The 56415-nt window shown below is 67.6% G+C and carries 52 protein-coding genes (2 of these 52 cut by a window edge); 26 read left to right on the top strand and 26 right to left on the bottom strand.

Going from position 1 to position 56415, the window contains the following annotated elements; translation table 11 throughout:
• On the bottom strand, positions 1 to 202 hold the 5' portion of the coding sequence (locus IIE29_RS05875) for a hypothetical protein (RefSeq protein WP_209324303.1). It extends 44 nt beyond the left edge of the window; the window shows 202 of its 246 coding nt (coding positions 1–202); its start codon is at positions 200 to 202; its stop codon lies off the left edge, out of view.
• Positions 203 to 536: 334 nt separating this feature from the next.
• Between IIE29_RS05875 and purB the strand changes: the two genes are divergently transcribed.
• Positions 537 to 1970, top strand: a complete 1434-nt coding sequence (gene purB, locus IIE29_RS05880; RefSeq protein WP_209324304.1) for an adenylosuccinate lyase — start codon at positions 537 to 539, stop codon at positions 1968 to 1970.
• A gap of 13 nt (positions 1971 to 1983) precedes the next feature.
• On the opposite strand, the gene IIE29_RS05885 is transcribed toward purB, so the two are convergent.
• From IIE29_RS05885 to IIE29_RS05900, 4 genes are all read right to left on the bottom strand, one after another.
• Entirely contained in the window at positions 1984 to 2784 is an 801-nt protein-coding gene (locus tag IIE29_RS05885; RefSeq protein ID WP_209324305.1) for a transcriptional regulator, read from the bottom strand.
• 122 nt (positions 2785 to 2906) lie between these two features.
• Positions 2907 to 4322, bottom strand: a complete 1416-nt coding sequence (locus IIE29_RS05890) for an MFS transporter (protein ID WP_209324306.1) — start codon at positions 4320 to 4322, stop codon at positions 2907 to 2909.
• A gap of 125 nt (positions 4323 to 4447) precedes the next feature.
• The gene (locus tag IIE29_RS05895) at positions 4448 to 5854 is read right to left on the bottom strand and encodes a D-arabinono-1,4-lactone oxidase (RefSeq protein WP_209324598.1); all 1407 of its coding nucleotides are present in this window, start codon (positions 5852 to 5854) and stop codon (positions 4448 to 4450) included.
• A 5-nt stretch (positions 5855 to 5859) separates the two neighbouring features.
• A complete protein-coding gene (locus IIE29_RS05900) occupies positions 5860 to 7119 on the bottom strand; it encodes an amino acid deaminase/aldolase (RefSeq protein ID WP_209324307.1) in 1260 nt (419 codons plus the stop codon).
• 49 nt (positions 7120 to 7168) lie between these two features.
• On the opposite strand from IIE29_RS05900, the gene IIE29_RS05905 reads away from it, so the two are divergent.
• Positions 7169 to 8746, top strand: coding sequence for a succinic semialdehyde dehydrogenase (locus IIE29_RS05905; RefSeq protein WP_246475767.1), 1578 nt, complete (start codon positions 7169 to 7171; stop codon positions 8744 to 8746).
• A gap of 217 nt (positions 8747 to 8963) precedes the next feature.
• Here IIE29_RS05905 and IIE29_RS05910 read toward each other — a convergent pair whose 3' ends face one another.
• The 4 genes from IIE29_RS05910 to IIE29_RS05925 form a co-directional block, all read right to left on the bottom strand.
• Positions 8964 to 9698: a response regulator gene (locus IIE29_RS05910; protein ID WP_209324309.1), complete on the bottom strand. Its 735-nt coding sequence runs from the start codon at positions 9696 to 9698 to the stop codon at positions 8964 to 8966.
• A 107-nt stretch (positions 9699 to 9805) separates the two neighbouring features.
• Complete coding sequence (locus IIE29_RS05915) at positions 9806 to 11023, bottom strand: acetyl-CoA C-acetyltransferase (protein ID WP_209324310.1); 1218 nt, start codon at positions 11021 to 11023, stop codon at positions 9806 to 9808.
• Positions 11024 to 11116: 93 nt separating this feature from the next.
• Entirely contained in the window at positions 11117 to 13024 is a 1908-nt protein-coding gene (locus tag IIE29_RS05920; protein ID WP_209324311.1) for a sensor histidine kinase, read from the bottom strand.
• Positions 13025 to 13155: 131 nt separating this feature from the next.
• Complete coding sequence (locus IIE29_RS05925) at positions 13156 to 14994, bottom strand: MOSC domain-containing protein (protein ID WP_209324312.1); 1839 nt, start codon at positions 14992 to 14994, stop codon at positions 13156 to 13158.
• Positions 14995 to 15107: 113 nt separating this feature from the next.
• Between IIE29_RS05925 and IIE29_RS05930 the strand changes: the two genes are divergently transcribed.
• The 3 genes from IIE29_RS05930 (at position 15108) to IIE29_RS05940 (ending at position 17999) form a co-directional block, all read left to right on the top strand.
• Positions 15108 to 15401, top strand: coding sequence for a metal-sensitive transcriptional regulator (locus IIE29_RS05930; protein WP_209324313.1), 294 nt, complete (start codon positions 15108 to 15110; stop codon positions 15399 to 15401).
• An 85-nt stretch (positions 15402 to 15486) separates the two neighbouring features.
• Complete coding sequence (locus IIE29_RS05935; protein WP_209324314.1) at positions 15487 to 15699, top strand: heavy-metal-associated domain-containing protein; 213 nt, start codon at positions 15487 to 15489, stop codon at positions 15697 to 15699.
• Positions 15699 to 17999, top strand: a complete 2301-nt coding sequence (locus IIE29_RS05940) for a heavy metal translocating P-type ATPase (RefSeq protein ID WP_209324315.1) — start codon at positions 15699 to 15701, stop codon at positions 17997 to 17999. The genes IIE29_RS05935 and IIE29_RS05940 overlap by 1 nt, the downstream gene beginning before the upstream one ends.
• Before the next feature lie 201 nt (positions 18000 to 18200).
• On the opposite strand, the gene IIE29_RS05945 is transcribed toward IIE29_RS05940, so the two are convergent.
• A complete protein-coding gene (locus IIE29_RS05945; protein WP_209324316.1) occupies positions 18201 to 18482 on the bottom strand; it encodes a hypothetical protein in 282 nt (93 codons plus the stop codon).
• Positions 18483 to 18801: 319 nt separating this feature from the next.
• Here IIE29_RS05945 and IIE29_RS05950 point away from each other — a divergent pair, with 319 nt between their 5' ends.
• The 5 genes from IIE29_RS05950 (at position 18802) to IIE29_RS05970 (ending at position 23811) form a co-directional block, all read left to right on the top strand.
• The gene (locus IIE29_RS05950; protein ID WP_343071811.1) at positions 18802 to 19557 is read left to right on the top strand and encodes a hypothetical protein; all 756 of its coding nucleotides are present in this window, start codon (positions 18802 to 18804) and stop codon (positions 19555 to 19557) included.
• Positions 19557 to 20525, top strand: a complete 969-nt coding sequence (locus tag IIE29_RS05955; protein ID WP_209324317.1) for a response regulator transcription factor — start codon at positions 19557 to 19559, stop codon at positions 20523 to 20525. The genes IIE29_RS05950 and IIE29_RS05955 overlap by 1 nt, the downstream gene beginning before the upstream one ends.
• 4 nt (positions 20526 to 20529) lie before the next feature.
• Positions 20530 to 21816 (top strand): sensor histidine kinase, encoded by a 1287-nt coding sequence (locus tag IIE29_RS05960; protein ID WP_209324318.1) that lies wholly within the window; start codon positions 20530 to 20532, stop codon positions 21814 to 21816.
• Between the two features lie 216 nt (positions 21817 to 22032).
• A complete protein-coding gene (locus IIE29_RS05965; protein WP_209324319.1) occupies positions 22033 to 23136 on the top strand; it encodes a M15 family metallopeptidase in 1104 nt (367 codons plus the stop codon).
• A 222-nt stretch (positions 23137 to 23358) separates the two neighbouring features.
• Positions 23359 to 23811, top strand: a complete 453-nt coding sequence (locus IIE29_RS05970) for a MaoC family dehydratase (RefSeq protein WP_209324320.1) — start codon at positions 23359 to 23361, stop codon at positions 23809 to 23811.
• A 131-nt stretch (positions 23812 to 23942) separates the two neighbouring features.
• Here the strand turns inward: IIE29_RS05970 and otsB are convergent, their stop codons facing one another.
• The 3 genes from otsB to IIE29_RS05985 form a co-directional block, all read right to left on the bottom strand.
• Positions 23943 to 26588: a trehalose-phosphatase gene (otsB, locus tag IIE29_RS05975; RefSeq protein ID WP_209324321.1), complete on the bottom strand. Its 2646-nt coding sequence runs from the start codon at positions 26586 to 26588 to the stop codon at positions 23943 to 23945.
• Between the two features lie 35 nt (positions 26589 to 26623).
• A complete protein-coding gene (locus IIE29_RS05980; protein WP_209324322.1) occupies positions 26624 to 27358 on the bottom strand; it encodes an HdeD family acid-resistance protein in 735 nt (244 codons plus the stop codon).
• A 128-nt stretch (positions 27359 to 27486) separates the two neighbouring features.
• Positions 27487 to 27942, bottom strand: a complete 456-nt coding sequence (locus IIE29_RS05985) for a Rieske (2Fe-2S) protein (RefSeq protein ID WP_209324323.1) — start codon at positions 27940 to 27942, stop codon at positions 27487 to 27489.
• 148 nt (positions 27943 to 28090) lie between these two features.
• Here IIE29_RS05985 and IIE29_RS05990 point away from each other — a divergent pair, with 148 nt between their 5' ends.
• Together IIE29_RS05990 and recQ are read left to right on the top strand one after the other, a co-directional pair.
• Entirely contained in the window at positions 28091 to 29302 is a 1212-nt protein-coding gene (locus tag IIE29_RS05990; protein ID WP_209324324.1) for an MFS transporter, read from the top strand.
• A 259-nt stretch (positions 29303 to 29561) separates the two neighbouring features.
• A complete protein-coding gene (gene recQ / locus IIE29_RS05995; RefSeq protein ID WP_209324325.1) occupies positions 29562 to 31397 on the top strand; it encodes a DNA helicase RecQ in 1836 nt (611 codons plus the stop codon).
• Between the two features lie 88 nt (positions 31398 to 31485).
• Here the strand turns inward: recQ and IIE29_RS06000 are convergent, their stop codons facing one another.
• Positions 31486 to 32043 (bottom strand): OsmC family protein, encoded by a 558-nt coding sequence (locus IIE29_RS06000; protein ID WP_209324326.1) that lies wholly within the window; start codon positions 32041 to 32043, stop codon positions 31486 to 31488.
• Between the two features lie 183 nt (positions 32044 to 32226).
• Positions 32227 to 32712, bottom strand: a complete 486-nt coding sequence (locus IIE29_RS06005; protein ID WP_343071812.1) for an Lrp/AsnC family transcriptional regulator — start codon at positions 32710 to 32712, stop codon at positions 32227 to 32229.
• A gap of 150 nt (positions 32713 to 32862) precedes the next feature.
• Here IIE29_RS06005 and IIE29_RS06010 point away from each other — a divergent pair, with 150 nt between their 5' ends.
• The gene (locus IIE29_RS06010) at positions 32863 to 34257 is read left to right on the top strand and encodes an APC family permease (protein WP_209324328.1); all 1395 of its coding nucleotides are present in this window, start codon (positions 32863 to 32865) and stop codon (positions 34255 to 34257) included.
• Complete coding sequence (gene kynU / locus IIE29_RS06015; RefSeq protein ID WP_209324329.1) at positions 34254 to 35603, top strand: kynureninase; 1350 nt, start codon at positions 34254 to 34256, stop codon at positions 35601 to 35603. The genes IIE29_RS06010 and kynU overlap by 4 nt, the downstream gene beginning before the upstream one ends.
• Here kynU and IIE29_RS06020 read toward each other — a convergent pair.
• Together IIE29_RS06020 and IIE29_RS06025 are read right to left on the bottom strand one after the other, a co-directional pair.
• A complete protein-coding gene (locus tag IIE29_RS06020) occupies positions 35596 to 36372 on the bottom strand; it encodes an MOSC domain-containing protein (protein WP_209324330.1) in 777 nt (258 codons plus the stop codon). The genes kynU and IIE29_RS06020 overlap by 8 nt on opposite strands.
• The gene (locus tag IIE29_RS06025) at positions 36369 to 37637 is read right to left on the bottom strand and encodes an MFS transporter (RefSeq protein WP_343071813.1); all 1269 of its coding nucleotides are present in this window, start codon (positions 37635 to 37637) and stop codon (positions 36369 to 36371) included. The genes IIE29_RS06020 and IIE29_RS06025 overlap by 4 nt, the downstream gene beginning before the upstream one ends.
• Before the next feature lie 66 nt (positions 37638 to 37703).
• Here IIE29_RS06025 and IIE29_RS06030 point away from each other — a divergent pair, with 66 nt between their 5' ends.
• The gene (locus tag IIE29_RS06030; RefSeq protein WP_209324331.1) at positions 37704 to 38126 is read left to right on the top strand and encodes an OsmC family protein; all 423 of its coding nucleotides are present in this window, start codon (positions 37704 to 37706) and stop codon (positions 38124 to 38126) included.
• Between the two features lie 30 nt (positions 38127 to 38156).
• Here IIE29_RS06030 and IIE29_RS06035 read toward each other — a convergent pair whose 3' ends face one another.
• From IIE29_RS06035 to IIE29_RS06045, 3 genes are read right to left on the bottom strand one after another with little or no spacing between them, the layout of a single operon-like run.
• The gene (locus IIE29_RS06035; protein ID WP_209324332.1) at positions 38157 to 39005 is read right to left on the bottom strand and encodes a hypothetical protein; all 849 of its coding nucleotides are present in this window, start codon (positions 39003 to 39005) and stop codon (positions 38157 to 38159) included.
• 19 nt (positions 39006 to 39024) lie between these two features.
• Positions 39025 to 39714 carry a trimeric intracellular cation channel family protein gene (locus IIE29_RS06040; RefSeq protein ID WP_209324333.1) on the bottom strand — a complete coding sequence of 230 codons (690 nt, stop codon included), beginning with the start codon at positions 39712 to 39714 and terminating at the stop codon, positions 39025 to 39027.
• Between the two features lie 46 nt (positions 39715 to 39760).
• The gene (locus IIE29_RS06045) at positions 39761 to 40264 is read right to left on the bottom strand and encodes an OsmC family protein (protein WP_209324334.1); all 504 of its coding nucleotides are present in this window, start codon (positions 40262 to 40264) and stop codon (positions 39761 to 39763) included.
• A 108-nt stretch (positions 40265 to 40372) separates the two neighbouring features.
• Between IIE29_RS06045 and IIE29_RS06050 the strand changes: the two genes are divergently transcribed.
• From IIE29_RS06050 to IIE29_RS06090, 9 genes are all read left to right on the top strand, one after another.
• Positions 40373 to 41962 carry a molybdopterin-dependent oxidoreductase gene (locus IIE29_RS06050; protein WP_209324335.1) on the top strand — a complete coding sequence of 530 codons (1590 nt, stop codon included), beginning with the start codon at positions 40373 to 40375 and terminating at the stop codon, positions 41960 to 41962.
• 156 nt (positions 41963 to 42118) lie between these two features.
• Complete coding sequence (locus IIE29_RS06055; protein WP_209324336.1) at positions 42119 to 42814, top strand: fasciclin domain-containing protein; 696 nt, start codon at positions 42119 to 42121, stop codon at positions 42812 to 42814.
• A gap of 228 nt (positions 42815 to 43042) precedes the next feature.
• Positions 43043 to 43618: a sigma-70 family RNA polymerase sigma factor gene (locus IIE29_RS06060; RefSeq protein WP_209324337.1), complete on the top strand. Its 576-nt coding sequence runs from the start codon at positions 43043 to 43045 to the stop codon at positions 43616 to 43618.
• Positions 43615 to 44430: an anti-sigma factor gene (locus IIE29_RS06065; protein ID WP_209324338.1), complete on the top strand. Its 816-nt coding sequence runs from the start codon at positions 43615 to 43617 to the stop codon at positions 44428 to 44430. Before IIE29_RS06060 ends, IIE29_RS06065 begins: the two co-directional genes overlap by 4 nt.
• A gap of 48 nt (positions 44431 to 44478) precedes the next feature.
• Positions 44479 to 45087 (top strand): class I SAM-dependent methyltransferase, encoded by a 609-nt coding sequence (locus IIE29_RS06070; RefSeq protein ID WP_209324339.1) that lies wholly within the window; start codon positions 44479 to 44481, stop codon positions 45085 to 45087.
• 141 nt (positions 45088 to 45228) lie between these two features.
• A complete protein-coding gene (locus tag IIE29_RS06075; protein ID WP_209324340.1) occupies positions 45229 to 46638 on the top strand; it encodes a sensor histidine kinase in 1410 nt (469 codons plus the stop codon).
• Positions 46635 to 47306, top strand: coding sequence for a response regulator (locus IIE29_RS06080; RefSeq protein WP_209324341.1), 672 nt, complete (start codon positions 46635 to 46637; stop codon positions 47304 to 47306). Before IIE29_RS06075 ends, IIE29_RS06080 begins: the two co-directional genes overlap by 4 nt.
• Positions 47307 to 47424: 118 nt before the next feature.
• A complete protein-coding gene (locus IIE29_RS06085; protein ID WP_209324342.1) occupies positions 47425 to 48312 on the top strand; it encodes an ABC transporter ATP-binding protein in 888 nt (295 codons plus the stop codon).
• On the top strand, positions 48309 to 49409 hold the full coding sequence (locus IIE29_RS06090; protein ID WP_209324343.1) for an ABC transporter permease: 1101 nt from the start codon (positions 48309 to 48311) through the stop codon (positions 49407 to 49409). Before IIE29_RS06085 ends, IIE29_RS06090 begins: the two co-directional genes overlap by 4 nt.
• 11 nt (positions 49410 to 49420) lie before the next feature.
• On the opposite strand, the gene IIE29_RS06095 is transcribed toward IIE29_RS06090, so the two are convergent.
• The 4 genes from IIE29_RS06095 to IIE29_RS06110 form a co-directional block, all read right to left on the bottom strand.
• The gene (locus IIE29_RS06095; protein ID WP_209324344.1) at positions 49421 to 50026 is read right to left on the bottom strand and encodes a response regulator transcription factor; all 606 of its coding nucleotides are present in this window, start codon (positions 50024 to 50026) and stop codon (positions 49421 to 49423) included.
• Positions 50004 to 51293, bottom strand: a complete 1290-nt coding sequence (locus IIE29_RS17115) for a sensor histidine kinase (RefSeq protein ID WP_209324345.1) — start codon at positions 51291 to 51293, stop codon at positions 50004 to 50006. The genes IIE29_RS06095 and IIE29_RS17115 overlap by 23 nt, the downstream gene beginning before the upstream one ends.
• Before the next feature lie 109 nt (positions 51294 to 51402).
• Entirely contained in the window at positions 51403 to 52248 is an 846-nt protein-coding gene (locus IIE29_RS06105) for an ABC transporter permease (protein ID WP_209324346.1), read from the bottom strand.
• Between the two features lies 1 nt (position 52249).
• Positions 52250 to 53224 (bottom strand): ABC transporter ATP-binding protein, encoded by a 975-nt coding sequence (locus tag IIE29_RS06110; protein ID WP_209324347.1) that lies wholly within the window; start codon positions 53222 to 53224, stop codon positions 52250 to 52252.
• Positions 53225 to 53415: 191 nt separating this feature from the next.
• On the opposite strand from IIE29_RS06110, the gene IIE29_RS06115 reads away from it, so the two are divergent.
• Entirely contained in the window at positions 53416 to 53991 is a 576-nt protein-coding gene (locus IIE29_RS06115) for a GNAT family N-acetyltransferase (RefSeq protein WP_209324348.1), read from the top strand.
• Between the two features lie 170 nt (positions 53992 to 54161).
• A complete protein-coding gene (locus tag IIE29_RS06120) occupies positions 54162 to 55637 on the top strand; it encodes an amino acid permease (protein WP_209324349.1) in 1476 nt (491 codons plus the stop codon).
• A gap of 35 nt (positions 55638 to 55672) precedes the next feature.
• On the opposite strand, the gene IIE29_RS06125 is transcribed toward IIE29_RS06120, so the two are convergent.
• Positions 55673 to 55864, bottom strand: coding sequence for a hypothetical protein (locus IIE29_RS06125; RefSeq protein ID WP_209324350.1), 192 nt, complete (start codon positions 55862 to 55864; stop codon positions 55673 to 55675).
• A protein-coding gene (locus tag IIE29_RS06130) for an MFS transporter (protein WP_209324351.1) crosses the window boundary here: on the bottom strand, positions 55861 to 56415 show its end. The gene runs 672 nt beyond the window's last position; only the last 555 of its 1227 coding nucleotides appear in the window; its start codon lies off the right edge, out of view; its stop codon occupies positions 55861 to 55863. The genes IIE29_RS06125 and IIE29_RS06130 overlap by 4 nt, the downstream gene beginning before the upstream one ends.

A 56415-nucleotide genomic window follows, 5' to 3' on the forward strand; every position in this document is an offset into this window, starting at 1 on the left:
GCTCGTACGCCTCAGCGAGTTCGTCCGCGCATGCGGCGAGGAGGTCGATCGACTCCGCGCACGATCTCACCCTGTCATCAAGCAGCTGTCCGGCCGGGGAATCCCAGCTGTCGATCCCGCGGCACTCCTGCGCGAGCGTGCGCAGCCTCTCCGCCCGGCGCAGCCATTGGTCTCGATTGCGCGCCAGCTCGTCCGTGATCACCCTTCTCCCCTCTCACACGTGCGGCTCTCGCCGGTGCAGCTCTCTTCGTCACGGTTCTCGTCGGCTCGTCTCCGTCCCGAACTGCCCTCCTCCGTCCTCGCCGCCTGCAATCGATCTCCTCGACCGTAGGCAGGCCGGGAATGAGAGGGGAAGGCCCGCTCCGGACGCTGGGGACGGCCCTCGGGGATCCACAGGGCGCACACGTCGAAGTCGGCTGCCTGTCCACAGACGGATGCATCCGAGTCAGCTGCCGCCGCCTCTTTCCATCGCCGTCGCCGGGACCGTCGAGCGGCCGCGTTCCGCCCTGTCCTGCCGATCATGAGAAAATAGGGGCATGCCGACTGTTTCCCTTGCCGAAATCACGCCCTCCATCGCTCTCGGACCGCTTGATGGTCGCTATCGCAAAGACACTGCTGACCTCGTCGATCACCTCTCCGAGGCGGCACTCAACCGCAACCGCATCACCGTCGAGATCGAATGGTTCATCCACCTCGCGCAGAACTCCGTGATCGATTCGGTGCGTCGCCTCACCCCCGAGGAGGTCGACGGGCTGCGGGCCTTCGCCGCCGACTTCGACGCCGAGACCATCGGCACGCTGGCTGCGCATGAGGCGGTCACCGTGCACGATGTCAAAGCCGTCGAATACACAGTCAAAGAGGCCCTAGTCGAGATCGGCGCCGATGATCTGAGCGAGCTCGTGCACTTCTGCTGCACCTCGGAGGACATCAACAATCTGTCGTGGGCGCTGGGGATCAAGGGAGCGACCGAGCAGGTGTGGCTGCCCCGTGCGAAAGCGCTCATCGATGCCCTCGCCGAATCCGCCTCGGCGCTCGCCGAGGTGCCGATGCTCGCCCACACCCACGGTCAGCCGGCCACCCCGACGACGATGGGCAAGGAGCTCGCGGTCTTCGTCCACCGCCTGCGCCGCCAGTACGAACGCATCGCCGCCACCGACTTCCTCGGCAAGATCAACGGCGCCACCGGCACCTACTCGGCGCATATGGCCGCTGTGCCGGGAGCGGACTGGCCGCAGATCGCGCAGACCTTCGTCGAGGATCGCCTCGGGCTGAGCTTCAACTCCCTGACCACGCAGATCGAGTCCCATGATTGGGACGCCGAGCTCTTCGCAGACATCGCCCGGTTCAATCGCATCGCCCATAATCTCGCGACCGATATGTGGACCTACATCTCGATGAACTACTTCAAGCAGATCCCCGTGGCTGGGGCGACCGGCTCGTCGACGATGCCGCACAAGGTCAACCCCATCCGCTTCGAGAACGCCGAAGCGAATCTCGAGCTCTCATGCGCGCTGCTCGATTCCCTGGCCTCGACCCTGGTGACCTCGCGGATGCAGCGCGACCTCACCGACTCGACCTCACAGCGCAATATCGGCGTCGCCTTCGGACACTCGGTGCTGGCGTTGAACAACCTGGTCAAGGGCCTGAAGGCCCTGGCCATCAACGAGGATGCGCTGGCCGCCGACCTCGACGCGAACTGGGAGGTCCTCGGCGAGGCCGTCCAGTCGGTGATGCGTGCCGCCGGGCTCCAGGGTGTGCCGGGGATGGAGAACCCGTACGAAACGCTCAAGGAGCTCACGCGCGGCAAACGCATCGATCAGGCCGACCTGCAGGAGTTCGTCTCCGGTCTCGGCCTGCCCGAGGACCGGGCCGAGCTGCTCAAGGCACTCACGCCCGCCACCTACATCGGCGTGGCCGCCCAGCTGGCCGAAGCCGAGGTCTCCGACTGGAAGGCATTCAGCGAAGCCTGATCCGGTCGTCGTCTCAGGAGTTCGGAATGTCGAAGACCTCGGTGAATGCGGGGACCTTCTCCCCGGTCCCCATGACCTCGCCGGCGCCGCGTTCGTAGCGGATCTTGTACGTGTCGCCCTTCTCGCTCGGGACGAAGGCGATCCACCCCTGATGGGTGCCTCCGTCGCGCCGGGACACGTTCTCCAGCGGCGTATAGCCCGCGGCCTTCATCTCCTCTTCGACGCCGGTCGTCTGGTTGAATCGGTAGTCGGATCCGCCGTCGTAGGAGATCTTGAAGTCTCCGGTTGAGACGAGCCCGCCGTATTTCTGCCCCGGGGTGATCTTGACCTCGAGGAGGACGACCTCGCCGCCCAGATCGATGGCGGAGGACTTCTTGCTCGAGTCGAAGTTCCGCACGGCCGAGAGCACCTCGATGCTGTCCTCCATCTCCGGATCCGTGAAGCTCTCACCGATGGACACTTCGGTCTGGCTGCCGGAGGACTCCCCGGCATCCGAGCCGGTGGCCCCGTCCTCGGAGGCTGCGGCCCCGTCGTCAGTGCCCGATGCGGCCGTGCCCGCGGCGCCTCCCTCCGTGCCCGACGCGCCCTCGGCCGCTGCCGAGGAGGGGTCGGCGGCCACCTCGTCGGTCTCCGGGCTCTGTCCGGAGTCGTCTGCTCCGGTCCCCTGCTCCTGTCCGTCCGAGCCTGCCTGCTCGCCGGCCGTTCCGTCCTGTCCCTGTGGCAGGGCCTGGCTGATGAGGGAGCAGCCTGAGAAGGTCAATGTGCAGCTGAGCAGGGCGGCGGCGGTGAATGCGGCGCGGTTCACGCGTTTCATGATGGCTCCTTGATCGGATTCTCACACCCGGGAGTCGATCACCCGAATGCCTGTCATGACTCCAACCTAGGAGCGGCGGATGTTCGAGGTGTGCGCTGTGTGTGGCAGAACTGCCACGTCTGTCATCGATCCGACGCAGTCCGGCGCGGCCACCGGACTAAGGCGGGGACGAGGTGCCTGTCCGCGTCCACCTCGGCGAGCGTTTTGTGCCCCATGCTGCGAGCGAGGATGAGGGTGGGGATTCCCGCGACGACGATGACCACCGTTGCGTAGATCGCGGGGGCCAGGGGCACTCCGGTCGACGACATGAGCGCAGTCGCGATGAGCGGGGAGAGCCCGCCGAAGAGGACGGTGGCGATGTTGTAGCCGATCGCCATGCCCGAGAACCGGCTCGTGCCGGTGAACTGCTCGGGAACCATGGCCGCAGCCACACCACTCCACCCGGCAGCGGGGATGGCGAGGAAGGCCGAACCGGCGATGGCGATGCCTGCGGACTGATTGGAAAGCAGCACATAGGCGGGAATTGTGGTGAGGACGAAGACGACCATGAGTGCGGCCAGCGTCGGCTTCCGTCCGAACCTGTCGGAGGCCACCCCGAAGAAGGGCGTGACGATGATGGCGACGACGGCGGCCACCGTGCCGAGGGCCAGGGAGCCGGAGTTCGGGACCTTCGCGACCTCCTCGATATAGGTGGGCACATAGGTGATGTTGAGGAAGTAGCTGACCGAGCCGATCGAGGAGATGAGGAAGGCGACGATGATCGCCCGAGGCTGTTCGAGAAAGGCGGTGATGAGCGGCGAGCGCTCGAGGGCGGGGTCCTTCTTCTCCTTCTTCTCCTCCTCCGCCTTCTGCAGCCGTTTGAAGGTGTCGGTCTCCTCCATCATCGTCCGCAGCGGCACCATGAGCGCGGCGAGCACAGCGCCGAGGACGAACAGCAGTCGCCAGCCCCACGAACTCATCGCGTCGGGGCTGAGCGTATTGGCCAGCAGCGCCCCGGAACCGACCGCGAGGAGGGCGCCGACCTCGCTGTTGGCCGCGGCCCAGCTCGCCGCCAGTCCGCGCCTGCCCGGTCCGGCCGATTCCATGAGGAAGACCATGATGCCGGTGTACTCGGCGCCGACGGAGAAGCCGGACAGGCACCGCAGCGTGACCATGAGGACACCCGCCCAGATGCCGATCGCTTCGTAGTTCGGAATCACGGCGATGCCGAGCATGGAGATGGCCATGAGGACCGCGGAGATGATGAGCGTGGATCGACGGCCGATCCGATCGCCGAGGTGGCCGAAGACCATCGCGCCCAAGGGGCGGAAGAGGAATCCCGCCGCCCCCACACCGAGGGTGAGCAGCAGCGAATCGGTCTGATCGCCGAAGAACTCGGTGGTCAGAGTCGTGGCGACATAGAAGAAAATCGAGAAGTCGTACCATTCGACGACGGTGCCGAACGCTGCGACGAACATCGACCGGCGGCGCCCCTTCTCCCGCTCTCGGTTCTCGGCCGCAGTGGGTGCAGCAGGACGGTTCCCGTCGAACTCGGTCATGGCCTGAGCGTATCAGCCCGCTCAGGGGCCACAAGACCCCTCAGGTTCTCAGCGTGAATCGCCAGTGGCCGCGCCGACGGGCTGGGCGGAGCCTCGGGCGCAGCGAGCGGTCGGAGCCGAACCCGTCAGCGGCGGCCGAGCCCGAAGAGTGAGTCCGTGTACCGGTTGCCGAACATCGCTTCGGGGTCCAGGCGGGCCCGCAGGGCGCAGAAGTCGTCGAAGCGCGGGTAGAGTCCGCGCAGTTCAGCGGCCGCAAGCGTATGGATCTTCCCCCAGTGGGGCCGGCCTCCGTGACTGCGGAGGATCGTTTCGATGACACGGAAGTACTCGGCGAAGTCCTCCTTGGCGAACCGGTGGACGGCGATGTACATCGTCTCCCGTCCCGTCGCCGTCGACAGCGGCACATCGTCTGCGGCCGCGCATCGGACCTCGATGGGGAAGGAAATGGACCAGCCCTTCGCCTCGATCATCGCCCGGATCTCCCGGATCGCCTCGGCGCCGGCGGCGAACGGCAGGGCGTACTCCATCTCGTTGAATCGCACCCGGCGCGGGGTCACGAACACCTCATGTCCGGCCGCCCGGTACATCCGGTCCGAGACCAGGGACTGGGCGAGGCGGTTGATCGAGGGCACCGCCTTCGGCACTGCGGCGCCGAGCTCGACGGCCAGCCGCAGGGCTCCGTTCTCCACGATCTCCTTGTCGAGCAGGGTGGCCCAGCGGTTGCGCGGCGCCGCCGCGGCCAGTCGCCCGGGTCCGGCACCGTTCGGAGCCACACGGGTGTTCGTCTTCGTCAGCGCCGCATCGGTGTGCGGGAACCAGTAGAACTCGAAGTGGTCCGCCGCCCGCATCCTCTCGGCGAGACCGTCGAGCAGTTCGGCGAATCCGACGACGCGCTCCTCGGCGATGAGGTCGAAAGCGCGAACGCATTGGAGTTCGATCTCGGTGACGACTCCGAGCACGCCCAGGCTCACTCGAGCCAGATCGAAGGCCTCGGGTTCAGTCTCCGCGGACAGTTCGCGCACGGTTCCGTCCGGGCCCATGAGGCTCAGCCCGGTGACGGTGCCGGCGAAACCGGTGAAGCCGAGGCCGGTGCCGTGGGTGCTCGTCGAGATCGCCCCGGCCAGCGACTGCGGGTTGACGTCGCCCTGATTGGCCAGGGCCAGCCCGAACGGCTCCAAGAGGGCGGGGATGTCACGCAGGCGGGTGCCGGCGCGAAAGCGCACGCGGTGTGCGGACTCGTCGACGGCGACGATGCCGCGGATTCCGTCGAGGTTGACCATGACGTCCGTTCCCGCGGCGATCGGGGTGAAGGAATGGCCCGCTCCGACGACGCGCAGCCGGTCACCGGCAGCGCTCGCCCGTTCGACCGCATCTGACAGCGCTTCGACCGAGGCGGGGCTTTCGAAGGTGTGCGGATGAGCGTGGACGTGCCCGGACCAGCTCCTGAACCCGCGTCTGGCTCGGCCCGTACGCTGCCCGGCGGCACCGGTTCCTGCGAAACGTCCGGCGCGAACCGCTCCGTCCCTGTTCATCGTGCTCACAGCACCAGCCCTTCTCCTCGGTACGTCGACCACCTCGCGACGACGGTCGATCCCGAGACGACGAGGAATTCGTTGAAGTGTTCGGCCAGCTCCCCGGCCTTCGCATGGCGGAACCACACGAGATCTCCGATCCGCAGGTCCTCGGTCCCGGGGCCGGTCAGCGGCGTCTGCACCTCGCCGGCTCCTTCGAGGCCCGAGTACTCGAGTCCCGGCGGCCAGGCGATGGTCGGCACCCGGTCTTCTCCGGGCACTCCCGAGGCGATGAAACCGCCTTTGAACACCGTCACCCAGCCGGGCGCCGGTCGGCGTACGACCGGAGTGGCGAAAAAGGCGGCGGGTGTGTGGCGGAATTGCGTGTATCCGTCGAAGAGCGCCGGGGAGAAGAGCCCGGAGCCCGCAGCGAGTTCGGTGAGCGTGCCCGCGACGGCGCTGGATTCGAAGGAGCCAGTGCCGCCGCCGTTGACGAATTCGAGTTCGGCGACATCGCGCACGGCGGCGGTGACGGCGGCCCTGCGCTCGGCGAGTTCCGCGATCGAGGCCCTCTGCAGGGCCCGGACGACTGCTTGGCGGGCGGAGCGTCCGGCGTCGGCGGTGCCGGCGATCTGTCCCTCGTAGAACATCAGTCCGACGAGTTCGAATCCGGGTCGGGCCGCGACCTGTTCCGCCAGTGCGACGGCGGAGCTCGCTTCTCTGATCGGCGAGCGCCGGGCCCCGATGTGGATCCGATCGCCCAGCCAGGCCTCGGCGGGGCGGAAGGAGGAATCGACGTCGATGCACACTCGCACCGAGGCGGCCGCCGCCTCGGCGGTGTCGCGATGCTGCGCGGTCATCGACCGCCCCGCGACGGTGCCCTCCCCCGCTTCGGCGAGGCCTCTGCGGACGTCGTCGATGACGTCGAGGTGGGCGACGGAATCGATCATCAGCGTGATGCTGCCGATCGCATCCGCCTCCGCGAGGAGATCGGCCAGGGCCCGCCGATCGAGGCTCGGGTAGCCGATGACGATGTCGCGGACGCCGCGGGCATGGAGTGTGAGGGCCTCCGGCACCGAATAGGCGAGCACGCCGGAGTATGCGGGATGCTCCAGTGCCCGTTCGATCGCAGATGAGGTGCGCAGGGACTTCGTGGCGATCCGGATCGGCAGGCCTCGGGCACGTTCGGCCAGCGCGTCGAGATTGGAATCGAATGCCCCGAGATCGATCACGGCCGTCGGTGCCCCGATTCCATCCAATGCACGACGCAGATCCCTCGAAACCATGTTCGGTAGTCTATCCGCAGATGACCCACGTCACATGAGAGGGAACCTGATGAGATCCGAATCCGCCGCTGCTCCCACCGCCTCCCACGTCACCGCGGCCCTGCGGGACCTCCTCGACACCGATCCCTATGCCGAGGCCTCGGGATCGGGTACGCGGGTGCGCAGCCCCGAGCCGTTCACCGGTGAGGAGTTCGATCGCTTCGCCCAGAACACGGCCGCCGATGTCGAGGCCGCCTATACGACCGCTCGCATCGCCGCTCGAGCATGGGCCGCTCAGTCCCCCGAGCACCGGGCGAAGGTGCTGATGCGACTGCATTCGACACTGCGCCGGCACGAGGACCTGCTGCTCGACGTCATCCAGTTCGAGACCGGCAAGGCCCGCATCCACGCCTATGACGAGGTCCTCGACACATTCAACGTCCTGCGCCACTACGGCGTGATGACAGCTCAGTACCTCCGACCTGAGCGCCGGCGCGGAGCGATCCCGGCACTCACCCGCACCGAGGTGACCCGCACTCCGCTGGGCGTGATCGGGTTCATCACGCCGTGGAACTACCCGCTGACCTTGGGCGCGACCGATCTGTTCGCGTCCTTGGCCGCCGGCAACGCCGTGGTCCACAAACCCGATTCGCAGACCACCCTGACCGCGATCCTCATGCGTCGCCTCGCGATCGCGGCCGGTCTGCCCGCTGAGGTCTGGCAGCTCGTGCCCGGCACCGTCGAGGAGGTCGGGCCCGCCCTCATGGCCGGCGCCGATGGGCTCTCGTTCACCGGGTCGACGGCCGCAGGACGATCGATCGCCGCCGAGGCGGGGCAGCGGCTGCTGCCGACCGCTCTCGAGCTCGGGGGCAAGAACCCCCTGCTCGTGCTCTCGGACGCCGATCTGCCCGCCGCGGTCGAGGGCGCCGTCCGGGGCAGCTTCTCCTCGGCCGGGCAGCTGTGCATCTCCATCGAGCGCATCTACGTCCACGAGGACCTCTACCCCCTCTTCTGCGCCCACTTCGCCGAGGCGGCCCGTGCCCTGACCCTGAGCGCCGACTACGCATACGGCCCGGGGATGGGAACCCTGGCCGGGCCGAAGCAGCTCGAGCGGGTGAGCGCTCATGTCGATCAGGCCCGGGAGGTCGGGGCGACGGTCATCGCCGGCGGGCACCCCGTGCCCGAACTCGGACCGTTCTTCTATGCTCCGACCGTGCTCACGGACGTTCCCGCCGAGGCGGAGCTGCGCCGGCAGGAGACCTTCGGCCCCGTCGTCGCCGTCTACCCGGTGTCGTCCGACGCCGAGGCGGTGACAGCAGCCAATGACAGCGAGTACGGCTTGAGCGCTTCCGTCTATTCGCGCTCCCGCGGGCGCGAGTTCGCCCGCCAGGTGGCGGCGGGAATGGTCAATGTCAACGAGGTCTACCCGGCGAGCTGGGGCTCGGTCGCGGCACCGGCCGGCGGCGTCAAGGCCTCGGGGCTGGGGCACCGGCACGGGATCGAGGGCATCCACCAGTTCATGCACACGCACACGATCGCCGAACAGCGGCTCCACCCGCTCGCGCCCGCCGGCCTCCTCGATCAGCAGAGGTTCGCCTCGCTCATGACCGGGGCGCTGTCGGTGATGCGGGCCCTGCGGATGCGATAGGGCCGCGAGCGGCGCCTGGCGTCATCGCAAGCGGGCATAGGTGGTCGTTTTGGGATGCTTCCGCCGCAGGCGGATCCGCCCATTTCGACCACCTAGCGGCCTGCGAGCATGTCCGCTGCGCCGCCACCTGCGAGCATATCCGCTGCGCGGAAGCCGCTTCGCGCGCCGGGGCGCACCGAGGTGCGCGGCCCGATGCTCGAGGGCAGCGCCTGCCGTCTCAGGCGTTCTCGGTGACGACGGTGTACTCGAGGACGGGGCGACCTGCGGCCCCGTACCTCGGGCGACGCTCGAGCATGCCGGCGTCGGCCATGGACTCGAGGTAGCGGCGAGCGGTGACCCGGGAGACTCCGAGGCCTTCGGCCACCTCGGCGGCGGACTGGCCCGGCTTCTCACCGAGGAGGCTCCTGACTTCGTCCTGCACAGCGTCGGGGACCCCTTTGGCGGTGGCCGCCACGGTGTGGGTGCGCAGAGCCGAGATCGCCTTGTCGACCTCGGTCTGCGTGACCTCGCCCTCGCCCGAGTCCCCGCCGAGGCGGTTGCGGAACGAGGAGTAGGCCTCGAGCTTGGACTTGAAGACCGGGAAGGTGAAGGGCTTGATGATGTACTGGGCGACCCCGTAGGAGAGGGCCTCCTGCACGATCTGCATGTCACGAGCGGCAGTGACGGCGATGATGTCGACCTCGACGCGCTGCCCGCGGATCGCCCGGCAGACCTGGATCCCGTGACCGTCGGGCAGATTCATATCCAGGAGGACGAGGTGGATGCCCTCGGGGTCGAGTCCGTAGATCTGTCCGGTCAGCGCGGCCATCGCCTGGGTGGCGTTCTTCGCCACTCCCGCAACGTGATAGCCGTCGAGACGTTCGACGTACTTCGCGTGAGCACGCGCGGCGACCGCCTCGTCCTCGACGACGAGCACACCGATGCTCGATTCGGACCCAGTTGTGTCTGACATGTCCCTCAGTCTAGCTTCAGCTCACTGAGGGGACCCTTGGTTCGTGTTCCAGCCTGGGCACATCAGCGACACAGGTCCGGAACGCGCAGCCATGCGTGCCGTGCGAGTCAGATGCGTTCGAAGACGGCGGCGATGCCCTGGCCGCCGCCGATGCACATGGTCTCCAGGCCGAAACGGGCCTCGCGGCGATCCATCTCGCGCAGCAGAGTGGCCAAGATCCGGCCGCCCGTAGCGCCGACGGGGTGTCCGAGCGAGATGCCCGAGCCGTTGACGTTGAGGCGGTCGAAGTCCTCCTTGCCCAGTCCCCATTCGCGGGTGACTGCGAGCGCCTGCGCGGCGAAGGCCTCGTTGAGCTCGATGAGGTCGATGTCGGACAGCTCGAGCCCGGCCTTCTCGAGCGCCCGGGCGGTAGCCGGGACCGGGCCGATGCCCATGGTCTCCGGGGCCACACCGGAAACAGCCCAGCTGACCAGGCGGCCGAGCGGTTTGAGTCCGTGCGCCTCGGCGGCGGACCGGGTGGTGACGATGGCGGCCGCTGCTCCGTCGTTCTGTCCCGAGGCGTTGCCGGCGGTCACGGTCGCTTCCTCGTCGACCTTGCCCCTGATGGGACGCAGCCGCGCGAGCTTCTCGAGGTCCGTATCGGGGCGGATGTGCTCATCAGTTTCGACCTCGTGTTCGGCGACCTTGCGGCTGGCGGGGATCGTCACGGGCACGATCTCCTCGGCGAACCGTCCATCGGCTGCCGCCGCGGCCGCCCGCTGGTGGGAGGTGAAGGCCAGCTCGTCCTGTTCCTCGCGGCCGATCGAGTACTCGCGGCGCAGGTTCTCAGCGGTCTCGAGCATGCCGCCTGCAACGGGGTGGAACCTCCCGCCCGGAGTGGTCCGGCCGCGGGCGAGCGAGTCGATGAAATCGGCATTGCCCCCGCGCACACCCCACCTGATGGTGTCGTTGTAGAAGGGAGCGTGCGACATGGACTCGACGCCACCGGCGATGACGAAGTCGCCGTTTCCGGAGCCGACGACCATGGCCGCGTCGATGATCGCCTGCAGACCCGAACCGCAGCGCCGGTCGACCTGCTTGCCGGGCACGGTCACGGGCAGTCCCGCGTCGAGCGCGGTGACACGGCCGATGCAGGGAGCCTCGGAGGTGGCGTAGCCCTGCCCCATGATGACGTCGGCGACGAGTTCGGGGTTCAGTCCGGTGCGGTGCATCAGCTCTCGGACGACGGTGGCGGAGAGTTCATGCGCGGGAATGTCCCGGAACTGACCTCCGAAGGCTCCGATCGGGGTCCGCAGCGGCTCACATACGACGATGTCCTGGTCCATTGAGCTCCTCCACTCCTCGGCACGCGGCCCTCGCCGGCCGCGCGCATCCTGCGTGCAGTCTAGATCGGGAATGCCCGTCGGGCGGGATCGGTTTCATTCATTGGCAAACGAGCCGAGTCCGGTCCCGGCGGCATCCGGCAGCCACACCGTGAGCACAGCTCCCTTGAATCGGTCGCAGTCCTCACCCCGGCCCTGCACGTCCACGGCTCCCCCGAGGCGCCGGATCGCCTGTACGACCAGCGACAGTCCGACCCCGCGGGTGCCTGTCTGCTGACGTCCCTGTCCCTGGTCGGTCTCGACTCCATCGTGCTTCGTCGACCAGCCCCGTTCGAAGATCGCATCGAGATGCTCCTCGTCGATGCCGGGCCCGTCGTCGCTGACCTCGATCGTGAAGCCCGCGGGGCCGCCCGCACCGGAGAGGTGGACGTGCACCCTCTTGTCCTCGGGCAGCACGTCCTGTCTGCTCAGGGCGTCGAAGGCATTGTCGATGAGGTTGCCGAGGATCGTCGCGAGATCCCGGTCGTCCCCGCCGAGGCTGCCGGTGAGACCCGCGGTGTCCACCGTCATCTCGATTCCCACCTCACCGGCCTGCGCGATCTTCGACAGCAGCAGTGCGGAGAGGACCGGGTGGTCGAAGGTCATCGAGCCGTCCCCGCCCGCGCGGTTGAGATCGTCGAGGTCTTTGGCCGCGAAGTCGATGGCCTCGTCGACATGCCCGGTCTCGAGCAGGGACACGACCATGTGCAGCCGGTTCGCGTATTCGTGGGTCTGCGCCCGCAGCGAGTCGGAGAAGGAGCGGACGGAGACGAGTTCGCCCGAGAGCTCGGCCAGTTCCGTGTGGTCGCGCATCGTCACGACCCAGGTGTCGCTGGCGGCCTCGGTCGGCTGCTGGTTGACCACGAGGACGCGGTCGTCGGTGTAGTGGATCTCGTCGCGGGCCCAGCGGCCCGAGGCGAGCAGATCGAGCAGTGCCTCGGGCAGGTCGAGCTCGTCCAGCGGCGCACCCACCGCAGAGGTCTCGGCCGGGGGCGCGTCACCGGCCGAGGCGGAGACCGAGTCCGCTTCGTCGTCGGCCGTCGGCAAGCCGAGCAGCTCTCTGGCCTCGGCGTTGATGAGCACGATCCCACGTGAGCGGTCGACCAGCAGCAGCCCTTCGGAGACCGCCTTGAGCACCGAGGAGTAGAAATCGAGCATGCTGCGCAGCTCATCGGCGCCGTAGTCGCCGGTGACTCTGCGCAGCCCCCGGGACGTCACCCAGGAGGAACCGATGCCGAGGGCGAGGGTGAGCGCGGCGATGCCGATGAGCCATTTGCTCTGCGCGAGGAAGCCCTCACGGACCGAGTCGGCGGAGCTGCCGACGATCACGGCGCCGACGACGGTGTCCGGTCCCAGCCCGTCTGCGCCGACGTGTTCGGCGTGCACCGGGGTGATGACGTACATGGTGCCGTCGCCGGGCCCGCCGTCGTCGATGAAGCGCACGCTCGACTCGCCGTCCTCGATGGCCTCCTCGTCGACGGACTGCGCCAGCTGGTCGATCGAGTCCTCGGGGATCCGCCCGGAGTTCGCCGAGGCGATCTGCTCCTCCAGCGTCTGCTGCCGATCGGGTGAGCCGAGGGTGGGCGGGGTGAGCAGGAAGTCCAAGGGCACGACGGCGGCCACATCGAATTCGTACTGGCTGATGACGTTGCCCAGCATGGTCTCGACATCGGCTCGGGACTCGGCATCGAGGAAGTCGTCCTGCCCGGCCTCTCCGGTGCCGACGAGGCCGAGGGACAGCGACAGGTTGTCCGCGGCCGAGCTCAGCAGGTCCTGCTCCCGCTTCGTGTTCAGCTGGGAGAGCTGGATGTAGAGGAGACTCGTCGTGAGCACCATGATGCCCACGAGCATGATCGAGTTCGCGAACATGATCCGTCCGGCCACGCCGAGGCGGACCCACCGACTCAGGCGGACCACCGGTCCGGCGGGCCCCTTCGACAGAATGGTTCGCTTCTCCCTGGGCATGGAAACCATTGTGCCACCTGCGAATCACCCGCCGGCCGGGACGAATCCGCTAGGCTCCGGGCCGCGGTCGGAGACAGGACAGGACCTGGGCCCGCAGGCTTCAGGGCCCAGGATGATCTGCCCCGCAGGCTTCAGAGGTCCAGGCTGATCGGTCCCGCGGGAACCGCAGAGCACACGAGCACTTCGTCGTCGCTGATCCGTGCGGCCGGTTCGATCGGGTAGAGCACGGACCCGGCGGCCAGGGACACCGCGCAGGTTCCGCAGGAGCCGCCGCGGCACGAGCTCGGGGAGCGGAATCCGCGGGCCTCGAGGGACTCGAGCAGCGTGCCCTCCTTCGGTTCCCAGACGAAGCTCGTCCCGGAGTTCTCCAGCGTCACCTCGGCGGCCGAGCAGCCGGCGATGATCTCGCTCATTCCCGTGTTCGGGGAGGCGAAGGTCTCCTGGTGGACGGCCGGGACTCCGGCCTCGGCGCTGGCCGAGAGCACGGCCGCCGTGAAGTCCCTGGGCCCGCAGACCATGACGTTGTCGCAGCCTGCCACCCAGTCGACGAGCTCCCGGTGGCTCGGTCTTCCCGCGGTCGCGGTGTCCCGGTGGTGGGCCTCGACGGGGACCCGGCCGCCGCCTGCCCTCTCCTGCAGGCGGTTCCACAGGCAGGCGGTGCGGTGATCGCGGTCGACGTGGAAGAGCTTGATCCTCTCGGTGTCGGGCAGCTCCTCGAGCCCGTCGGAGCGCAGCAGCCCGAGACTCGGGGTGATGCCGATGCCGGCGGTGATCAGGGCCGTAGTGCCGCCGAAGACGCGGGAGGCGGTCATGGTCCCATGTGGGCCGGAGGTGAGGATGCGCTGGCCGGCCTCGAGTTCGGCGACCGCGCGCGAGCCTCTGCCCTGTGTGCGCACGGCGATGCGGACGATGTCGTCGTCGACGTCGGTGATCGTGTAGGTGCGCCAGAACGGTGCGCCGAGATCGAGGTGGACGCGCAGATTCGTGCCCGGTTCGTCGAATTCGCGGATCCATCCGAGATCGTCACGCAGCGCCACCTCGACGATGTCGTTGCAGATCTGACGGCGACCGACCACGGTCATGAAGCGCGGGGTGCGTGCGGTCTTGACGAGCTCGCGAGGTGCCTCGCCCTCGACGACGATCTCGTCGCCGACGGCGATGTCACCGGTCTCGAGGATCTGCCCGTAGATTCCGCAGTGCAGATGTCCGCAGGCGGCGTTGAGCACCTGCGGGACGTTGACGTCGACCGCGGTGGTGCGGGGGTTGACCGTGGTCGCCGGGCAGCGTTCGATCGTCGAGCGGATCGCCAGCCGCACCCCGCCGAGGCGGATGACCGTGCCGATGAGCGCGAATTCCTCGAAGGGCTCGAGACCGTCGACGAGGACATTGCCTCGGAAGCGCAGGGGATCGAGCTCGTCGGCGTCGGCGCCGAGTGCCGCCCGGCCCTCCTCGGTGTCGGCGATCGCGGCGACCGTGGCCGGGTTGATGAGCGAGACCCCCGACTTCTGCGAGTCGAACATCCCCTGCTCCGCAACGGCCAGCGCCCGCGGGAACTCACCCTGAGGGGATATGCGCTCGGAGAGGAATTCCGCCGAGGCGGCCCTCTCCTCCCCGTCGTCCGTGGTGAAGGTCGTCGATTCTCCCGCCGGGTCCGTCAGCGTCACCGTCGCGGATCCGCTCGCAGCATCGTCACGGCGGGGAGCCGCGTCCGGCGACTCGGGAGCGGTCTCGGGCCCGGCCGCCTCGGCCGGGGAGACGGCGACGCGCCACTTCTGCAGCTCGGTTTCGTTCTTGAGCACGGTGAACGCCGAATACGAATGCCAGGCATCGTCGGGGACATCGAGGCTGCCATTGGTGAACGCGGCGACCCGGTCGCCGCGGATTCCGCGGTCCTTGACCACCCTCGCCTCGGTGAGTTCCTCGGCGGGGAATCCCTTCACCGGGAAACGGAACAGATTGGCAACACGCATACCCTCGATTGTAGGAGGCAGGACGAGGAACAGGACCCGCGGTGAGAGCAAACGCACATCCTCCTCGGTGCGGAGACATTGCTTGATACCCTGTAGGGGTATATGGTGTATTCATGACTGAGCATCATGGATACACCCCGCAGAAGGACGCTCTCGCGCGGAGGATGAAGCGGATCGAAGGTCAGGTCCGCGGCATCGGGAAGATGATCGATGACGACAAGTACTGCATCGACATCCTCACCCAGGTCTCCGCCGCGACAGCCGCGCTGCATGCGGTCTCCATCAACCTCCTCGAGGAGCACATCGCTCACTGCGTGGTCGACGCCGCCTCATCCGGCGACGACGAGGCCGCGCGGAAGAAGATCGAGGAGGCATCAGCCGCCATCGCCCGACTCATCAAGAGCTGAACCCCGGGCCGCGTCCGCCCGGAAAGGGAGGGACGACGCCTGGGATCGGCAGTCGGACACAGTACACAGCTGATCGGAGAATGCAATGACCACCACGAACATCACCGTAACGGGCATGACCTGCGGACACTGCGAAGCCGCAGTCAAGGAAGAGCTCGGCGCGCTGCCGGGCGTGAGCGACGTCGCCGTCGATCTCAACGCCGGGGGCGACTCCCCGGTGACGATCACCTCGGAGGCTGAGCTCGATGCTGCGGCGATCCGCGCCGCCGTCGACGAGGCCGGCTACGAGGTGAAGTGATGTCCCGCGAGGTCGATCTCGACATCACGGGAATGACCTGCGCGTCCTGCTCAGCGCGGATCGAGAAGAAGCTCACCCGCCTCGAGGGGGTGTCCGCCGAGGTCAACCTTCCGCTCGAGACCGCACACGTCGTCATCGACTCGGATCTGACCGATGCGGACATCACCGCCGCCGTCGAGAAGGCCGGCTACGGGGCGAGGGTGCGCGAGTCCTCGACGGGCTCCTCGGGTCCCGAGATCGTCGACTACGATCCGAGGCATCTGCGGCCGCGTTTCATCGGCTCGCTCATCCTCGCCGTGCCGATCGTCGCGGTCTCCATGGTCATGGGCTGGCACTTCGCCGGCTGGCAGTGGGTCGTGGCGCTTCTCGCCCTGCCCGTGGTGACCTGGGGCGCGTGGCCGTTCCACTCGGCCGCGTACAAGGCCGCACGAGGCGGGTCGACGACCATGGACACCCTCGTCAGCGTCGGCATCATCGTCGCCAGCGGATACTCCTATTACACGCTCGCTCGGGCGGTGGCCGACGGCTACAGCTGGACGATCCCGGCCGAGTACCACGTGTGGTTCGAGGCGGCCGCGGCGATCACGGTGTTCCTGCTCATCGGCAAGCTCACCGAGGACCGCGCGAAGACCCGGGCGACCGCGGCGCTCAAGGCCCTGCTCGACCTCGGCGCGAAGTCCGCGACCGTGCTCCGGGAAGGGCCGGGAGAGGCTGCGTCTGCCCCTGGCACGACAGCGGCTGCCCCTGGGACGACAGCGGCTGCCTCCGGGCCGGCCGCGTCTGCTTCCGAGGCTGCCGCGCACGGCTCGCGTACCGAGGTGCAGGTGCCGATCGACGAACTCGCCGTCGGCGACGTCTTCCTCGTCCGCCCCGGTGAGAAGATCGCCACCGACGGCGAGGTGCTCACCGGCCACTCGGCGATCGACGAGGCGATGCTCACCGGAGAATCAGTGCCGGTCGAGGTCGCTCCCGGCGACAGCGTCACCGGCGCCACCATCAACACCTCGGGAGCGCTCGAGGTCAGGGCCACACGGGTGGGCTCGGATACGACGCTGGCGGCCATGGCCGATCTCGTCAGCCGCGCCCAGACCGGCAAGCCCGCCGTAGCACGCCTGGCCGACCGGATCTCGGCGGTGTTCGTGCCGATCGTCTTCGGCATCGCTGTGGTCACACTGCTGGTCTGGGGCTTCGCCACCGGCGATTGGGCGATGGGCCTCCACGCGGGCCTCACCGTCCTCATCATCGCCTGCCCCTGCGCGCTGGGACTGGCCACACCGACCGCGCTGGCAGTGTCGTCCGGCCGCGGATCGCAGCTGGGCATCCTCGTCTCGGGGCCCGAGGCCCTGGAGTCGACGCGGTCGATCGACACGGTCGTGCTCGACAAGACCGGCACCCTGACCACGGGAGTGATGAGTCTGGTCGGAACCGATCTGCCGGCCGCGGAATTCGGGATCCTGGCACGACTGGAGTCCCGCAGCGAACACCCGATCGCCCGCGCCCTCGTCGAAGCCGCCCCCGAGGTCGTCGGTGCGGCGGCCGGATCCCCGACGGGCACGCTGGCCGAGACCCAGGAGGTCACGGACTTCGAGAACATCCCCGGCGGCGGGCTGCGGGCCACGATCGACGGCGCCGAGGTGCTCGCCGGCCGTCCGGACCTGCTCCGCGAGCACGGCATCGAGGTCGAGGTCTCCGCCGAGTCCGTTCCCCGCGGAGCCACGATCGTCGCCCTGGCGATCGACGGCCGATTCCGGGGTCTGAGCTTCGTCGCCGACGAGGCCAAGCCCTCCGCTGCCGAGGCGATCGCCGAGCTGCACTCACTCGGACTCGAGACCGTGCTGCTGACCGGGGACAACGCCCAAGCAGCCGAGGTCGTCGCCGAGACTCTCGGAATCACCGAGGTCCGGGCCGACGTCCGTCCCGAAGGCAAGGTCTCGGTGATCACCGAGCTCCAGGAGCGGGGTCGGGCCGTGGCCATGGTCGGCGACGGGATCAACGACGCCGCAGCCCTGGCCGGTGCCGATCTCGGCATCGCAATGGGTTCGGGCACGGACGCCGCGATGGCCGCCTCGGACATCACCATGGTCAAGTCCGATCCGCGGCAGATCCCCCAGGCCGTTCGGCTCTCGCGCAGAACCCTCAGCCTCATCAAGGGCAACCTGTTCTGGGCATTCGCCTACAACACGGCAGCGATTCCGATCGCGGCCTTCGGTCTGCTGGATCCGATGATCGCGGGGGCCGCCATGGCCTTCTCCTCGGTCTTCGTCATCCTCAACAGCCTCCGGCTGCTCCGCTTCGAGTAGCAGAGGCTGGGCCGGCCGACGCTCGGGTCGGCCGGTCTCCCGCGGACCGGTGTCCGATACAGGAGAGACTTCGAGGGAAGGAAATGCAGGGTTTCGGCATCGAAACCTGCATTTCCTTCCCTCGAAATCCGTCAGCAGAGCGCTGCTCAGAGCACTGCTAGAGCGCCGCTGCCTCTGCCGTGCTCCTTGAGCACGGGCTGCTTACTTGAGGACGGGGTAGGACTGGTCCTTGTTCTGCGTGTCCTTGCGCATCACCCAATTGAGGTAGCTTGCGAAGCCGGCCACCACCACGAAGGCTGCGCCGGCGTAGATGAATGCGTAGCCGAAGGCTCGGCCGTCCTGCCAAGCACGAGTGACGATGAGGGCGAGGATCAGGGTCGCGATGCCGCAGAAGACGCCGACCTTGATCGCGTCCTTGTACGAAACGGTGCTCGTGGGCTTGCCGCCTGAGGACTTCTTCTTCGGGGTGTTCGTTGGCGCCATGCCCCCAGTCTACCGGCCCCAGCTGAGAGCCGGCCCCGTCCGTGCCTGAGATCACAGCCGCCCCTCGATGCCCCTTCATCCCGCCGCGGCGGGCGCCCCGTCCCCACCGGAGTGATCCCTGGGACGCGAGCGGCCCCCGCGACTCGCGCGAGGTCGATGCACATCTCGCGCGAAGTGGATGCGCACCTCGAGCGAGGTCGGCACAAGCCGCCTTGAGAAGCCTGAACGGCGCTCGACCGCTGGTCATGCGGGTGGGATCCGACTCGCCTCGGCGGTCGATCAGGTGGACTACAGGCCCGGAACAGGCAAAAATGAGTGTGTGTCAATCCCCTCTCGACACGCCTCCGGGGAGGCGTCGCGCCCATTTCGCACCGGCCAGGCCCTGCCTGGTCGCGATTGCTGCTCCGACATCCCCCGCATCCCGCCTGGTCGCGATTGCTGCGCCGGCACCCCTCGCACCGTCCCCGGGCGCACGAACACCGGCCGCAGCGGTCTGCGCGCCTTCGCAGCCCTTCTGCTCATCGCCGTCGTGGCGTTCGCGGCCACCGCGTGCGGGCCCGACCGCGGCCTCAAGGTCTCTCCCGAGGGCAATCCCTCCCCTTCCCTCTTCGCCCCTGACAACACCGACGCCGGTCCGCCGAACGAACCGTTCTCCCTCGATGAGATCCGCAGGACCATCGAGAAGTCCTCGGGTGTGGCGGTCACCGGCAGCGCCTCGGAGTCGGCGAAGGTCGTCGCCGACTGTGAGAAGTGCCTGAAGTTCTCCACTCCGTTCCTCAGCGACGACAAGAAGTTCCAGGTCGTAACGGTGGCGAATCCGAAGCAGAGGGACGAGGTCATCGCGGGCGCTGTCATCAGCAAGCACGACGGCGAACCCCGGCTCGAGCTCATCGCCACCGGCAATCAGCTCACGCTCAGTCCGGGCAAGAATGGGACACTGGTGGTGCAGGAGGCGATGTTCGCCGACGGCGACGATGCCTGTTGCCCTTCGGGGTGGTCGGTGCAGGTCTTCCGCCTGCACGACGGTAGGTTTGAACCGGGTCAACGCTTCACGCGGCTTAATGGAGAAACGTAATGCATATTGTTCTGGTTGAGGATGACGAGGTCATCCGGGAAACGACCCAGATCGGGCTCGAACGCTTCGATTACACGGTCTCGGCCTTCGCCGACGGCCGTGAGGGGTACGAATTCGTCTCCGCCCACGGCGCCGACGTCCTCCTCCTCGACCTCATGCTGCCGACGATGAACGGCGCCTCCATCTGCCGGGCCGTGCGTGAGCGGTCGACGATCCCGATCATCATCATCTCCGCCCGCTCCGATGCCATCGACATCGTCCAGGCCCTCGAGGCCGGAGCCGACGACTACCTCACCAAGCCATTCGACATGCAGGTCCTCAACGCGCGCATCCGCGCCGTCGTCCGTCGCTTCATCACCACCGGGACCGACAAGCTCGGCTACTCCCCCGCCCCCGAGGCGGCCGATGAGCACGAGACCGTCATCGGCCCCGGCGGCATGGTCACCGGCGACGGCATCCCCGAGGTGCTCGGGGCCAGCCCGGGGATGGACACGCGAGACCGTCTGCGCGCCCAGCTCGAGTCCGATGACACGTACCTCGGTGCGGGCGGGAAGTTCACCACCGGCCCCGAGGAGGCCGATGACGAAGACGCCATCGGCGGTGACTCCGGTGTCCCTCCGCGCCCGACCGGCACCCCGTCGGTGCAGTCCGGTGCGGTGGCAGGCGGCGATGGGCTCGGCCCCTTCCGCACTCGCCTCGGTTCGCTCGTCCTCGACACCGGCCGCCTGACCGTGGAGATCGACGGCGAGGAGGTCCACCTCACCCCCACCGAGCTGCGCGTCCTCCTGCTGCTGACCGAACAGCCCGAACACGTGTACTCCCGCGAGAAGATCGCCTTCACCGTCTGGGGCTATGAATGGGCCGGCGACTCCCGTGTCGTCGACGTCCACATCCAGCGCCTGCGCAAGAAGATCGGGGCGAGCATGATCGAAACCGTCCGCGGATTCGGCTACCGCTTCGCAGGCTGAACGCATGTCGCTGCGCTGGAAGATCTCTCTGCTCATCGTCGCCTCGGTGATCATCGCCGTCCTCTCCTGCTCGATCGTGCTCCGCCAGTCCGCGGCCCGCGCCGAGGACGACCGGATGCGCTCGACGGTGACTGAGCAGCTGACGAACGCGACCGCCATCTTCTCCGAGACGGGGGTGCTCACCCTCAATGCTCGCATCGATGATCCGCAGCTTCCCAAGGACGCCCGCAGCGCGGCGCTCAAGGGCCAGAGCGTGACGATCCGCTCCGAGGTCGACGGTGAGGAGATCGTCTGGGCCGCGGCCCCGATCGAGGTCGGCACCTACACCGAGGTGATCTCCGTGCGTGCCTCGACGAAGGACAGTCAGGAGCTCATCGGCCGCATCGACCAAGCCCTGCTGGTGGGCATGATCGGATCCGCCCTCGTCGTCGGCGGCGTCGGCTCCATCGTGGCCGGACGGATCTCCCGCCGCCTCACCCTCGGCGCGCAGGCCGCCCGAAAGATCGCCGGCGGGGACACGAGCACGCGCATCGCCGACGTCATCGACGAATCCGATCAGGAGGTCTGGGCCTTCGCCACGGCCGTGGACACCGCGGTCGCCCGACTGACCGAGCGCATCGACTCCGAGCAGCGCTTCACCGCCGATCTCGCCCATGAGATGCGGACCCCGCTGACCGGTCTGGTCAACGCGGCGAACCTGCTCGAGGAGGACTCCCGGCCGGCCGAGCTCGTCAAGGACCGGGTGCAGCGCATGCAGATCCTCGTCGAGGACCTCCTCGAGGTCTCCCGCCTCGATGCCGGCCGAGCGAATCCCGAGTTCTCCCGGGTCGACGTCGATCAGGCGATCCGTTCGCTGCTGGGCACCATGGAGGCCTCCGGGGCTCTGGCCGGACATACGATCGACACGCAGCTGGCGGCCCTGAACTCGACGCTGGTCACCGATGTGCGCCGTTTCGAGCGCATCATCTCGAATCTGCTCGTCAACGCCATCAAGCACGGCGGCGACCCGATCCGCCTGGAGACGAGCACCCGCAGCATCATCATCACCGATTCGGGCCCCGGCTACCCGCCCGACATCGTCAACACCGGCCCGACCCGCTTCGTCTCCGCCGGCGGCGGCGGAATGGGACTCGGCCTCGTCATCGCTCAGGGCCAGGCCCGCCTGCTCGGCATCAAGCTCATCTTCAGCAACGATTCGGTCACGGGCGGCGCCCGCACCGAGGTGATCTTCCCCAGCGAAGAGGCCCAGGAACGCGCGCTGAGACAATACATCGACAGCAAGAGCGGGTAGCCTCGCCGAGGCGACTCTCCGTCACGATAGGGCTCTGACCAGGAGCGACTTCGTTTCGCCGCCCCTTCACGCCCGAACGGATTCCGCGGAAATCGTGCGACTCGTCACTTAAATATGACAGTTTCTATATATGGCCGTTACACTTTTGTGATGTTGTGTTGAAGCGGTCGGAGAGGCCGACAGCCTTCGACAAGTCAGCGAAACACACGGAGAGTTATGTCAGAGCCATCCTCGACCACAGAGACACCGGTGCGTCGACGGGATCTGCACCGGCGGCGATCGGCCCCCTTCACCCGCGGACGCGCGCCCAAGCGCAGCGCTTCCGCCGCAGAAGCCTCGGCACCGACCGCGTCGGCGACGGTTGAACCGGCCGATTCACCGGCCTCCCATGGGTCTTCTGCCTCCGCCCCTCTGCCGACCAGGCGGGCAGCGATAGCCGCCGAAGCCCAGGCCGCAGGAGTCTCCCCGCGCCGGGCCGCGATGGCCCGCGAGAGGGCCGAAGCAGGGTCGGCTTCCACGTTCGGCTCCACTGCCGGCCAGTCGCCGCGACGCGTCAGTGCCGACATCGCCGAACGCCGCGGCTCCGACGGCACTCTTCTGAAGAGCGTGCGCAAGCGGAAGCTGCGGACCGCCTCGACACTGGCCGCGGTCTCCGTGGCCGGTGCCGCAACTGCGGTGACCATGCTCGTCAACAACCTCGGCGGGGCCGAGGTCAAGACCGATCCGAACGCCGCCGGTGAGCCCGCGGCGATCAGCCCGGAAAAGGTCAGCGCCGACGTGCCGGAGACGAAGGGGAAGTCGTCGATCGAGATCGGTGCCCCGAGCGCGAAGCAGAAGAACGTCGAAGCCGCGTCCCGCGCCATCGAGAAGAGCGCGCTGCCCGGCTGCGATGCGAAGCAGAACTTCGACCGGTCCGCCGGGAACGGCGAGCTGCCCGAGGAATGGCTGTGCGACCTCGGCAAGGAGGATCACCGTCTGCGTGCCGATGCCGCGGTCTCCTTCGCGAAGATGAACGCCGCGTACAAGAAGGACACGGGCAAGGAGCTCGAGATCACCGACTCCTACCGTGACATGGCCGGGCAGGTCTCGGTCGCCGGTCGCAAGCCGGGACTGGCCGCCAAGCCGGGCACCTCGCTGCACGGCTGGGGCATCGCCCTCGACCTCGGCGGCGGCGTCGAAGCGAAGTCCGGAGCCTGGAGCTGGCTCGTCGAGCACGGCGCCGAATACGGCTGGGAGAATCCCGACTGGGCGAAGTCGAGCATGTACGAGCCCTGGCACTGGGAGTACACGCCCGCTCGGGGCTCGATCAAGGGCAACTGAACCGCGACAAGCTGCAGGCAGCCGGAAGGGACCCGGGCGGATGCGGATTCGAAGTCGCCGCAGCCGTCGGGACGGTCCAGCCACCTCGGCGAGAGAGGCGGGGCAGCGGCACATCTGCGACTCGCAGTCCGGACGGACTGGCGGCCCCTGCCGGTCGCCCGCGTATGATGCCTGAGAGGACACTTTTCAATCGAATGTCCGCTCAGTCAAGGAGGACCTCATATGCGCACCATCAACGGCATCGACGAGATCGAATCGCTCATCGGTCAGGAGCTCGGCGTCTCCGAGTGGACGACGATCGACCAGGACGCCATCAACACCTTCGCCGATGTCACCGCCGACCACCAGTGGATCCACGTCGACGAAGCCCGCGCGGCCGAGGGCCCTTATGGCGCGACCATCGTCCACGGCTTCTTCACCCTCTCGCTCATCCCGAAGTTCTCCTCAGAGGTCTTCAGCATCGAAGGCGTCTCCATCCGCGTCAACTACGGCCTCAACAAGGTCCGCTTCCTCCAGCCCGTCGTCGTCGGCTCGCGCCTGCGCGGGAAGATCGAGATCAAGGACGTCATCCGCGGGGAGAAGGGCACACAGGTCATCCTCGCTCACACGATCGAGATCGACGGCCAGGAACGCCCCGCATGCATCGCCGAGGTGGTCACCCTCCTCGTCGAGTGAGACTGCGACGCTCCCGCCGAGAGACGGGCTGCGTGTCGAAAGACGGGTTTCGCGTCGAGAAACGGGCTGCATATCGAGAAACGCAGGCGTCCCGCGTGTTTCGACGCGCGACCCGTTTCTCTATGCCGTGCTCAGCTCGGACGATGCTCGTCGAGCAGCTGCGCGACCCGGATGTAGCCGAGGTGGGAGTACGCCTGGGGGTGGTTGCCCAGGTGCTCCTCGGCGACGGGATCGTACTCCTCCGACAGCAGCCCGGACGGGCCGAGCAGGTTGTTCACCTGACGGAACAGATCCCAGGCGTCATCGATGCGGCCGACCTTGATGAAGGCCTCGATGAGCCACGTCGTGCAGATGTGGAATCCGCCCTCCAGCCCCGGCATCCCGTCGTCGTAGCGGTAGCGGAAGACCGTGGGCCCGACCCGCAGCTCCCTCTCGATCGCGTCGACGGTGGACACGAAGCGCGGATCATCGGCCTCCAGCAGACCCGAGAGCCCGACGAACAGAGCCGCCGAATCGAGGTCCGTCTCGCCGTAGGCGACGGTGAAGGCGCCGACTTCCTCGTTGAAGCCGTAGGTGAGCACATCCTGGGCGATCTCCTCGCGCAGCTGCCGCCACGCACCGCGCGGTTCCCGACCGAAACGGTGCGCGATCCGCAGGGCCCGATCGACCGTCACCCAGCACATCACTCGCGTGTAGATATTGTGCTTGGGCGGCCGTCTGGCCTCCCAGATGCCGTGATCGGGTTCGAACCACCGTTTGCCCACGGCCTCGACCATCTGACAGGTGAGCAGCCAATAGTTCTCGGGCAGCTCGCCGAGGTGGTCGCTGAGTTCGTCGAGCAGCTCCGTGACCGGGCCGAACACGTCCAGCTGCACCTGATGCTCGGCGGCGTTGCCCACGCGCACCGGCCGGGACCCGGCGTATCCGGGCAGGTGGGCCAGCACCGCCTCGGTGGTCAGCGCCGATCCGTCCACGGCGTAGAGCGGGTGGAGCTGTTCGGGCGAGACCGTGCGGGCCAGCACCCCTGACAGCCAGGTCAGGAAGCCCTCGGCCTCGCCGGTCGATCCGAGGGCGAGGAGAGCGCGCACGGTCATCGAACCATCGCGCAGCCAGGTGTAGCGGTAGTCCCAGTTGCGGACGCCGCCGATGCCCTCGGGCAGAGAGGTCGTGGGCGCGGCGAGCACTCCCCCGGTCGGTTCGTGGCACAGCGCGCGCAGGGTGATCGCCGAACGGATGACCTCCTCGCGGTGATGTGCCGGCAGGGTGAGCGTATCGACCCAGTTGGTCCAGAAGTTCAGGGCCCGCTCGCGCACATAGTGCTCTCCCCCGGTGGCCATGAAGCCGGCATCGCCGGTGCCCGTTCCGCAGGCGAGGACGAGCACGACCCGGCCGTCGGGCTGCTGCGAGGGCACGACGGTCGCCTCGGCGGTGTGGGAGTCACCGGTCTCGACGAGTTCGAAGTCGATCCCGGGACCGTAGAGTTCGATCGGCTCCGAGGTGCCGAGGACCTGCACGCCCTCGTCGGTCCTGGCCATGCGCGTGGGCACCGTCGCATAGTCGAGGCGAGGCGCGAAGCGGATCCGGACGGGCACGTCTCCGGTGAGCACGCGCACGACGATCGTGTCATCGCTGTACCCGTCGACCGGAGCGAGGTAGTCGATGCAGTTCAGGCCCGCCCACCGCGTCTCGAGCAGGGTCGAATTGCCGATGTAGCGCTGGGTCAGGGGCGCAGCTCCCGAGGCGGGGGCGACGGCGAAGAAGCCGGCCGTCTCCGAACCGAGGATCTCGGAGAACATCGAGGCCGAGTGGGGCAGGGGGTGCGGCATCCAGCAGATGCTTCCGGACGGATCGACGAGCGCGGTCGACTGCCCGTTGCCCAGCAGACTGTGCCGTTGGATCGGAGTGGCCCGACGGCCGAAGAGCCAGGATTTGCGCAGCTCGAACAGCGCCCCGAGGACCACGGAGACCTCGTCGGGCGAGCGCAGACGGAAGTCCGCGTGGGTGGCTGCGGACTCGTGGCCGACCTTGAGCCCGAGGTCGTTCTCGCCCAGGGTCTCGAGCGCGAATTCATCCGCGGTGTCATCGCCGATGAACACGACGGATTCCACGTCCGTCTGGGCCCGCAGCCGAGTGAGCGCTTCGGCCTTCGACGAGGGCACAACGGAGAGGTCGATGACCTGCTTGCCTCGCGTCGGGTGGATCGGGTGAGCGGCGGCGAGTTCCGCGACGGCCGATTCGATGCGGAGACGTTCGGTCTCGTCCAGTCCGCGCAGGTGGACGGCCGCGCCGGTGGTCTTGTGTTCGATGATCTCGTCGGGCAGGACGCGGGTGAGCTCGGCACGGAAGGCCGCCAGGGTCGCCCGCTGCGCCTCGTCGAGGGCGTTGATGGTGAAAGTGTCCGTCTCGCCGCCGTGGGAACCGAAGAGGTGGACCTCGCGAGGCAGCCTCGACATCGCCGCGAGATCGCGGAGGCTGCGCCCGGAGATCACGCCGGTCGAGGTCGCCGGCAGCAGGGCTAGCGCGCGCATCGAATCCACCGAGCTCTCCAGCGGGAAGGCCTCGCCCGGCATTTCGACGATCGGCGCGATTGTGCCGTCGTAATCGGTGGCCACCAGCAGGGACGGGGAACGGGAGAGCTCGAACAGGCGCCGGAACAGCGCCGGGTCGAGTTCGCGACTGGCTTCGGCCAGGTCGCCCAGCAGTTCGGAGGACCTCACCGAAGCGGCGATGGAGGCCAATCGGGACTCGGTCACGCTCTCGTGCTCGACAGTGCTCATCTCACCTCGGGTGTCTTGAGTGCCTCGGGTGCCCCTCAGGGCTCGTTCTTCGGCGCGGTTTCGTCAGGGTCATCGGTGGCATCGGCGGAACGGTCGGTCGCCTCGGCGGGGTTGGCTGCGTCGGGATCGATCGGCTCCGGCAGTTCGCCGCGCTGGGCCAGCTGGCGCGCCTTGCTCAGGCGGGAGTAGCCGCCGATGATGAGGATCACGCCGGCGATGAGGGTCGCGGCGCCGGTGAAGCCGAGGATCGACAGGGCCTCCATGCCGTCGCCGAAGACGAGGATGATGCCCAGCAGCACGTGGACTCCCGCGGCGATGAGGAAGTCCGAGGCCATGGGCTGAGATTTCAGCTGGCGCCAGCTCCAGAGTTCGAGGACGCCGTGGAGCAGGGCCCAGATGCTCAGTGCCGCACGCAGTTCGGCGGGCTGGTCGGCGAGGAAGAGGAAGACAATGGCCGGGACCGCGATGACGGCCTGTCCGTAGACCGCAGTGCGCACATTCAGCGGTGAGCGCACAGCCTGGAACACGAGGACCAGGGCGAAGAGGATGAGGTATCCGATCGCGAGGTGGTCGACGACATCGGTCGGCAGGCTCAGCTGCGCGGGGTTGACGGCGTCGCGTGGCCAGAAAACGGTCACGATCCCGAAGGCGACGCCGAGGATTCCGCGGACGATCATGGGCGCACCGAGCCGTTTCGCCGCGGCGACGGCCTGCGGGGACGGTTCGGAACGCTGAGACGTGGATTCAGTGCGCGGTTCTTCGGTACTCATCACGACACCAGTCTAGGTGTCCCGCCTGAGTCTGTCCGATCAGCCCCCGCCGGTCCGTGAGCGACGGTCTGGGCCGACCGGTCCTGGCGCGCCGAGGACGAGAGAGTTCGCCGACGGCGGCGGCCGCCTCACCTGCCCTTGATCGTCAGGGTCCCGCCCGTCTCGGTGACTTCGTACTGCGGGAGCGGCTCCTCGGCCGGACCGGACAGCACCTCGCCGGTGGTGACCGAGAAGTTCGAGGAGTGGCAGGGGCAGATGATGGCCTCCTCGGTGACCCTCTTGACCTGGCAGCCCTGGTGAGTGCACACGGAGGAGAAGGCGAAGAACTCCCCCTCCTTCGGCTGAGTCACGACATAGGTGTCCTCGATGACCGTGCCCGATCCGACGGGCACGTCGGAGGACGGAAGGTTCGCGTCCTTCGTCGGGGCCGACTCCTCCTCGTCCGAGGAGCACGCCGAGGTGAACGCCACCGAGGAACCGATGACCGCCACCGTCCCGGCGGCGCCCGCGGTCCTCATCACACGGCGCCGGTTCGGGTGCGCGGTCGTTCCAGCCGTCTCGGGGCCGTTCGGTCTCGTCTCCATCGGAATCTGCTCCTTCTCGCGGGTGCGCGCAATCCATCATGCCGATATCAGGGCATGGGTGCCCGGGTTCCAGCGTACAATCGCTCACGGCTCGCTGCGCAGCCGCATCGGCGGGCGCGCAGGACCCAGAGAGGAAGGCGGTGGGGCAGTGTCCGAGGAAACGGCGCCGGACGATCGGCAGCCCGCGAGACCCCACGCGAATTCCGGGTGGGGCCTGGCCGCCTCGGCGTATGTGTTCACCGTCGTCATGATGGGCACGACTCTGCCCACGCCTCTCTACCCCCTCTACGCGGGCCGGTTCGACTTCGGCACCGCGTTCACCACGCAGCTCTTCGCGATCTACGCGCTCGGCGTCATCGCCGCCCTCGTGCTCTTCGGTCGCCTCTCCGACGGGCTCGGCCGCCGACCGGTCCTCGCGGTCGGAGTGGTCTTCTCGATCGCCTCGGCGGTGCTGTTCCTCATCGGTGCGAACGTGGGCCTGCTGCTCGTCGGGCGCGTCCTGTCGGGTCTGGCCGCGGGGATCTTCACCTCCACGGCCACCGTCACCGTGCTCGAGAACGCCCCGTCCGGACGCGAACGGCTGGCCGGTTCCCTGGCGACAGCCGCGAACATGGGTGGGCTCGGGCTGGGCATCCTCATGTCCGGCCTCCTCGCCCGGTTCGCCTCCGGTCCCCTGTTCACGCCCTTCCTCGTCAACGCGATCATGCTCATCGTCGCCGGATTCGCCCTGGCCCTAATCCGTGACCGCACACGCGCGAACCCCGCCGCCGTGCGCCTGCAGCTGCCGGGGATCCCGTCAGAATCGAGGCGGATGTTCCTGGCGGCCGCTCCGGGAGCGACCACGGGCTTCGCCGTGTGCGGGCTGTATTCGGCGATCGCGCCGAGCTTCATCGGCCAGACCCTGCAGATCACCTCGACCGCGATCACCGGCACCGTCGTCTTCCTCCTCTTCGGAGCCTCGGCGACCGCGCAGCTGCTCCTGCGCGGACTGAGCGATCGTCGCCTCATCATCGGCGGCACCCTGACGATGATCGTGAGCATGGGCGCCCTCGTGCTCGCGCTGACGCTGAGCTCCCTGGCGGTCCTCATAGGCTCGGCGCTGCTGGCCGGCGTCGGCCAGGGGCTCGTGTTCATGACCGGGATGCGGGCGATCACCTCGGCGACCGAGCCGGATCGACGCACCGAGGCGACGACCTCGTACTTCATCCTCTCCTATGTGTTCATGTCCGTGCCCGCGATCGGCGTCGGCTTCCTCGCCGCCGAGGTTGGGCTGGCCGAGGCGACGACGATCTTCGCCGTCGCGGTGGCCGCCGTCTCCGTGCTCGGCCTCGTCGCGGCCCGCAGGTTCGCTGTCCGCTGAGGAGCGGTGCTGAGGGCTGTGCCCGTCGAGAAGTGGTCACCTTCGGATGATGCCCGTCGAGAAGTGGTCGCGTTCGGACAGTTTTTTCGCGGCAAAGTATCCGATTGCGACCACCTCTCGCCTCCAGCCGCCGGAGCCGTCCCGGCCTCCAGCCGCCGGAGCCGCCCCGGCCTCCAGCGGCCGGCGCCGTCCCGACCTCCAGCAGCCGGGCCGAGGCACCACGATGTTCGTGTCAGGTGCGTGAACTAGGGTGGGAGGCATGACCTCCACAGCCACGACCTCCGCCCTCGACGTCCTCCATGATGTCTTCGGCTATGAGGACTTCCGGGGTCAGCAGGCGGCCGTCGTCGACCAGGTCGTCGGCGGAGGGGACGCCGTCGTCCTCATGCCCACCGGTGGCGGAAAGTCCCTGTGCTACCAGGTTCCGAGCCTGGTCAGACCAGGTACGGGCGTGGTCGTCTCACCGCTCATCGCGCTCATGGCCGATCAGGTCGCCGCTTTGGAGAACCTCGGCGTGCGCGCCGCCTACCTCAACTCCTCCCTCGATCTCGACACCGCCGGCCAGGTCGAGCAGCAGCTGCTGGCCGGTGAGATCGACCTGCTCTACCTCGCTCCCGAACGCCTCGTGCTGCCGCGGACGATGCGGCTGCTCGAGCAGGCGCAGATCTCGCTGTTCGCCATCGACGAGGCCCACTGCGTGTCCCAATGGGGCCACGACTTCCGCAGCGACTATCTGGGCCTCGGGGTGCTGGCCGAACGGTTCCCCGATGTCCCGCGCATCGCGCTGACCGCCACGGCGACACCGGCCACCCACGCCGAACTCACCGAGCGGCTCCACATGCAGGGCGCCGAGCACTATGTGGCGAGCTTCGACCGGCCGAACATCACCTACCGGATCGAGCCGAAGGCCTCGGCGCGGTCGCAGCTGCTGAACTTCATCACCACCGAGCATCCCGGGGACGCGGGGATCGTCTACTGCCTCTCCCGCCGCGGAGTCGACCAGCTTGCCGAGGCGCTTGCCGCCCGCGGCATCACCGCCCTGCCCTATCACGCGGGACTGCCCGCCGAGGTGCGGGCGGAGAACCAGGCCCGGTTCCTCCGCGAGGACGGCATCGTCATGGTCGCCACGATCGCCTTCGGCATGGGCATCGACAAACCCGACGTCCGCTTCGTCGCCCACCTCGACCTGCCTCGATCCGTCGAAGGCTACTACCAGGAGACCGGACGCGCCGGTCGCGACGGACTGCCCGCGGACGCATGGATGGTCTACGGCCTCGGCGATGTCGTCTCCCAGCGCCGCCTCATCGAATCCGGTGAGGGCGACCAGGCGTTCAAGCGCCGCCAGATGAGCCACCTCGATGCGATGCTCGCCCTGTGCGAGACCGTCGACTGCCGGCGCGTCCAGCTGCTGCGCTACTTCGATGAGGACTCCGCACCCTGCGGCAACTGCGATACCTGCCTCACGCCGCCGGCGACCTGGGACGCGACCGTGGCCGTGCAGAAGCTGCTGTCGGCGGTCATCCGCCTCGACCGGGAACGCGGGCAGCGCTTCGGTTCCGGTCAGGTCATCGATGTGCTGCGCGGAAACGACAACGAGCGCTCCCGGGCCTCCGATCATGAGAGCCTGAGCGTCTGGGGTGTGGGAGCGGATCTCTCCGAGAGCCAGTGGAAGACCGTCATCAGGCAGGTGCTCGCCCGCGGGCTGCTCGAGTCCCACGGTGACTACGGGGTGCTCGTCCTCGGCGAGGCGGCCGGGCCCGTCCTGCGCGGCGAAGAGGAGATCTCACTGCGCGTCGACCCGGTGAAGAAGTCGGGCGCGAAGAAAGCAGGAACACGCCGCCGAGGCGGCCCCGAGGTCGAGCTCGACCCTGCCGATGCCTCCCTGTTCGAAGCTCTGCGCAGTTGGCGCGGTGAGCAGGCGAAGGAGCAGGGTGTGCCCGCCTACGTCGTCTTCCCCGATGCCACGCTCTACGGCGTCGTCGAGGCGAAGCCGAACTCGATCAGCGAACTCGGCCAGATCAGCGGGGTGGGCCTGAAGAAGCTCGACCGCTACGGAGAGGCCGTCCTCGAGGTCCTCGCCGCGCATTCGGGCTGATCAGACAGGGCCGGCGAATACTCGTCAGCCGGCCCTCCGACCGACGGCCACGCCTCAGCCGTCTCTCCGACCGTGACGGCCTTCGTCCTCAGTCGACTTTCGTCACGGTGACGTCGATCGGCGTCGGGTTGGTGAAGATGTCGAAGACCGGGCAGTGGGCATCGACGGTCTCCTGCAGCCTGCGGTAGTCCTCGGCGTCGTCGGGTCCTGAGACGTTCACGGACACCCGCACGGCGGAGAACCCGGGGCGGACGGTCTCATCGGCTCCGAAGAGTCCCTGCACGTCGAGGTCGCCCTCGGCGGTGACATCGAGTTCGTCGATGGTCAGCCCGAGATTGTGGGCGTAGAGGCGGTAGACGACGATCTGGCAGGAGATGAGCGCTCCGAGCGCGTATTCGACGGGGTTCGGGGCTGCGTCATCGCCGGCCAGCGGGGTCGGTTCGTCGACGGCGAAGCTGTGCTTCCCGGCGGTGATCACCGAAGACACTGACCCGCGGGCCGTGCCGGAGGCCGAGAACTTCAGGCGGCCATTCGTCGCCGAGGCGGCCAGACGCTCATTCCAGGCGCTGCCCGCTGCGTCGAGGCGCTCGGCACGCTCCTGCGCAGTGATGTCGGCGATGTCGAGTTCAGTGGCGGATGCAGTCATGACGGGTCCTCCCGGTGTCGGTGCTATTGCTTGGGTGATTGCCGACCCCAGCCTAGGAATCTCCGCCGACGGGCCGCCTTGACTCCGTCGGCTTCCGACTCCCGGCGACATCTTCGGGTCATTCGGCGTCATCTGCCGACACACGAGCCATCGTCTGCGCCGTCATCAGTATGTGCGAGACCGTCACTTCCGATGATGGCCGAACACAAGACTCGTCTGTGTGTGCGCGATCGTCGGATCGGACAGGTTCTGCTCGATGAATCGGTGCAGGCCCGTCGGATGGTCGCAGGCGACGTGAACGAGGAGATCCCGCTCCCCCGACACCTGATACACCTCGAGCGTCTCGGCCGCCTCGAGCAGCCGGTCGATGACGCTGCGCAGCTGCGAACGGCCGACCGGGGTCACGCGCACGGAGATCATCCCGAACACGCTCAGCCCGAGCTTCTCGTAGTCGATGTCGGCGTGGAAACCGCGCAGCACCCCGCTCTGCCGCAGCGCGCTGACGCGACCCGAGCAGGTCGATGGCGCCAACCCCACGCGCGCGGCAAGGGTCTTGTTCGAGATCCGAGCGTCGGCACTGAGCTCACGCAGAATCGCCAGGTCCACCTCGGCGAGCCGAACATCCGCCGAATCGGAGCGATGATCGGCGATCAGTGTCGAATCATTCACGAAATCTCCCGTCCTCACCTCGGTTCTGTTCGGATTCTGCCCATCATATCCGAATGCCATGCCAGGATGAGGCACATACGCGAATGCTCGCCGCGCCCCTCATCGCAGAGGCGGAACGGATCGGCGAAGACGACGACTCGGGAGACTCTCGTGGCAGCCAAGCTCAATCAGGACCAGCTCAAACGCACGATCGGACTGCCCGGTGCGCTGAGTGTGACGATCAATCAGGTGATCGGCGGCGGCATCGTCTCGCTCACGGGCGTGGCGATCGGAATCACCGGCGGCGGAACGCCCTGGGCCTACATCATCGCAGTGGTCACGATCATCCTCGTCTCGATCCCCTATGCGGCGATGGCCTCGGCGCTTCCCGCGGTCGGCGGGACCTACACTTGGCCCGCACGGGTCGTCGACCCGCGGCTCGGTTTCATCAATATGTGGATGGCGCTCATGCAGCAGTGCGCGCTCAGCCTCTACGGCCTGTCCGCCGGGATCTATCTGCACTCGCTCTCGGGCTTCTTCGATCCGGTCATCGTCGCGGTCGTCATCGTCAGCATCTTCTACATCGCGAACCTCATGGGCGCCGCCTTCTCCTCGCGGGTGGGGGTCTGGCTCATGGTCCTCATGCTCATCGGCTTCTCCGTGTTCATCGTCAACGGCTTCGGCCACATCGAATGGAACGCCTATCCCGAGCCGCTGCCGCACGGCTTCACCCAGCTCCTGTCCGCGGCGGCGCTGCTCACCTTCGCCACGATGGGCAGCTTCGGCGTCGCCGAGCTCGGGCGCGAGATGAAGAACCCCTCTCGCGACATCCCTCTGGCGATGATCGGCGGCACCCTCGTCGTCGGGCTCCTCTACGTGCTCATCGCGATTCCCGCCGTCGGCGTCCTTCCCATCGCCGAGGTCGCCGATCAGCCCCTGTCGGTCGTGGCCGAAGAGATCATGCCCCACGGTTGGTGGGTGTTCTTCATCCTCGGCGGAGCGATGGTCGCGATCGTCTCGACGCTCAACGCCCAGCTCCTGTGGGGGTCGAAGGGCCTGGTCGCCGCCACCGACGACGGCTGGCTGCCGGCGGCGTTCGGACGGGTCAATGCCCGGTTCGGCACTCCGCATCGGATCCTCACCGCGCTCTTCGTCCTCGGCATCGTCCCCGCGATCGCCGGTCTCGACATCTCTATCATCGGCACGGCCGCCTCGGCGCTGGTGCAGGTCATGCTCATCGTCATCCTCATCGTCTCCCTGCGCATGCGCTATGTCATGCCCGACGCCCTCGCCCGGGCACCCTTCTCGATCCCCGTCTGGCTGCATTGGGCGCTGACGGTGGTCGGCACGGCGGTCAACCTCTACCAGATCACCCTGCTCGCAGCCGACTTCACACCGGTGGTGTGGATCGCGCTGGCGGCGTGGCTGGCGATCGGAGTCCTCATCATGGCTCTCCGATACCCGGCCGTGGCCAGGATCCTCGCCGCTCGCGAGGCCGCTTCTGACTCAGACGCCGACGAACCTGCCAGACTGAACGACAACAGCATCGAAAGGACGACACCATGACGACTCTCGACGACGGACGCGACGCCGAGCCGATCACTGACCCTGCTGACTCTCGCGCTTCCGAACGGGCCCGTGTCGGCGCAGATGCGCTCGATCGCGCGGCCTGTGCGCAGCGAGATGCCGACGATCCCCTCCGCGGATTCCGCGATGAGTTCGTCCTCCCGCCGGAGACGATCTACCTCGACGGCAACTCCCTCGGCGCACAGACGAAGGGAGCCGCCGAGCGGGCCCAGGACGTCATCTCCCAGGAATGGGGCACCGGATTGATCCGCTCCTGGAACGACGCCGGCTGGTTCGACCTGCCCGCCGTGCTCGGCGACAAGGTCGCGGGCCTCGTCGGGGGCGGTGCCGGGGCCACTGTCGTGACCGACACGACCTCGATCAACCTGTTCAAAGCCGCCTCGGCCGCCTGCAAGATCCAGACCGCCGATGCTCCGGGACGCCGCGTCATCCTCACCCAGAGGGAGAACTTCCCCTCCGACATCTACATGCTCGAGGGACTGGCCGAACAGCTCGGCGACGGCTGGGAGGTCCGCCTCGTCGATGACGCCGAGGTGACCGCCGGGTTCCCCACGGCCCTGACCGATGAGGTGGCCTTCGTCGTCCTCACCCACGTCAACTACCGCACCGGGCGCCTCTTCGATATGGAGTCGACGACCTCGGCGATCCATGCCGGCGGAGCCCTGGCGATCTGGGACCTCTGCCATTCGGCCGGTGCGCTCGAGATCGACCTGGCCGGCTCGGGTGCGGACATGGCGGTCGGATGCACCTACAAGTTCCTCAACGGCGGTCCGGGCTCCCCCGCGTTCGTCTGGGTCTCCGAGGCTCTGCGGACACGCTTCACACAGCCGCTGTCGGGATGGTGGGGCCACAAGCAGCCCTTCGAGATGGAGCCGAGCTACACCCCGGCCGAGGGCATCCGGCGCTACCTCACCGGCACACAGGGCATCATCTCGATGTCCGTGGCCGAAGTCGGTCTCGACATCCACTCCCGGGCCGACATGGCGGCAGTGCGGCAGAAGTCGCTGGCACTGTCCGATCTCTTCATCGAGCTCGTCGATTCGCGTCTGTCGCATCATCCCGTCGAGGTCGTGACTCCGCGCGAGCACGCGCAGCGCGGCTCGCAGGTCTCGATCACCCACCCCGAGGGATTCGCGGTGATGAGTGCGCTCATCGAACGCGGCGTCATCGGCGACTACCGCGAGCCCGAGGTGCTGCGCTTCGGCCTCACCCCGCTCTACGTCGGCTTCGCCGATGTCTGGGACACCGTCGAGGTCCTGCGCGACATCCTCGACAATCGGCTCTGGGACGCTCCGCAGCACAAGGTCCGCGGCGCCGTCACCTGAGTCCGGGCCGGCTGACGATCTCGGCGTAGACCCCGAAGAGGGGTTCGCCGAACTCATTGGCCGGACGGTAGTCGGCCAGTGCTCTCAGCAGGCGCGCATTCCGCTCACCGGTGACCGGGTCGAGGTCGATCACCGCGCATCGCGGGATCGGTGCCCCGATGCGCACCCGGACCTCGCCGTGGTCGGGGCCGACGAGGCTGACCTCCCGACCCTGCCAGGCCTCCTCGGCGAAGGGGGCATCCGTGTCGACGACGAAGGTCGCACGGAATCGGGCCGCCTCGTCGATCAGCTCCGGGCGGGACACCCGGTCGGCGAGTTCGCCGATCGAGGCCGTGGTGACGATAGACACCGGTGCATCGAAGACGATGTCTCCCCGAGGGGCCCGGGCCAGACGCACGGGACGTCCGAGCCACATCGACAGCAGTGCGGCGTGCGGGCCGTGTGTGAGGCTGAGATCGGTCTTGCGCTTCCAGTAGTCGCAGGTGAGAACCTCACCGTGGGTGGCGGGGACGGCGCAGACGGATCGGCCGTCGGGCAGCGTCATGGCCAGCTCCTGCCCGCGCAGTTCGGCCGTAACCCCGAGGAGGCTCGGGTGCTGGACGGTCTTGAGCACCTGACGCCGCTCGACGTCGACGAGGCAGTAACGGCGGTCGCCGACCGGCCCCTCGGCGTCGAACTGCGCCTCCGGACGGCGGGCGTGCCGTGTGCCCTTGACGGGAGCGAACCCGACCGACACGACGCCGAGGCTCTCCCCGGACCATGAGGTCATGTGAGCCTCCGTCCGGTCACGGCGTAGGCGCCGATAGCCACCGCTCCGATGGCCAAGGTCGTGCCGCCGATGATGACGGCCTGTGGGATCGTGGCGATCGTGCCGAGCACACCGACGGTGACTCCGGAGAAGGTCTGCATGCCGGGCCCGAACATCGCATAGGACCCGATGACGCGTCCGCGGATCTCTGCGGGCGCCTCGAGCTGGATGATCGCCATCTCGGTGGATTCGGCCGTGATCTTCGAGACCCCGGCCAGCACGAGCATGATGATCGCCAACCACAGCTGCGCAGTCACGGCGAAGATCACCGCGCTCAGCCCCATGGCCGCGGCCGCCAGCGCCGCCGCGGAGGGGACCGCCTTGATCCAACCGGTCGCCTCGAGGGCGAATCCGCCGAGCACTCCGCCGGCGCCCATCGCGAAGAGCAGCACCCCGTAGGTGAAGTCGCTGTCTCCACCCGTCGGGGTGAGGATCTCACCGAAGACCGGCATCGCGGTCTGCAGCACCGCACCGATCGTGATCGAGGCGAGCGCGGCGAGCAGGAGCATGCCGATGATCGACCGGTTGTGGCGGACCTCCACGAGCACCTTGAGCGATGCCAGCAGCGTCGTCCTGGCCGTCCGCACACCGCCGCTGCGCAGGTGGCCGGTGAACGGGGTGCGGATGAGGAAGAGCGTCAGCGGCAGGTAGAAGACGATGTTGATGAAGATGCCCCAGGTCGGTCCGAACCCGAGCAGCAGGGCGGAACCGACGACGGGCCCGAAGAGGATGCCGAGGCTGCGGAAGGTCGCGTTGAGCCGCACCGCGCTCGGCAGCTCTGACCGGTCGACGAAGTCGTGGAGCATCATCTGCTCCGCCGGCCCCCACAGGCACCCGGCGAGCCCGTGGATGACGAGGAGGATGCACGCCTGCCACAGCTGCAGGGAATCGGTGAGGAACAGGATGCCCCAGCACAGGGAGACGGCCATGAACATGATCTGGCCGATCTGGATGAGTCGTCGGCAGTCGAATCTCTCCGCCAGGGAGCCCGCGTAGACGGACAGGAGCAGGAACGGCAGCCAGTGGCTGATGAGCTGGAAGCCGACGAGCGCCGGGGATTCGAACTTCTGCCACAGCACCCAGTAGGTGATGACGTGCTCGATGTTGTCACCCATCATCGCGGTTCCGGATCCGACCAGGTATGGTGCGGTCTTCCAGCTGCGCAGCACGCTGAAACGACGTGGGGCCGCCGACTCGTCGCCGGCACTGGGGATATTCTCGCTCACGCACCCATTCTCACACCCTCGCCGAGGCGGGGCATGACCGACGTGGGAGTCTGACATCATTGATGCATGAGTGAAGACACCCGCAGCATCGAACTGACCAGGATCGCCGAGAACCACTACCGGGCCACCGCACCGAGCGGGGCGAGCATTGAATTCGGCCGCGGCGAAGGGCTCATGTCGCCCGTCGAGCTGCTGCTGGCCGCCGTCGCCGGCTGCTCGTCGATCGACGTCGACACCGTCACCAGTCGGCACACCGAACCGACGCGCTTCGAGGTCTCGGCGGCCGCCGACAAGCTCGATGAGGACGGCGCATCTCGGCTGGACAACGTCCACCTCGACTTCGACCTCGCCTTCCCCGACGACGAAGACGGACGCAAGGCCGATGCGCGCATCGAACGGCTCGTCGGGCTCTCGCACGACAAGTACTGCACGGTCTCACGCACCGTCGAACATCCCACGAACGTCGACTTCAGCATCCGCCGCGACTGAGTCCCACCTCCCCGAGGCGGCCCCGCGCAGTCACCTCCGCGGCGGGTGGGGTGGTCGCGGCGGGTGGGGTGGTCGCGGCGGCAGCTCATCGATTCCCGGCCGGGGTCCGCCGTTCGTGTGGCCGAACCGCTGTCGCAGCTGCTGGTACCGCCGATGGGCCTCGGCCCGCTCGACCTCGGTCGTCTGCGGCTTCGGCCGGTCGATGATGTTGCGCAGATCTGCGAGAATCGTCAGCACCGCCAGTCCGGCCAGGGCGGCTCCAGCCCAGATGACCGTGCTCGCGGGGCTCGGCGGGTTCTCGAAGATCTTCACCCCCGCGATGGGGAAGAGGAAGATCGTCCCCAGATAGGGCAGGAGCAGGGGCAGAGCGACCTTGTACCCGCCGACCATCATCGGCAGCAGCAGGGCCAGGCACCACGCCATGCCGGCGATGACGAAGAACAGCACGAGGAGGACGCTGGCGGGGTCGCTGCCCAGTTCGGCCGCGACTGTGCCGGGAAGTGCCCGGTCTCCGAGGAAGAGAGGCCAGACCATCATCACCAGTGTGATGATCACCCCGCCGCCGCCCACGCTGAGCAGGACCAGCGGCACGAGACCATCACGACGGAACCCGTTGTCGACCCGCTTGATCTCGAAGAACAGGAACGGGAACATGAAGACCAGCACGCCGGCGCAGATGCCCGCCCACACCGCATCGGCCTCGAGCGTGTCGAGTGAGCCCTTCTCACGCATGAGGCCGGTCGAGGCGAGCCAGACGTAAAGAGTCACGAACAGGGCTCCGAAGAGGCTGATGCCGAGCACTCTCCGCAAGTCACGCGACCATGTCGGAACGGGTTCGGTCTCCGGCTGCTCGGAATTCTCGGGCGGTGTCGTGTTCATGCCTTCATCGTCGCACGTCTCAGTCAGGCTTCCGGAACACCGAGGGCAGCTTCTTCATCCGCCGGCCGGTCTCCCGGTAGGACCACTGCCGCATCGGCTGCGGGACCCTCCACTGCAGTCTCCAGGCGAGCATGCGGAAGGCGAAGGCGGCGGCCGCGATGAGCAGCGAGGTGATGCCGTTCAGCAGTCCGGCCACCTCGGCGAGGAGCGTCAGACCGGATCCGAACAGGGCAGGGATGAGGTAGAGGTCGGTGCCGCGGAAGATCGCCGGATCCTCGCTGGCCACGGCATCGCGCATGAGTCCGCCGCCGCAGGCCGTCAGCGCACCCATGAGCAACGCGGCGGGATAGTTCGCATCGGCCGCCAGCGCGATGGTCGTACCCGTGACGCTGAAGAGTGCGAGGCCCATCGCGTCGAAGGCGACGATCCAGATCCGGGCGCGGGAGACATGGGTGCCGATGATGTAGACGAGCAGGGTCGCGATCACCGCGGGGGCGAGATAGATGGGCTGGCCGAGCGCATTGGGCACCCGGTCGAGCAGGACATCACGGATCATTCCGCCGCCGATGCCGGTCATCATCCCGAGCACCAGCCCACCGGTGATGTCGAAGCTGCGCCGGGCGGCCAACAGCACTCCGGATACGGCGAAGACGAAGGTTCCGGTGAGGTCGAGTGCGAGGAAGATGGCTTCCTGCAGATCCGCCTCCATACCGACTCCTCACATCACCCGGTTCCCGAATCCCGACGGATCGGACTCAGCTGAGCTGGAAGTCGTCCGGGTTCTTGTACGGTTCGATATCGACGATCGGGGTGCCCTTGCCCATGAGCAGCTTCGAGATCGGGCAGCGGGCGTGGGCGCGGGCGGCGTACTTCTCCGCGTCCTCGTCGGAGACTCCCTCGATGGAGATGAAGGCGTGCGGTGCGAAGTAGAAGCCGTTGCCCGAGGCCTCCTTGTGCAGTTCGACCTCGACTCGCACACGGGACAGGGCCTCGAGCTCGTTGACGGCGAGCACGACCTTCAGGGTCTCGCCGAGGCAGGTCGACCAGGCCATGGCGAGGAACTGTTCGGGGTTGTTGCCCTGGTCGACGTTCGACGTCGGTGCCGTGGGCAGGGTCTGACCGTCATCGACTCGCACCTCTCCGGAGGTGCCGCCGAGGTTCTCGACCTTCGCGGTGTAGATGGGAGCACTCGGGCTCTTCGGCTCGTCCGAGTCTCCGCTCGGAGCCTGCGGTTGGGCGTATCCGGGGTTCTCAGTCATTGCACCATGCTACGACAGCTCACCGACGAGGTCACTGACCATCCGATGAACGGACGGAGAAAGCGGGCTCCAGCCCATCCGCTCCGGCCATGGCTCCGAATCACCGTCATGAACCGACGTCATCACGTGGAAGGCCGCGCCCGAGGTGCGGCCGCCGGAATCGCCGCCGCTCTCGTCCTCTTCGGTGCGGCCGATCTGCTCGCCCGCGCGCTCGGGCCGCCTGCCGCACCGCTGCTCACTCTCGGACAGACTCTCATCCCGCTGGCACCCCCGGCGGTCGTCGAACCGGTCATCGACCTGCTCGGGCGCAACGACAAACCTTTCCTCATCGCCTGCACGGGTCTGGCCGCACTCGCCCTCGGGGGACTCATCGGCAGCCTGGCTCGGGGAGGCACCGGCTCCGCCCGGAGAACCCGCCTGGCGACGCTGCTGCTGACTGCCGCGGGCCTGGTCCCCGTCGCGGCGATCCTGCTGCAGCCCGGGGCCCGCCCCGCCGACGCAGTCCCCGCACTCGTCGGTCTCGTGCTCGGCCTCATCGTCTTCCGCCTGCTGCTCGGATCGCACCGTCCCGGCGGACCGGCTCGAGAGGCACACGCCTCGTCGACGGGCGAGGCAGCGGCGGGACAGGCGGACCGGCGACAATTCATCCGCCTCGCCGGCGTCCTCGCAGCCGCCGGTGCCGCCGCCGTCGCCGCCGGTCAGACCGTGGCCTCCTTGGCACAGGACGCCGGAGCCGCGGTCACGCGGCTGGTCCTGCCCGAACCGGCGAGGAAGGCACCGGCGATACCCGCCTCGGCGAGCGCGAACGTCGCGGGAGCGGTTCCTTTCGTCACCGATCCCGAGGACTTCTATCGCATCGACACGGTGCTCGCTCCGCCGGCCATCGAACCGGTCGAGTGGTCGCTGCGCATCCACGGAATGGTCGAGAACGAGGTCACGCTGACGATGGAAGACGTCCTCGACCTGCCGCTCGAGGAGCATCACATCACCCTCACCTGCGTCTCGAACCCCGTCGGAGGCGACCTCGTCGGCACTGCCACCTGGTTGGGCTTCCCGGTGCGCGAGCTGCTCGGCCGCGCTGGACCGAGCCAGGATGCCGATATGGTGCTGTCCCATTCCTTCGACGGCTTCACCGCCTCGACTCCGCTGGCGGCACTGACCGATGAGCGCGATGCGCTGCTGGCCGTCGGGATGAATGGAGCGCCCCTGCCTCCCGAACACGGGTTCCCCGCTCGGCTCGTCGTGCCCGGCCTCTACGGCTTCGTCTCGGCCACCAAATGGGTGACCGAACTCGAGGTCACCCGCTTCGATGAGAAGACCGCCTATTGGACCGACCGCGGCTGGGACGCGCAGGCCCCCATCCTCGTCGCCTCCCGAATCGAGGTGCCGAAGCCCCTGGCGACGGTCTCCGCCGGGAACGTCCGAGTCGGCGGCACGGCCTGGGCGCAGCGATCGGGGATCGAGAGCGTCGAGGTCCGCCTCGACGACGGTGACTGGACCGAAGCCGCACTCGCCGAGGAGGTCACCATCGACACGTGGCGACAGTGGCGGACCGATTTCGCCGAGGTGGAGCCCGGCTCTCACACTCTGACCGTCCGCGCCACGGACAAGGACGGGACGGTGCAGACTGCCAAGCGCCGGGACCCGATCCCGAACTCCGCCACCGGTCACCACCACATCCAGTTCCGAGTCGAATGAGGACCGGCACCGCCTCGACGATGAGTCTCTCAAATCTCTTCGGCGATCCACCCATCCGCATCCGCATCCGCTGCGAATACCAAGTACACAGCGAGCAATGGAGACGACTTCACAGCTGTGCCCTGAAACGCATCACTGTCGACAAGGAGAAGAACGATGAAAACACTGCTTCGCACACGGACCGCCACCATTCTCTCGGCCGGAGCGATCGGGCTCATGGCACTGAGCGGCTGCTCGGGCATGGGTTCGGATTCGGGAAGCGAGAAGTCCGGTTCGGATTCCGGCAGTTCCGAGTCCCAGCCGGCGGACTCGAATGAATCCCAGATGCCCGAGGAGTCCGGCGACGCTTCGATGGAGGACAGCGACCTCGTCGGCTCCGGCTGCAGCTCCTATGCCGAACAGAACCCCGAAGGCGCCGGCTCCGTCGAGGGCATGGCTGAGGATCCGGTCGCCACTGCGGCCTCGAACAATCCGATGCTCTCGACCCTGACCAAAGCGGTCTCGGGCGAACTCAACCCGGATGTCGACCTCGTCGACACGCTCAACAGCGACGAGTTCACGGTCATCGCCCCGACCGACGACGCCTTCGCCGATGTGCCGAAGGACGACCTCGACGCCCTGGCCGAGGACTCCGACGAACTCACGAAGGTGCTGACCTACCATGTCATCCCCGGTCAGCTCTCCCCCGATGAGATCGCCGGCGAACACAAGACCGTCGAGGGTTCGAAGGTCGAGGTGTCCGGTAAGGGCGAGGACATGAAGTTCGACGACGCCGAGCTGGTCTGCGGTGGAGTCAAGACGGCGAATGCCACCGTGTACATGGTCGATGCCGTGATGATGCCGGAGAAGTGAGCGGAGCACTGCATCCGATAGAGGCTCACAGTGCAGTGGCCGGGAATCGATCCTCCGACCGGAGTTCGGTCCCCGGCCACTTCCTCGTTCGCCTTCTCTGCCGTGCCCGCATCTCAGTCCACGACAGCAGCGCTCGCGCCACCGCAGATCAGCACACGTCGGTCCATCACACGCCCGACCGTCACCGGCAGGAGTGAGCGGCCTGTGCTGGGGTGGCATGATGGAGCAATGAGTTCTGATGCCCCGACGGAGGCTTCCACGGATTCCACCGGCGATCTCCTGATGCGCATCGCCGGCGGCGACCGAGCAGCGTTCGAGCGCCTGTTCACGGATCAGTCCCGTCTCCTCCTGGCTGTGATCCTGCGGATCGTGAAGAGCCGGTCTCTGGCCGAGGAAGTCCTCCAGGAGTGCTTCGCCGAGGTGTGGACGCGCTGCGGGCGATTCGATCCCGAGCGCGGCACGGGCAGAGCATGGCTGATCACGCTGTGCCGCAGGCGAGCCATCGACTGTGTGCGCAGCGTTCAGTCCCAGCAGGATCGTGACCTCGCCGACGGTCTGCGCTCGTCCGCGGAGGCAGGCGATCAGGTCGAACAGACGGTCATCGACCGGGCCGAGTCCGACCGCACCGTGACCGCCCTGAAGGTCCTTCCCCCGGAGCAGTCCACGCCGATCGTCATGGCCTTCTACCAGGGACTGACCCACGCCCAGATCTCGGAGAATCTCAAGGTGCCGCTGGGTACCATCAAGTCACGGATCAGAGACGGAATGAAGAAGCTGCGAGACGAGTTGGAGGCGAGCCGATGAGCACCGATCGTGATTATCTGGCCGCCGGCCTGGCCCTCGGCGGGCTCAGCGATGCCGAACTCGCTGAGGCACGTGCCCTGTCCGAGTCCGATCCGGACTTCCGAGCCGAGGTCGCTGCCTATGACGAGGTCATGGCGGAGACGGCAGGATCTGATGAACCGGCCGAGGTCAGTGCCGCAGCTCGTGCGGCGATCCTGCGGATCCCCGAGACCCATGAGCAGGAGACCAGCGCCGAGGTGCAGACCGGAAGACCGGCCGAGTCGTCGCCCGAACCGGCATCGACGTCCGAATCTGCGCCGCCGGCCGAGCCGGTGTCGTTGGCCGAGCGTCGGGAGCGCAGGGGCGGACGCCGATCCTGGCTGCCCTACGTCGCCGCGGCGGCCGTCCTCATCGTCGTCGCTGGTTTCGGAGCGACGATCTGGCAGCAGAATCAGCGTCAGAACGAACTCGAAGCCGATCTCGCGGCGACGCAGCAGCAGCTCGACGAGTCCACTCGACTGATGGAGGCGACCGATCTGCGCACGAGCACCGCCGAGCTGCCGGAAGGCGGATCGGTCACCGTGCTCTCCTCCGAAAGCCAGCAGCTCATCCGACTCAGCCCCAACGACGTCGGACCCGCCCCTTCGGGCAAGTCGATGCAGATGTGGGTGATCGGCGATTCCGGTCCTGAAAGCGTCGGTCTGATGTCGGACAAGGCGGTGACCATCGCCGACGAGAAGTTCTCCGCCGGCAGCGTCTTCGGCATCACGGTCGAACCCGAGGGCGGCTCGAAGCAGCCGACCACGGATCCGATCGTCGCCATCGACCTGTAGCCGCTGCTGGGAGTAGGCTCACTCGCATCAGCGGCGAAGGAGCTCACGATGACCGAATTCGTATGGGACCCCGACTCCTACCGGGCGCTCATGGCCGAGGAGATCCCCGACTACCCACGCCTGCAGGCCGAACTGACCGCCGCCGCGATCGAACACCGGCCGCGGACCGTCCTCGACCTCGGCATCGGCAGCGGACTGACGGCGAAGAACGTCGCCGAGGCACTTCCCGAAGCCCGCTTCCTCGGCATCGACGCCAGCGCCGAGATGCTCGCAGCCGCCGCACGGACCCTCGATCCCGAACGCGCCGAGCTGCGTGAGAGTCGGCTCGAGGATCCGCTGCCGCCCGGTCCCTTCGACCTCGTCATGTCCACGCTGGCGATCCATCACCTCGATGGGCCCGACAAGGCCGATCTCTTCACCCGCATCGCCGAGATCCTCCCCGCAGGCGGCAGGTTCGTGCTCGCCGACCTCATCGTCCCCGCCGATCCTGAGGACGTGGTCACCCCGATCGACGGAGTCGAGGATACTCCCAGCACCCTCGAAGATCAGCTGGCCTGGCTCGCCGAGGCGGGGATGAGAACCCGTGTGCACTGGCGCCACCGCGACCTCGCGGTGGTCAGTGCCAAGAAGCAGCCGATGGCCCGCGCTCCGCGGTGAGCCCGCATCGCGTGCGCAATCCAGTGGGCTCGCTTCGCGCGCTCAGTGCCCCAGAGTCTCCCTCCTGAGCCGGAAGCGTCGCCGCCTCTTTCCCCACGGAGACGGATGCCCGCACACGCGCGCGATGTCTAAGCTGGAGGAATGAGTGGCAGAGACGAGTCGGCGGCCTCGGAGTTCGGAATCCTCACACCCGAGGACCGGAACCCGAAGCGGTCCGATGTCTGGCTCGTCGCGGGGCTGGCCGCCGGTTCGATCGTCTTCGCCGTGCTCTACGCCGGCAGCGGGTTCTGGGACTTCACGTCCCCGCTGTGGGTCACCTGCCTGCTCTCGGTGGCCGTGGCCGTGCCCCTGCTGTGGAGACGACGTCACCCGAATCTCGTCGCCTGGTTCACCGCCGCGCTCTATGTCACTGCGCAGATTCTCAAGGTGATGGAACCCGGAGTCTCGCAGATCATCGTCTTCATCTCCGTCTACGCGATCGGCGCATTCCGCCGCAGCCGGCGGACGGCCTTCATCTCCCGATGTCTGCTGTGCCTGGCCATCTTCGTCTACATCATCGTCGCGGCGATGCTGCAGTACGGCGACCTCGGAGACATGACGCTGCTTCAGTTCGCGGCCGCGACCGGCGTCTCTTTCCTCATCAACGTGGCCTTCTTCGGCGGGGCGTGGCTCTTCGGAGATCGTGCGTGGACTCAACGGCTGCTGTTGGCCGAGCTTCGGGCTGCCAATGCAGAGGTCCGTGAGCAGGAACAGCAGCTGACCCGGCAGGCCCTCGACCTCGAGCGTGTGCGCATCGCACGGGAACTCCATGACGGGGTCGCCCACCATATTGCCGGCGTCGGCATCCATGCGGCCGCCGCGCGTCGCAGCCTTGAGAGGAATCCCGCCAAAGCTCGGGAGTCCTTGCAGGTCATCGAGTCGTCCACGCGCGAAACCGTGGACGAACTGCGGGCCCTCGTCTATACCCTGCGTGATACTCAGTCCTCGCCGGGCCCGGACGATCGGGCCGACGCAGAGGCTGCGACGATGACGACGCACGGCAACCCCGGCCTCGGCGACCTGCCCGAACTCATGGAATCGGCGCGGCGGTTCGGGCAGACGGTCGAGTTCACGACGATCGGCACCGTGCGAGAGCTGACCCCGATCACCGAGATGTCGATCTATCGCGTCATCCAGGAATCGCTGACCAACTGCTCGCGCCACGCGGGAACCGGCGCCGAGGTGGATGTGAGGCTGCGCTACGGCACCGCCGAACTCGAGGTCGAGATCAGTGATGCCCGACCCAGCGGCGGTCCCGCACCGATGAGTTCCCGTGAAGCGCCGCCTGCGGGAGAGGGGCTGGGGCTGGGCATCGTCGGTATGAGGGAGCGCATGAGCGCGCTCGGCGGCAGTCTCGAAGCCGGCCCGAAGTCACGCGGGGGCTGGCTGGTCAGGGCGCGCATCCCCTATCCGCGCAGCACCGCCGAGGCGGTCGAGCTCGAGTACCCAGCGACCGAATATCCAGCACCCGAGAACCCAGCACCCGAGAACCCAGCGAAGGCATCGAGATGATCCGAGTCCTCCTCGTCGACGACCAGTCGATGGTCCGCACCGGCTTCCGCACGATCCTCGAGAGCGAGGACGGCATCACCGTCGTCGGTGAGGCCGAGAACGGCCGGATCGCCATCGATCGCGCCCTCGAACTCTCCCCGGACGTCATCTGCATGGATGTGCAGATGCCTGTCATGGACGGGCTCGAGTCGACCGCGGAGATCGTCCGCCGAGGCGCCGCCGGCGCCGTCCTCATGCTCACGACCTTCGACCGCGACGACTTCCTGTTCCGCGCGCTGGCGGCAGGGGCCAGCGGGTTCCTCCTCAAGACCGCCGAGGCGGAGCAGCTCATCGCCGCCGTCGTCGCCCTGGCCGGAGGCGATGGCCTGCTGTCTCCCGAGGTGACCCGGCGCGTCATCGAACGCTCGGTATCCACGCCGGAACCGACCGCCCCCTCGGCGCCGGAACTCGAGCGGCTGACCGAGCGGGAACTCGAAGTGCTTCGACTGGTGGCGACCGGAGCGAGCAATGCCGAGATCGCCGGCTCGCTCTTCGTCGGTGAGGCGACCGTGAAGACCCATGTGTCGAACCTGTTGACGAAGCTCGACCTCCGCGACCGCATCCACGCCGTGATCTGGGCCTACGAGAACGGTGTCGTCACGATCGGCCGGTACGAGGACAGGCGCTGATCCGGCGCGTGAGCCTGCCATCTCGGCTTCTCGCCTGTCCCCACTCCCCCACACAGGGGGTCGCAATATCACCCGCAGGGCTGATCCCCCGAGGCCGATCTCCGCATAGCGTTGAGGCATGATCACCCTGGACAGCATCAGCCGCAGCTTCGGCGACAAGCAGGTCCTGCACGACCTCAGCTTCGACATCGGCGATGGTCGGATGACCGGATTCGTCGGATCGAACGGTTCGGGCAAGACCACGACCATGCGGATCCTCCTCGGGGTGCTGGCCGCCGACCGCGGACGCATCACCGTCGACGGCGAACCGATCGCCCCGGGCCACCGCAGCGCCATCGGCTACATGCCCGAAGAGCGCGGCCTGTACCCGAAGATGCCGATCATCGACCAGCTCGTCTACCTCGCCCGCTTCCACGGGCTGACCCGCCGGGCCGCGAAGGCGCGCGGACTCGAGCTCCTCGAACAGCTCGAACTGAGGGGCGAGCCGACCGACACCCTCGAATCCGTCAGCCTCGGCAATCAGCAGAAAGTCCAGATCGCCGCCGCCCTCATCCACGACCCGCAGGCCCTCGTCCTCGACGAGCCCTTCTCCGGCCTCGACCCCGCAGCCGTCGAACGCACCCTCGACGTGCTCACCTCCTTCGCCGCCTCCGGCGCCCCGGTGCTGTTCTCCAGCCATCAGCTCGACCTCGTCGAACGCCTCGTCGACGATCTCGTCATCATCAATGACGGCCGCCTCGTCGCCGCCGGCACCACAGAAGAGCTGCGCCGCCAGCGCAGCCTGCCCGAATGGACCCTGCAGGCCGATGCCGATCTCGGCTGGGTGCGCGGGGTGCCCGCGGTCTCCGTCGTCGAACTCGACGGCAACTGGGTCCGCTTCACCGCCCCGGATTCCGCAGCGGCCGAAGCGGTCCTGCGACAGGCCCTGAGCGTGTCATCGGTCTCGTCCTTCGCCCCGCACGAGGTCGCGCTCAACCGACTCTTCCAGGAGGTCACACAGTCATGAGCCGGGCAGTCACGCACAGGGCAGGATTCACCACCGCCATGGGCCTGGTCATCGAACGCGAGATCATGGTCCGCCTCAAGTCCAAGGCGTTCATGATCTCGACGATCCTCTCCATCGTCATCCTCGGCGTGCTCGTCGGGGTCTCGGGGGCGCTGCCCTCTCTGTTCTCCTCCACGGACAAGGTGGCGGTCACCTCGGCGTCGGCGCAGGCCGTGGCCGGCATCGAGGACATCGAGCCCGTCGAAGTCGACGACGCAGGCGAGGCGAAGGCCCTGATCACCGCCGAGGAGGTCGAAGCGGCCGTCCTCGAGTCCCCGAGCTCACCGACCGGGCTCGCCGTGCTCTCCCTGCGCTCGGCACCGGAGTCGCTCATCGCCTCGCTCAGCCTCACGCCTGAGGTCGAACTCCTCGACCCCGACGCCCCGGATCCGACGCTGACATACTTCATCGGGCTCGGCCTCGGCCTGGTGTTCTTCATGGCCGCCATGACCTTCGGCAACACGATCGCCTCCTCGGTCGTGGAGGAGAAGCAGTCGCGGATCGTCGAGATCCTGCTCGCGTCCACCTCGGCGCGGGTGCTCATGTTCGGCAAGGTCATCGCGTGCACTGTCCTCGCCTTCGCACAGATCGGGCTCACCGCGGTCGCGGTGCTGACCGGCGCCGCGATCAGTGGGAACGATCTCGTGCTCGGCAAGGTGGTCGAACCGATCGCCTGGTTCATCCCGCTCTTCGTCGTCGGTTTCGTCATGGTCGCCGCCCTCTACGCGGCCGCCGCGTCCATGGTCTCGCGCACCGAAGACCTGGCTTCGACGAGCACGCCGATCATGATGCTCATCTTCCTGCCCTATATGGGCGTGATCATCTTCTCATCGAACGAGACCGTCATGGCCGTGCTGTCCTACATCCCGTTCTCGGCGGCGGTCGCGGTGCCGATGCGCGTCTTCCTCGGCACGATCGCATGGTGGGAGCCGCTCGTCTCCCTGCTCATCCTCATCGTCACCACACTGCTGGCGCTGCTCCTGGCGACCCGCATCTTCGAGCGCTCGATCCTCAAGTCGGGACCGAAGCTGACGTGGGGCCAGGCGCTCAAGCGGTGACGGGCTGAGGCCTACAGCCAACCGTTCTCCGCGGCGATCCGGGCGGCATCGGCACGGTTGCGAGCGTTCGTCTTCCCGATCGCCGAGGACAGCCGATTCCGCACGGTCCCGGCGGACAGGAACAGCTGAGCGGCCACCTCGTCGACGCTGGCCCCGTCCGCGGCTGCGCGGAGCACATCGGTCTCCCGAGCCGTGAGCGGCGAAGCCCCGTGCATCGTCGATTCGACGACGAGCTCGGGGTCGATGACCGACATCCCGGCCATGACGCGTCGAATCCCGTCGGCGAGGTGGTCGACCGGGGCGTCCTTGACCATGAATCCGCTGACCCCGGCATCCAAGGCTCGCTTGACCCAGCCGGGCCGGCCATAGGTCGTGACGATGATGACCTTGACCTCAGGAAACTCCACGTTCAGGGTCGCGGCGACAGTGAGACCGTCGGGTTCGGGCATGTCCACGTCGAGCAGTGCGACATCGGGGCGGGCCTCGGCGACGGCGGGCACGACCTCGGCGCCGCGGGTGCACTGGGCGACGACCTCGAAGTCGGACTCCATTCCCAGCAGAGCGGCGAGCGCCTCACGGACCATGGTCTGATCGTCAGCGATGAGCAGCGTCGTCACCGGCCTCACCTCCCTCTGCGTCGAGTTCGATGGCATCTGCGCCCCCGCGGGGACGGCCGACGTCCACCTCCGCTCCTTCGACGATGAGTTCGAAGCCGTCATCGGTCCGCTGTGTCCGCAGGCTCCCGCCGAGTGCGAGGGCCCGATTCCGCAATCCCTGCAGCCCGGAGCCGGCACCCACCTCGCCGAGGTTGAGCGTCGCAGCCGGGTGCGCGGGGACATCGTTGCGACCGTTGTCGTTGCTGATGGTCAATCGGTTCCTCTCGAGGACGATGATGACCCGTCGGGCACGGGCGTGCCGGAGGATGTTCGTGCTGCCTTCGCGCAGGCTCCAGGCGAAGAGTTCCCGCAGCCGTGGGTCGACGACATCGACCGAGGTCGGGGCGTCGACCAAGATGTCGGCGGCCCGCAGCGCCCGCGTCGCTTCGACGAGTTCCTCGGCCAGGGAGACCATCCGTGTGCCCTGCACGGTCGTGCGGACGTCGGCGAGCGCGCTGCGGGCGAGTTCTTCGATCTCGGCGATGTGGCGGGCGGCGTCCGGGGAGCCGGCGGCTTCGAGCTTCGCCGCCAGCTGAGCCTTGAGCGCGATGACGGTCAGCGAGTGCCCGAGCACATCATGGACGACCTGGGACACGCGCAGACGTTCGGCCTCCCGTTCGAGCCTGTGGTTCTCCACCTCGGCCGCACGGGCCGCTCTGGCTCGGTCCCCCGCCATGAGAGCCATGACCATGGCGAACCCGGAGATCGAGATTCCGAAGGTGGAGGACCAATCATGAGTCCACCCGGGCACGAGACGTTGAGCCCCCTCGGCGACGAGGAGGGTCGAGGCCGCGATGATGACCCCGGGGACGACCCTGCGGATGGCAACGACGGCAAGGACGGAGATATAGGCGAGGAAGGACAGCGCCTCCTCACCGACGATCGGAACAGCCGCAGCGGTGATGACGATCATGCCGACGATGGAGGCGTTGACGACGACGAGGGCCTGCCGCGTCCGGCGGGCTCGCGGGTTGCGCATCGTGCGGGCGAAGGTGCCCAGGCCGATGCCGCCGGCGATCATGCCGATGTAAAAGACGACCGCAAAGAGGACTGTCAGGCTCACACCCCAGATCCGCTGTGTGCCCTCGTGCTGGATCGAACCCGCGAGCGGGTAGGCGAGGAAGACGAGCCAGAAGAACGGGAAGAACCAGCTCATGAAATTCAGCGGACGCAGCCCGGCAGGCGAGGACCCGGTCCTCGCCTCGCCGGTGGTCTCGTTCGCGGTCACTGGTTCCTTCCTCGGTCACTGTGCCCTGGCTGCATCGTGTTCGCCGTGTGCTCCGGTCGCGATTCCACGGGCCGGTCCGCGACCTGGCCTCCGCTGGCGGCCACCGCGCTCACACTCGTGCGGTGTCCCGGCGCAGGGCCCAGGCCGAGCCTGCGACGAAGATCCCCAGCCACACGATGACGCTGACGATCGCCCAATGATCGTAACCCCCGCCGAGCGGTGCACGGGCGATTTCGCCGACTCCATACGCCGGGGTGAAGCGGGCGATCGTCTGCAGAGTGTCCGGCCAGATCTCCAAGGGGACGAAGAGTCCGCCGATGAGCGAGAGGATTCCGAGGACCATGCTGGCGACCTGGATCGCGTTCTCCGCCGGCAGCAGGTAGCCGAGCATGACGCCGAAGGCCGCGAAGACCCCGGAGGTGAGGATGACGAGGAGGCCGGAGGCGATGAGTGTGCCCAATGGTGCGTGGACACCGGTGACGGCGGCGAGGACGAAGACGACGATGACGGACACCGCACCGAGGGCCATGGACACGATCACCTTGATGAGGATGTAGGCCGCCGGGTGCAGGGGTGTCAGTGCGAGCTGGCGGCTCCAGCCGAGCGCCCGTTCGACGGCGACCTGCGCACCGCCGGTGGTGGTGGCGATCATCGCCCCGTAGGTGGCCAGGGACACCGAGATGTAGAGCGCGGCGTTCGTGTTCCCGAGCATCTCGTCCTTGTTCGTCATTCCGAAGATGAGGTAGAAGACCGCGGGCATGATCATCGTGAAGATCAGTGTGCGCCGGTTGCGCAGCTTCCGCAGCAGTTCGAGCCGCAGCAGGGTGAGGGAGAATCCGCCGAGGCGGGGCACCCGTCGGTTCTCCAGTGAGGTGAGGAACGTCGCCGAGGCGGGGCCCGGTGCCGTGCGCGAGCTGACGGTCCCGGTCGGTCGGGTTGAGTGCTGAACGGACATGTCAGGCTCCTTTCGAGGTGAGGCTGATGAACGCGTCTTCAAGAGAGTGGGAGGTGATCTCGAGGTCGGTGCAGGCGTTGTCGAAGAGCGTCTTGGCCGCCGCGTCCGAGTCGGTGGTGCGCATCTTCAGTCGTCTGGCCGCCACTTCGATAGATTCGACTCCGGCCAGACCGGCGAGGCGGTCGAACAGTTCGCTGACTCCCGCCTCGCTGGTGTCGTCGGTCAGCGGCAGGGTCGCGCTCACGGTCTTCGCCGCGGTCATTCCACGGATCTCGTGGGCAGGTCCGTCGGCGACGACGGTGCCGTCTGCGACGAGGACGACGCGGTCGGCGAATTCGTCGGCCTCTTCGAGGTAATGGGTGGCGAAGAGGATCGTCTTGCCGGTCAGGGCGTCGGCGCGCATCTGGTGCCAGAAGTCGCGGCGGCCGGTGACGTCCATTCCCGTGGTCGGTTCGTCGAGGACGATGAGGGCCGGGTCCGGCAGCAGGGCCATGGCGAAGCGCAGCCGCTGTTTCTGTCCGCCCGAGCACTTCTTCACCACGGCGTCGGCGATGTCGGTGATCCCGGCGCGCTGCAGGACGAGGTCGGTGTCGAGGGAGGAGGCGAAGATCGCGGAGGTGTAGTCGACGGTTTCGCGGACGGTGAGGTCATCGAGCAGACCGCCGGTCTGCATCACCGAGCTGACGAGACCGAGGGCGACCGCCCGCCGAGGCGCCATGCCGAAGATCTCGACCGAGCCCTCGTCCGGCTGCGAAAGTCCCAGCAGCATGTCGATGGTCGTCGTCTTGCCGGCCCCGTTGGGTCCGAGGAAGGCGACGACTTCACCGGGGCGGATGGCCAGGTCGAGGCCGTCGACGGCTTTCAGATCGCCGAAGCTCTTGCTCAGGTGATTGAGACTGACGGCTGCTGGGGAGTCGGTTGTCGTCTGGCTCGGAGGGGCTGAAATGGGTGTGTGAGTCGGTGTCTGCGAAGTCATGTCCACAGACTAGAAAACAGCACTCGCCTGCACTGATGCCATTTGTCACCGAGTCAGTGGTGTCATTTGTCAGCGGTTCGCATCGCGGTCGAGGACTCCGGCGCGAAGAATGGCTGGTCATCGGCGCCGCCATCTTCTTAGCGTCCGGCATCGTCCGTCATCTCCACAGGTCGACCTGGCAGAGTGAGCCCATGGAACCGCTCGAACTCCCGCTGACCACCGACCGTCTGCGCCTGCGCACGTATGTCGAATCCGATGCCGAGGCGCAGCTTCCGATCTTCTCCCGTGAGGACGTCGCCCGGTTCCTCCTCGAGGATCCTTGGACCGCCGAGGTGGCCCGGACGAAGATCGTCGAACGGATGCGACGTACGGGGCTCGAGACCGAATCCCGTGCCCTTGCCCTCGTGATCGAGACCGCGGACGGACTCGACGACATCGCAGGCTCACACGTCATCGGCGATATCTCACTGTGGTTCGATTCGGATTCCCAGGAGAAAGCGGAGATCGGCTGGATCCTCGATCCCGCAGCGGGCGGCCACGGTTTCGCCACCGAGGCGGCCATCGCGGTCCTCAACGTCGCCTTCGACCACTACGGTCTCCACCGGGTCGTTGCTCAGATGGACGCTCGGAACACCTCCTCGGCGAAATTGGCTCGAAGGATCGGCATGCGGGAGGAAGCGCACCTGCGCAAGGACTGGTGGTCGAAGGGCGAATGGACGGACACCCTCATCTTCGGGATGCTCTCCACCGACCGCCAGACGGCCTGACTCTCGGCCATCTGTCCGACTCGACTTTCTGAGATCTCGGACTCTTTCTCCCGGCATCCGTTCTCTGCCGCCGTATCGGTGTGAAAGTCTGATGTGGCCCTGGGGCCGGTCAGACGATCAAACAGGCAAGGTGACCTCGGGCAGTCGAGAGAAGAGGACAGCAGACACCGATGGCTCCAGCCGACAAGGACCGCAACGAGGCGCTCCATACCGACGAAACCGCGAACGGACACGAAGAGAACGTCGGTCTGAGAAGGGGCCTGACCGCCCGGCACATCCGCTTCATGGCCCTCGGCTCAGCCATCGGCACCGGCCTCTTCATGGGCTCCTCCGAGTCGATCCAAGCCGCAGGGCCGGCTGTGCTGCTCGCCTACATCATCGGCGGTGCCGCCGTCTTCATGGTCATGCGCGCCCTCGGCGAGCTGGTCGTCCGCCACCCCGTCTCCGGTTCCTTCGGCCAGTACGCCTCCCGCTACATCCACCCCTTCGCCGGATTCCTCGTCGGCTGGACCTTCGCCTTCGAAATGGTCCTCGTCGCCGTCTTCGACGCCACCGCGATCGGCGTCTACATGGGCTTCTGGTTCGCGGGAGTCCCCCGCTGGATCTGGGTGCTCGCCGTCGTCTTCTTCATCGCCGCCCTCAATATGATCGGCGTCAAGGTCTTCGGAGAGCTCGAATTCTGGTTCGCCCTCATCAAGATCGTCGCGATCATCGCCCTCATCGCCGCCGGCGTGGCCATCATCATCTTCGGCTTCGGCATCGCCGACCACGACCAGCTGGGTCCACAGGCTCTGTTCGACCACGGCGGCTTCTTCCCCAACGGGTTCTGGGGACTGCTCTCATCGTTTACCATCGTGATGTTCGCCTTCGGCGGCATCGAGATCATCGGAGTCACGGCCGGAGAGGCGCAGAATCCGAAACAGGTGCTGCCGGCCGCCATCAACTCGGTGCCGGTGCGCATCCTCCTCTTCTACGTCCTCACCCTCGGCGTGATCATGTGTACCCTGCCCTGGAACCAGATCACCTCCGAGATCAGCCCCTTCGTCGCGATCTTCGATTCCGTCGGCTTCAGCGCAGCCGCCGCCGTCCTCCAGGTCGTCCTCATCACTGCGGCCCTGTCGGCCATCAACGCCGATATCTTCGGTGCGGGCCGGATGCTCCACGGACTCGCTGAACAGGGGCAGGCTCCACGTTCGTTCGCCCGCACCTCGCGCAGCGGCGTGCCCGTGACGACCGTGGTCACGATGATCGTCGCGCTCCTTCTCGGCGTCGTCCTCAACTACCTCTACCCCGACCAGGCGCTGTTCCTCCTCGGTGCGCTGGCGACCTTCGCCACGGTGCTCGTGTGGCTGATCATCCTCGCCTCCCATATCCGGATGAAGAAGGTGATCGCCCAGGAGGCGCGCCTTCCCAGCGAATTCCCGATGCCGCTGTGGCCGGTGGGCTCCTCGATCACCGTCGCGTTCATCGTCTTCGTCGTCGTCATGGTCGGCATCGTCCCCGACTCCCGCCCGGCGCTGTGGGTCGGTCTGCTGTGGGTGGCTGCGCTGTGGCTGTGCTACCTCGCCTTCGTCCGCGGCCATGGCCGCCGACCCTTTGATCTGACCGATCGTACCGAACCCATCACGGCGTCCGGGCAGAACTGAAGACCCGGCTCGCGACGGTCCGCCACGCCGTCGCCTCACGGCGTCCGACGCCGCAGAGTGAGCGAGCCGACGATGATGGCGCCGACGATCCAGCAGGCGATGAAGAGCACCCGCAGCCAGATATAGGCATTGTCCTCATCTCCGGTCGAGACCGCCCCGAGCGCATCGATCGCATGCGACAGCGGCAGCCAGTCGCCGATCACCTCGAGCATATTGGTGGGGATCACCCGTCGACGCCGCGAGGCTGACTGCTCCACCTCCCGAGCCCGAGAAGACTGAGACCGGCGACCAGGACTGTCACAACGGCGAAAGTGATCGTCGAGGTGACGAGCCCTGTCACGAGTGCGAGCGCGCCGACGCCGATGATCGGCGCGGACATGGCCAGGTAGGCGAGGATGAAGTACGAGGTCGTCACGGCCGTCCTGTTCGACACCTCGGTCACGGCGGTGATGGCTCGCATGCCCGTCGTGAAGAGGAAGCCCTGCCCGGCCCCACCGAGGATCGCCGAGGCGACGAGCAGCAGGGTCGAGTCCGCCAGGAGCGCGATCGACAGGGAGGCCATGCAGGCGATCTGAATGATTCCTCCGCATAGGACGAGAGTCCGGTCTGCCAGCCCCTGGAACAGCAGCTGGCACGCAGCCGAGGCCCCGAAGAGCGCGAAGACGACCGCGCCGATGACGGCCGCGGATCCGATGCCCAGGGTCTGCTGCATGAAGCTCGGAGCCACGGCCGAATACAGTCCGGCGATCGCGAAGCTCGCGACGGCGCCTGGCACCGC

Source organism: Brevibacterium renqingii (assembly GCF_017808095.1).
In the GTDB taxonomy this organism is placed as follows: Bacteria; Actinomycetota; Actinomycetes; order Actinomycetales; family Brevibacteriaceae; genus Brevibacterium; species Brevibacterium renqingii.

What these genes read in the sequence shown, in the direction of transcription:
- purB (WP_209324304.1), top strand. Translation starts at nt 537, where the DNA reads ATGCCGACTGTTTCCCTTGCCGAAATCACGCCCTCCATCGCTCTCGGA.
- IIE29_RS05885 (WP_209324305.1), bottom strand. Translation starts at nt 2,784, where the DNA reads ATGAAACGCGTGAACCGCGCCGCATTCACCGCCGCCGCCCTGCTCAGC.
- IIE29_RS05890 (WP_209324306.1), bottom strand. Translation starts at nt 4,322, where the DNA reads ATGACCGAGTTCGACGGGAACCGTCCTGCTGCACCCACTGCGGCCGAG.
- IIE29_RS05895 (WP_209324598.1), bottom strand. Translation starts at nt 5,854, where the DNA reads ATGAACAGGGACGGAGCGGTTCGCGCCGGACGTTTCGCAGGAACCGGT.
- IIE29_RS05900 (WP_209324307.1), bottom strand. Translation starts at nt 7,119, where the DNA reads ATGGTTTCGAGGGATCTGCGTCGTGCATTGGATGGAATCGGGGCACCG.
- IIE29_RS05905 (WP_246475767.1), top strand. Translation starts at nt 7,169, where the DNA reads ATGAGATCCGAATCCGCCGCTGCTCCCACCGCCTCCCACGTCACCGCG.
- IIE29_RS05910 (WP_209324309.1), bottom strand. Translation starts at nt 9,698, where the DNA reads ATGTCAGACACAACTGGGTCCGAATCGAGCATCGGTGTGCTCGTCGTC.
- IIE29_RS05915 (WP_209324310.1), bottom strand. Translation starts at nt 11,023, where the DNA reads ATGGACCAGGACATCGTCGTATGTGAGCCGCTGCGGACCCCGATCGGA.
- IIE29_RS05920 (WP_209324311.1), bottom strand. Translation starts at nt 13,024, where the DNA reads ATGCCCAGGGAGAAGCGAACCATTCTGTCGAAGGGGCCCGCCGGACCG.
- IIE29_RS05925 (WP_209324312.1), bottom strand. Translation starts at nt 14,994, where the DNA reads ATGCGTGTTGCCAATCTGTTCCGTTTCCCGGTGAAGGGATTCCCCGCC.
- IIE29_RS05930 (WP_209324313.1), top strand. Translation starts at nt 15,108, where the DNA reads ATGACTGAGCATCATGGATACACCCCGCAGAAGGACGCTCTCGCGCGG.
- IIE29_RS05935 (WP_209324314.1), top strand. Translation starts at nt 15,487, where the DNA reads ATGACCACCACGAACATCACCGTAACGGGCATGACCTGCGGACACTGC.
- IIE29_RS05940 (WP_209324315.1), top strand. Translation starts at nt 15,699, where the DNA reads ATGTCCCGCGAGGTCGATCTCGACATCACGGGAATGACCTGCGCGTCC.
- IIE29_RS05945 (WP_209324316.1), bottom strand. Translation starts at nt 18,482, where the DNA reads ATGGCGCCAACGAACACCCCGAAGAAGAAGTCCTCAGGCGGCAAGCCC.
- IIE29_RS05955 (WP_209324317.1), top strand. Translation starts at nt 19,557, where the DNA reads ATGCATATTGTTCTGGTTGAGGATGACGAGGTCATCCGGGAAACGACC.
- IIE29_RS05960 (WP_209324318.1), top strand. Translation starts at nt 20,530, where the DNA reads ATGTCGCTGCGCTGGAAGATCTCTCTGCTCATCGTCGCCTCGGTGATC.
- IIE29_RS05965 (WP_209324319.1), top strand. Translation starts at nt 22,033, where the DNA reads ATGTCAGAGCCATCCTCGACCACAGAGACACCGGTGCGTCGACGGGAT.
- IIE29_RS05970 (WP_209324320.1), top strand. Translation starts at nt 23,359, where the DNA reads ATGCGCACCATCAACGGCATCGACGAGATCGAATCGCTCATCGGTCAG.
- otsB (WP_209324321.1), bottom strand. Translation starts at nt 26,588, where the DNA reads ATGAGCACTGTCGAGCACGAGAGCGTGACCGAGTCCCGATTGGCCTCC.
- IIE29_RS05980 (WP_209324322.1), bottom strand. Translation starts at nt 27,358, where the DNA reads ATGAGTACCGAAGAACCGCGCACTGAATCCACGTCTCAGCGTTCCGAA.
- IIE29_RS05985 (WP_209324323.1), bottom strand. Translation starts at nt 27,942, where the DNA reads ATGGAGACGAGACCGAACGGCCCCGAGACGGCTGGAACGACCGCGCAC.
- recQ (WP_209324325.1), top strand. Translation starts at nt 29,562, where the DNA reads ATGACCTCCACAGCCACGACCTCCGCCCTCGACGTCCTCCATGATGTC.
- IIE29_RS06000 (WP_209324326.1), bottom strand. Translation starts at nt 32,043, where the DNA reads ATGACTGCATCCGCCACTGAACTCGACATCGCCGACATCACTGCGCAG.
- kynU (WP_209324329.1), top strand. Translation starts at nt 34,254, where the DNA reads ATGACGACTCTCGACGACGGACGCGACGCCGAGCCGATCACTGACCCT.
- IIE29_RS06020 (WP_209324330.1), bottom strand. Translation starts at nt 36,372, where the DNA reads ATGACCTCATGGTCCGGGGAGAGCCTCGGCGTCGTGTCGGTCGGGTTC.
- IIE29_RS06030 (WP_209324331.1), top strand. Translation starts at nt 37,704, where the DNA reads ATGAGTGAAGACACCCGCAGCATCGAACTGACCAGGATCGCCGAGAAC.
- IIE29_RS06035 (WP_209324332.1), bottom strand. Translation starts at nt 39,005, where the DNA reads ATGAACACGACACCGCCCGAGAATTCCGAGCAGCCGGAGACCGAACCC.
- IIE29_RS06040 (WP_209324333.1), bottom strand. Translation starts at nt 39,714, where the DNA reads ATGGAGGCGGATCTGCAGGAAGCCATCTTCCTCGCACTCGACCTCACC.
- IIE29_RS06045 (WP_209324334.1), bottom strand. Translation starts at nt 40,264, where the DNA reads ATGACTGAGAACCCCGGATACGCCCAACCGCAGGCTCCGAGCGGAGAC.
- IIE29_RS06050 (WP_209324335.1), top strand. Translation starts at nt 40,373, where the DNA reads ATGAACCGACGTCATCACGTGGAAGGCCGCGCCCGAGGTGCGGCCGCC.
- IIE29_RS06055 (WP_209324336.1), top strand. Translation starts at nt 42,119, where the DNA reads ATGAAAACACTGCTTCGCACACGGACCGCCACCATTCTCTCGGCCGGA.
- IIE29_RS06060 (WP_209324337.1), top strand. Translation starts at nt 43,043, where the DNA reads ATGAGTTCTGATGCCCCGACGGAGGCTTCCACGGATTCCACCGGCGAT.
- IIE29_RS06065 (WP_209324338.1), top strand. Translation starts at nt 43,615, where the DNA reads ATGAGCACCGATCGTGATTATCTGGCCGCCGGCCTGGCCCTCGGCGGG.
- IIE29_RS06070 (WP_209324339.1), top strand. Translation starts at nt 44,479, where the DNA reads ATGACCGAATTCGTATGGGACCCCGACTCCTACCGGGCGCTCATGGCC.
- IIE29_RS06075 (WP_209324340.1), top strand. Translation starts at nt 45,229, where the DNA reads ATGAGTGGCAGAGACGAGTCGGCGGCCTCGGAGTTCGGAATCCTCACA.
- IIE29_RS06080 (WP_209324341.1), top strand. Translation starts at nt 46,635, where the DNA reads ATGATCCGAGTCCTCCTCGTCGACGACCAGTCGATGGTCCGCACCGGC.
- IIE29_RS06085 (WP_209324342.1), top strand. Translation starts at nt 47,425, where the DNA reads ATGATCACCCTGGACAGCATCAGCCGCAGCTTCGGCGACAAGCAGGTC.
- IIE29_RS06090 (WP_209324343.1), top strand. Translation starts at nt 48,309, where the DNA reads ATGAGCCGGGCAGTCACGCACAGGGCAGGATTCACCACCGCCATGGGC.
- IIE29_RS06105 (WP_209324346.1), bottom strand. Translation starts at nt 52,248, where the DNA reads ATGTCCGTTCAGCACTCAACCCGACCGACCGGGACCGTCAGCTCGCGC.
- IIE29_RS06110 (WP_209324347.1), bottom strand. Translation starts at nt 53,224, where the DNA reads ATGACTTCGCAGACACCGACTCACACACCCATTTCAGCCCCTCCGAGC.
- IIE29_RS06115 (WP_209324348.1), top strand. Translation starts at nt 53,416, where the DNA reads ATGGAACCGCTCGAACTCCCGCTGACCACCGACCGTCTGCGCCTGCGC.
- IIE29_RS06120 (WP_209324349.1), top strand. Translation starts at nt 54,162, where the DNA reads ATGGCTCCAGCCGACAAGGACCGCAACGAGGCGCTCCATACCGACGAA.